Source organism: Sedimentibacter sp. B4, from assembly GCF_000309315.1.
Lineage (GTDB): Bacteria > Bacillota > Clostridia > Tissierellales > Sedimentibacteraceae > Sedimentibacter > Sedimentibacter saalensis.
On the sequence record NZ_CANG01000963.1, the window covers coordinates 1 to 46,290 of the forward strand.

The following is a 46,290-nucleotide window of genomic DNA, read 5'->3' on the forward strand; positions in this document are numbered from 1 at the left end:
TTTTTTTTTATTTTTATTTCTTATTCCCCTGCTATGGCAAGCTTCTTGATTTTCAAAGAAGGAGAACCTATATATGCTTCTCCCGGAAGGCCAAATTTCAGGTCTGATCCTGTTTCTTCTATATTTTTAAGGAGTTCAAAGTAATTTCCTGCCACTGTTATTTGTTCCACAGGCTTCGAAATTTTTCCGTCCTTTATTTCATAACCAAGGGCTGCCAGCGAAAAATCACCTGACACGGAATTCAGTCCTGAATGAAGTCCTTGAAGTTCCGTAATTAAAATTCCCTTATCCATGGAAGAAATTATTTCTTCAAGAGTTTTTTCACCCTTTTCAACATAGAAGTTGGAAGGAGCTATGCCTACAGATGATTTGTAAGAAGATTTGCTAGCATTTCCTGTTGTTTCAACTCCGTCTTTTTTGGCAGTCTTCAAATTGTGGAAGTATGTTTTCAAAACACCCTTGTCAACGACTTTCTTATACTTACTGGCAACTCCTTCTCCATCAAAGGATCTTGAAGCCAATCCTCCCTCCATGAAAGGGTCATCAACAAGCGTGAACTTTTCGCTTCCTATTTGTTCATTTAATTTTCCTTTCAGCAGGGACAGATTTTTCTGCACATTTTCCGCTGAGAAAATTCCTTCAAATGCTTCCAATAAATCTGCAGCTGCATTGTTTCTTATGATTATTGGGTAATCTCCTGACTTCACAGACTTTGCTCCAAGCATTGACAATGCTTCTTTTACTGCTTCCTCTGCAATTTCCTTGGGGTTGAATTTGGAAAAATCATTGCCGGTGCGGTATGCCATGCCTGTTTTTATGTCTTCGTTTTCTTTTGCAACAACAACCACGTATGTGTAGGCAATGTTGCTCTTGTCGTGAAGGTACAGACCCTTTGTGTTTGACATTATGGTTTCGCCGTAGCCGTCGCCGTATACGCATGTTTCCACTGATTGTATTCTGTTGTCAATTTTAAAAGCTTCTTCTTCAAGCTGCTTTACAAACTTTATTTTTGCAGCTTCTTTCACTTCTTCAAGTTTGGGATTGAATGTGTCTACTTTTTTATATTCCTTTGACCCTTCAAAAATATATTCTTCATCATCAGAATCTATTACGGTGGCATTTTCCTTAACATTTTTAACAAGCAAATCTATGGAAGTTTCGTCAACCTTTTCAGTGTAGGAATATCCCATTTTGCCGTTGTACATTCCTCTAAGCCCCAGGCCTTCGCTTTCGGACAGACTGTAGCCGTCAAGTTCCTTTTGAAACACCTTGAGAGAAAGGCTGCTTCCTGCCGAATAAAAAACTTCCATGTCATTTATGCCTTTGTTTTTTTCCTTCAGCAAATATTTTATCTATGAGCATTTTCATATCCATTATTTTTCACCTTCCCTTCCGCCTACGGTTATTTCAGAAACTCTTATCATGGGCTGGCCTACATTTGTAGGAATGCTTCCGCTTACGGAGCCGCACATTCCCTGTCCGTGTGTCATGTTGTTTCCAACCATGTCAATTTTGTTCAGTATGTCAGTTCCCTTTCCTATTAGCGTTGCACCTCTTACAGGATCCTTGATTTTTCCGTTTTCTACAATGTATCCTTCCATTACGGCAAAGTTAAACTCGCCTGTGCTTGGATTTACACTTCCGCCTCCCATGTATTTTGCATAAATTCCTTTTTCGGTGTTGGCGATTATTTCTTCAGGGGATGATTTTCCGTTGTCAATGAATGTGTTGGACATCCTTGAAGTAGGTGCATATCTGTAAGACTGCCTTCTTCCTGAGCCTGTTATGTCCATGTTCATTCTTCTTGCATTGAGTTTATCAATCATGTAACCTTTCAATATTCCGTTTTCAATCAGCACATTTCTGTGGGAAGGTGTTCCTTCGTCATCAATGTTGAATGAACCCCACTCGTTTGGTATTGTTCCGTCATCAATTGCTGTGACAAGCGGTGATGCAATTTTTTGACCTATTTTGTCTGAAAATACAGATAAACCCTTGGCAACTGATGTTGCTTCAAGACCGTGGCCGCATGCCTCATGGAATATTACTCCCCCAAAGCCGTTGTCTATTATTACAGGCATTTTTCCGCTTGGGCTGTATTTAGCATTTACCATGGTTACGGCAATGCGTGATGCTTCTTTTGCATATTTGTCAACGTCAAGGTTTTCATAAAATTCGTAGCCCTTGCTAGCTCCAGGCCCGAAAAATCCAGACTGCATTTCTCCATTTTTACTGGCAACGGATGAAATTGCAAGACGTGTTCTTACACGTTTGTCTTCTTTCCATAATCCTTCTGAATTTGCAACCATTATATCCTGATTGTAGTCCATGTAGCTTACTGTAACCTGTGTTATAAGATCATCATAATTGAATGCTGTATCGTAGGCACGGCGCATTAGCTGAACCTTTCTTGTTTTTTCAATTGTGTTGGGATCAATATGTATTACATTTATATTTTCATTTTGTGTCATGTTTAAACTTAATGCTGTAGTGCCCTGTTTTCCTTCTATGGCTGCTGCTGCTTTTTTTGCTGTTGATATTAAAGAATCTCTGTCAGATTTGTTTGTGTATGCATAAACGCTGTTAAATCCCTTGAATATGCGGATGCCAACGCCGTAATCTCTTCCTGTCATAGTGCTTTCAACTTTTCCGCCTATCATTACAATGCCGTTGTTTGTCCTGTCTTCAACATATACTTCTGCAAAATCGCCGCCGGTTGTCAAAGCAGCATTCAGTGTATCTTCAATTACCTGTTTGTTTAGCACATAATCACTCCTATCATTTTATAGTACCTAAATATTTTACCATAATTTCCTTAAAGTATTAATAATTTTTTAAGCAAAAAAACGACCCCAAAGGGGTCGCTTAATTATATTAAACTAATTTAATTCTGTGGTATACTTTCTTGCCTTTTTTGATTATAAGTTTTTCGTCTTCAAAATCAGCTAATGTTAATACTGCATTTACGTCACTTACTACAACGTCGTTTACTGTAACTCCTGATTGTTCAATGAGCCTTCTTCCTTCGCTTTTTGTCTTAATAAGATTTGCCTTAGACATCATGTCTATTACTGACATTCCTTCTCCAAGCTCTTCTCTTGTGATTTCAGTTGTAGGCATGTTTTCTGATTCTGTTCCTTTTCCAAACAATGCTCTTGCTGCTTCCTGGGCATTTATGGCGTCTTCTTCAGAATGTATTAGTTTTGTAACTTCATATGCCAATACTTCCTTGGCTTTGTTTATTTCAGAACCTTCCAATGCACCAAGGCGTCTTACTTCATCCATAGGGAGGAAAGTCAATAGTGCCAGACATTTTTCAACATCAGCATCACCGATGTTTCTCCAGTACTGGTAAAACTCATATGGTGTTGTTTTGTTTCTGTCCAGCCACAAAGCACCCTTTTCAGTCTTGCCCATCTTCTTGCCTTCACTGTTTGTAAGAAGTGAGAATGTCATTCCATAAACCTGTTCTCCAGCTTTCTTTCTTGTAAGTTCCACTCCTCCTATGATGTTTGACCACTGGTCGTTTCCGCCAAACTGCATCTTGCAGTTGTATTTCTGGTTCAATACATAAAAGTCATAGCTTTGCATTAACATGTATCCGAATTCAAAGAATGTAAGCCCCTGCTCCATTCTGTTTTTGTAGCAATCTGCAGCAAGCATTCTGTTTACAGAAAAGTGAACGCCCACTTCTCTCATGAAATCCAGGTAATTCAATGGTAAAAGCCACTCAGCGTTGTTGTCCATTATTGCCTTTCCTTCTGAAAAATCAAGAAATTTTTCGAAAACTTTCTTGAAGTTTTCAGCATTGCGCGCTATTATTTCCTGTGTCATTATTGAGCGCATACCTGTTCTGTCGCTTGGGTCTCCAATCATTGTAGTTCCGCCGCCTAAAAGAGCAATTGGTCTGTGCCCGTGCTGCTGCATTATAGACATTACCATTATTTGAATATAGTGGCCAATGTGAAGGCTGTCGGCCGTAGGGTCAAAACCTATATAAAATGTAACTGATTCCTTTCCAAGCAATTCTCTTATTTCTTCTTCATGAGTACACTGTTCGATATATCCTCTTTCTTGTAAAACATCAAAAACATTTCTTTTTTCCATATGATTCCTCCTTAAACTTTAATTGTCCTTTTCTAGAATAATAAAAGGGCTATCTCTCCTGAAAGGACGAGATAACCCGTGGTACCACCTTAATTCGCAAAAATTTCTTGCCTCTTCTGAATTAACGGTCAGACAACCCGCTGCACAGCAGTAACTCCGGAACTGTATTTCACACTTTGTTCTGAGAATCTTTCACCAGCCGATTCACTCTCTGTTTTGTAACCAAATTGTTACTTTGTTTCCTTCACAGTTATGTTAATATGTATTTATAAAAGGAATGATAATATAAATCCAATTTATTGTCAAGTCTTAATTGCAAATCTTAAAAACATCATACCATATATTTACCATTAATCCAATGGCTGTAATAAATCTATTCTTATTATACACAATTTTCATAAATTTTCCACCGATTTACATTTTTATTGTTATATATTTTTCTAAATGCAAAAATGTGTAATATAATTGTCACAATTGGCATTTAATGAAGTTATTGATTGTTTTTTTTAAAACAAGTACATGCTATAATTCCTTATGACGAAAAACTCATTAACAAGTTCTAAAATTTCCAAAGAAGCAGGGCGTGCCCTCTTCCTAAAAAATCTAAAGACTAAATAGGAGTGAATTATGAAAAATAAAATTATAGCATTAACATTGACAGCAGCTTTAGCTTTGTCATCAACATCAGCATTTGCTGCAACTACAACAGACTGCGAAAAGACGTTCAACTATGATCTTAGCAGCATGCTGAAAGGAATAACAAGCAACTCTAACGTAAAACAGTACAAGCTGACTGTAAACGGACAAGAAATGGATTTGAATTCAATAGACTGGAATACAGTTTTAAACAAAACAACAACTGCAGTTCAAAAGCCAGCTTCAACTCAGCAGACAACAACTGCTCCTGCGGCAGCTAAACCAACTGCAACTCAGCCAGTGGCAGCTAAGCCTGCTGCAACAACACCAGCTGTAACTAAGCCTGCGACACCTGTTGCAACTAAGCCGGCAACTACTGCACCAGCGGCTAAACCTGCAACAACACCTGCAGTAACTCAGCCAGCAACACCTGTTGCAACTAAGCCAGCAGCAACAACACCAGTTGCAACTAAGCCTACAACTCAGACTACTGCACCTTCAACAGCTGCAACTACACCAAGCAATACAGTTTCTTCGTCAAATTTATCTTATGAGCAAAAAGTAGCAGAACTTGTAAACATTGAAAGACAAAAGGCTGGTTTATCAGCACTTACATTTGATCAATCAGTATCTAATGTTGCCAGAACAAAATCAAAAGATATGGCAGCCAACAATTACTTTGCTCATCAGTCACCCACATATGGAAGTGCCGGAGACATGTTGACGAGATTTGGAATTAAATGGTCTGCTTGGGGTGAAAACATAGCTTCAGGTCAAAAAACTCCGGAAGCAGTTGTAACAGCATGGATGAATTCTCCAGGCCACAGAGCAAATATTTTATCAACTAACTTCTCAAAAATAGGAGTTGGTTATGCAGTAAACTCAAACGGAACACCATATTGGACACAGATATTTACTAACTAAACATTAAAAAAAGTTTATCCTAATAAAAATACCGCACTGACATTCCCTTAAGGATATGTCAAATGCGGTATTTTTTACTGAACAATCTTATAATAAACTCTTGCAGTGAGTGTGTACACAATAAAGTAAATCACTGCAAAGACTGCTATGGTTACGGCTGTGCAAATTGCAAAAAGCCATACATTTGTTAGATTGAACAGCAGTAACAGCCTGGTTATCATTTTAAATGCTGCAGCTATGTGAACAATGGCCATGATAAGAGGAAGAAAAAACACCTTTATTATCTGGCTTTTTATGGAGGTCTTGACCTCGCTTCTGCTCATTCCCACTTTCTGCATGATTTCAAACCTTTCCCTGTCATCATATCCCTCTGAAATTTGTTTGTAGTAAATTATCAGTACTGTTGCAGAGAGGAATAATAGCCCAAGGAATATTCCCAGGAACAAAAATCCTCCTATCATGGCATAAAATTCTTCTTCCAGACCTTGCTTGCTTTCAAATCTAAAATCTACGATTTCTTCCTTTGAACCGGTGAAGTCTCTGTATATGGAATCGGCAAAGGCCTTTTCTTCATCCTTTGAGCCATCTACATCAAAGGCTGCATAATAAGAATACTTGGCAGCATCATCCTTGAACTCACTTAGCTGCTTTTCATATATTTCCTCCACATCCTTTTCTTCTGCAACTATGTAGTAAACATCTACAAAGACTGCAGTATAATCCTCTTTTATTGGAAATTCATCAAGATTATTTTTTACGGTGTAATTGTTGTCAAAAAGTGTGAATGAATCTGTTTTATTTTTACTGCAGCTGTAGAAAAGTACCTCCCGTTCTTTCAAAGAAACATCTTCTCCGGTTATTTTTTTGTACTGCTCAGTTGTTATAAAGTACAAATCCGAAATATTTGTGCTTGTAACACTGTTTAACCCGTCAGTAACAAACCTATCGCCGTCTCTTTCCGCATAGAACTCCAGGTACTGGTAATCAAACATGTTGCTTATGTTCCTGCCCAGCTTTTGAGCATTCTTATTAACTATATCCTTAATTTCTCCAGGTTCACTGTCTTTAGGGTTTCCCAATGTAATGGTCACATCGTTGGGGCAGCGGTTTTCCAACTGTTCATCCACACCCATGTAAAGTGCCACTGTTGTTGATATCATAACCAGCACTGCAGTTGAAAGTATGCAGATATTAGCCAGTCCAACGGCATTTTGCTTCATTCTGTAAATCATTCCCGATATGGATGTGAAATTTTTGGTCCTGTAATAATAATTCCTGTTTTGTTTTAAGCGCTTCAGAATCATTATGCTTCCTGCAGTAAAGAGACAGTACGTACCGATTATTACAAGCACCACAGCTATGAAAAACAGGTACATGGCACTTAGAGGTGATTTCGTTACCAGCGCTATATAATATCCTGCACCTGTTGCAGCAATGCCAAGCAATGCAAGAAGATTTTTGGATTTGGGCTCTTTTTCCCCTGTGCTGCTTCCCTTAAGCAAATCAATAGGATTTGACGAATGAATCTGCATCAGGTTGTATAAAAGGTTTAATAAAAAAATTCCCCAGAACAAGACAGATGTTGTGATAATTGAAACCTTGCTCACAAAAAATCCCAGCGGTATGGTGAAGTGCAAAATTTTGAATAACAGCATGAATATCAGCTTGCTGAACAAAATTCCACACATAAGACCAACTGATATTGTGGCGGTTCCTATAAATAAAGTCTCAAAAAAAAGTATCTTTGCAATGTGCTTCTTTTCCATTCCAAGAATGTTGTAAAGGCCGATTTCCTTTTTTCGCCTCTTCATGAGGAAACTGTTTGTATAAAACAGAAATATAACAGAAAATATCCCTATTACTATTGTTCCCAGCATGAGTATTGTCACCACAGAATATGACCCGGGCATGTTTTCAATTCCTTCATTCAATGAAATCATGCGCATAATGTAAAACATGGCAACAGTGCTGATACATGTTATCATGTACGGTACATAAAACTTACCGTTTTTCCTTATGTTTATGAGAGCCAGTCTAGGAAAAAAATGCTTATTCATTTTTTCCACCGCCAGTTGCTATCATTGTAAGTGTGTTTGAAATTTTCTGATACATTTCTTCTGTTGTTTGAGAAGCCTTGTAAATTTGATGGAACACTTCCCCATCCTTAATGAACAGCACCCTTTTTGCGTGGCTTGCAGCCTTTGTGCTGTGAGTAACCATGAGTATTGTCTGCCCTTCTTCATTGATTTCATCAAACATACGGAGCAGACCGTCTGTGGCATGGGAATCCAGGGAACCTGTAGGTTCGTCTGCCAGTATGAGCTTTGGTCCTGTGATCAGTGCCCTTGCTACAGCTGCCCTTTGCTTTTGTCCTCCTGACACCTCATATGGATATTTTGAAAGTATGTCTGAAATTCCAAGCTTTTCAGCTATTACTTTAAGTTTGCCATTCATTTCATCATAGGTTTTTCCTGCCAGAACAAGTGGAAGAAATATGTTGTCCTGCATGGAAAATGTGTCCAACAAGTTGAAGTCCTGAAAAACAAAGCCAAGGTTGTCACGACGAAATGCAGAAATTTCACTTTCCTTAATTGATGCAAGATTTTTGCCGTTTAATAAAACTTCTCCGCCCGTAGATTTGTCAAGAGCAGCAAGAATGTTCAAAAGTGTTGTCTTTCCCGAACCTGATTCTCCCATTATTGCAACATATTCACCATTTTCAACTGAAAAAGACACGTTTGAAAGGGCCTGCACATGGTTTGTTCCAAAACGCGAAGTATAAATTTTTTTAAGGTTATTTACCTCTAAAATTGCCATATTGACCTCCTGAATTAATTAATATAGCAACAGTATATCAAGCACTTTAAAATTCAGAAATTGATTTACCTTTCATTTTCATAAGCAACCTTACATTTCTGAAAGGTTAGCTATTCAACTTCCACTTTAATGTTTTCAAAATTTATTTTAACCCTTGTTCCTCTTCCTGCCTGAGATTCAATTTGTATTTTGTGTGAAAGCTTTGTTAAAATTTTCTTGCAAAGATACAAACCTATGCCCGTAGATTTTTTGTCTTCCCTTCCGTTGTATCCTGTAAATCCGTTTTCAAAAACCCGTGGAAGGTCCTCTTCTTTTATTCCTATCCCCGTATCTTCAATAACGAGAATTTTGTGTTCGTTTCCTTCTGTATATATTGATATTCCGCCTCTTACGGTGTACTTAAGAGAGTTGGACAATATTTGTTCAATCACAAATAACAGCCACTTTTCATCAGTGAGAACTGTACTTTTAAGTTCTGAAAATTCAAGCTTAAGCTTTTTGTGAACGAATATTTTCGCATATTTTCTTACAGCCTGTCTGACTATATCATCAAGATTGTATTCCTTTATAACAAAATCCGTAGAGCTGCTGTCAAGACGAATGTATTGAAGAACCATTGCAACATACTGTTCTATCTTGAAAAGTTCCATGGAAATCTCATCTGGATTTATGTCTTCTTCCGATTGCAGCAATAGCCTCATGGCTGAAATCGGCGTTTTTATCTGATGAGCCCACAGAGTATAGTAATCAGCAATTTCTTTTCTCGAATTGTCCATGGCTGTAATCTTTCTTATTTTGTCCTCGTGGACTGCACTGAGCAGTTCAAAATATTCTCTTTCCATGAGGCTTTTAGGTTCAGGCAGCTCATCAAGAGAAAGAGTTATTCGGCGTTTAATATCCTCCAGAGCATTTATTTTTTTATAAAATACTAAAAAGTCATAGGCCAGAGCTATAAATCCGAAAAAAGAGCAAAGGACAAAGCCATAAACCACTGCATCCAGTGGCAATCCGTACAGATAAAACTCTACAGCAAATACAGCAGCAAACAATGCAAAAAATGCTGCTGATTTTTTATGCTGCATAAGATAAGCGCTGAATAGATTAATTGTTTTCATTTATTCCACTATGTACCCTATTCCTTTCCTTGTTAGTATGAACTCCGTAAGACCTGCAGCATCCAGCTTTTTTCTGAGCCTTGTAACATTTACTGTAAGCGTGTTTTCATCCACATAACAGTCAGTTTCCCAAAGTCTTGTCATCAATGCGTCACGGCTCACGGTCCTTCCCTTGTTTTCCATGAGAAACTGCAGTATTTTGAAATCATTTTTTGTAAGCTCTACTTTTGTTCCCTTGTATGTGAGACTAGTATCCCCTGTGTTAAGTATTGCCCCCTTGTGTTCCAAAAGATTTGTCTGCCCTGCAAAATCATATGTACGACGAAGCATTGCCTGCACCTTTGCTGTAAGAACATTGAGGTCAAATGGTTTTGAAATAAAATCATCTCCACCCATGTTCATGGCCATTACAATATTCATGTTGTCTGATGCAGATGAAATAAAAATAATGGGCACCTTTGATATTCTTCGAATTTCACTGCACCAGTGATAACCGTTGTAAAAAGGAAGTGATATGTCCATAAGAACCAGATGAGGTGAGTATGATGCAAAAATAGACAATACATTTTCAAAATCATCGACGCACATTGCTTCGCATCCCCAGGATTTTATATGATTTTTAACAGATGAAGCTATAACCAAGTCATCTTCAACAATTAATATTTTATGCATATAGACTCCTTAAACATTTATTGATAACAATATAACACATAAATTAAAACAATAAAAGAGCAACCGAATTTTTATGGCAAAACAGCAAAAAAAGCATCGGAACGCCGATGCTCTTACTATTGACAAAACTAATTTCCCACAGAACGTAGGGGCGTATCTTGTATACGCCCGTTGTTATTATATAAATGAATTTGTATATGCGGGAGGACAGTAGTCTCCCCTACATTTTTGAGTCAAATTTGTCATCAACCTGAGCATCAAAATTGATGCTTATTTATTATTTTATTTTTGGAACTTCAAGCACTGCTCCTCTGTTTCCTGATGTAACAAGTGCCCTGTATCTTGATAGATAACCAGTTGTTATTCTTGGTTCTCTAGGCTGCCAGTTTTCTCTTCTCTTTTTTAGTTCTTCATCAGACACCTCAAAGTCAATTGTGTTTTTGAGCATGTCTATTTTGATGATATCACCTTCTTGAACAAGAGCTATGTTTCCTCCCACTGCAGCTTCAGGAGATACGTGTCCGATTGATGCTCCTCTTGTAGCTCCTGAGAAACGTCCGTCAGTTATGAGGGCAACGCTGCTTCCAAGACCTCTTCCAACTATTGCAGAAGTTGGGTTTAACATTTCTCTCATTCCGGGTCCTCCCTTTGGTCCCTCGTATCGGATGACAACAACATCTCCTGCAACAATCAATCCTTGATTAATTGCATTTATGGCATCTTCTTCACAGTCGAAAACTCTTGCAGGTCCCTGGTGAACAAGCATTTCAGGTGCTACAGCCGAGCGTTTTACAACACATGTATCAGGTGCAAGATTTCCTTTGAGAACTGCAATTCCACCTGTCTGGCTGAATGGATTTTCTATTGGCCTGATTACTTCAGGGTCCAGGTTTACGCATCCTTCTATGTTTTCTGCAATTGTCTTTCCGGTGCAGGTAATGAGGTCTGTTTTAAGAAGACCTTTTTTGTTAAGCTCATTCATTACAGCATAAACTCCCCCTGCTTCGTTCAGATCTTCAATGTATGTGTGACCTGCAGGTGCCAGGTGGCACAGGTTAGGTGTCTTTGCGCTCACTTCGTTTGCAATTTCAGGATTTAATTCCACTCCTGCCTCATGAGCTATGGCCGGAAGGTGAAGCATGCTGTTTGTGCTGCAGCCCAAGGCCATGTCCACTGCCAGGGCGTTCATGAATGCATCTTTTGTCATTATGTCTTTTGGCTTGATGTCTTTTTCAACAAGCTCCATTATTTTCATGCCTGCGTGTTTTGCAAGTCTTATTCTTTCAGAATATACAGCTGGAATTGTTCCGTTTCCTTTAAGTCCCATTCCCAGTGCTTCAGTAAGACAGTTCATGCTGTTTGCTGTGTACATGCCTGAGCATGATCCGCATGTTGGGCATGCCTTCTGCTCGTATTCTTCAACTTCTTCCATGGAAATTTTTCCTGCATTGTATGCTCCAACGGCCTCAAACAGACTTGAAAGACTTGTTTTATTATTCTTTACTCTTCCTGCAAGCATTGCACCACCGCTTACAAAAATTGTTGGAATATTCACTCTTGCTGCTGCCATTAATAATCCCGGCACGTTTTTATCACAGTTAGGAACCATTACAAGACCGTCAAAACAATGGGCCATTGCCATTGCTTCTGTTGAATCAGCAATCAGATCTCTTGTAACAAGAGAATACTTCATTCCTTCATGTCCCATGGCAATTCCATCACACACTGCTATTGCCGGGAACACTACCGGTGTTCCTCCTGCCATTGCAACTCCCAATTTGACTGCATCAACAATCTTGTCCAGGTTCATGTGTCCCGGAACTATTTCATTGTATGAACTTACAATTCCTATCAACGGCTTGTTCATTTCTTCCTTCGTATGCCCCAAAGCATTAAAAAGAGAGCGATGCGGTGCCTGTTGAACTCCTTTTGTTACTTGATCACTTCTCATAATTTCCTCCTGATTTAATATATTTTAAAATAATAAACTGCATTATCGAGGGACTGCCAACTACTTGCTTGAATAAATTTCGCAGTCTCATTCACCAATTTATCAGCTCGCTACCGCTCGCATAAATTGGGAAGTCCGCTTCGTTGACCTACCGCCATTTTTCAGAAAAAACACTCTGAAAAATGGGGTTAGGGCATACATAAATAAAAACCTCTCGTCTCTGAACACATCTCATGTGTTCAGGGACGAAAGGTCTTTTCGTGGTACCACCCTGGTTCGCGATATAATCGCCTCAATCAAGTCATATAAACTTTATCCCTATAACGCAGGCATACGTCCCGGCCTACATGTCAGCCAGGAAGCTTGGGAGTGATCATTATACTTATAACACCGATTTTCACCAACCATCGGCTCTCTAAAGTTATCTGCCAGTATTTTTGTCTCCGTCACAGCTTTTTCATAATTTTTATAATTATACCCACCTAACCCACCCTTGTCAATACATTTTTACAGTAAATCCTGTAAATTCTTATGTGATTTTATTCCAAATTATTAAAATGTACTCACATTAAAAACATATTGATTATTGTGTTATTTACATATATAATATTATAGTCGAAATTAAATATTAGCATCAATATAATATGGAAAATATGGTTCCAAAGTTTCTACCAAACAGCCGTAAATTGTTTGACTATTGATTAGTTCACTATTGTATATGATGCGAGTAGATTTTATCTATTCGCTTTTTATATTATGAGTATTATTTATATGTATTTATAAATGATATTTGGAAATAGTGAACATTAGTGGTTAATATTAATTCCCAAAACAACTACAGGAGGAATTTATGGAAAAGTATTTTAAACTTAAGGAAAACGGCACAAATGTCTCAACAGAAATTTTTGCCGGCTTAACAACATTTTTTGCAATGTCATACATCATCTTTGTGAATCCGGCAATATTATCTGCCACAGGAATGCCTTCTCAGGCAGTATTCCTTTCAACTATCATAGCTTCAGTCATAGGAACTCTCATCATGGGATTGTTTGCCAACGTGCCATATGCTCAGGCACCAGGTATGGGACTTAATGCATTCTTCACATATACAGTTGTGTTTGCTCTTGGTTTTTCATGGGAACAAGCACTGGCTCTTGTATTCATATGCGGATTATTAAACATCTTCATCACTGTTACAAAAATAAGAAAAAGCATAATAAAATCAATACCTGAAAGCCTTCAAAACGCCATAAGCGGAGGAATAGGAATATTCATAGCATACATCGGAATCAAGGGAGCAGAAATGGTTCAGTTCACTTCAGAATCTGCAAACATAATCTCAGTTAACGGTCAGACCTTTGCTGCAGATGGAACATACAGCAGTATATTCTCTATTGTTACAAACGGAGGAATTATTCCAGCACTTGTTGATTTTACAAATCATGCTACACAACTGGCACTCATAGGCCTTGTCATATTGGTTTTTCTTCTTGTAATGAAGGCAAAAGGAGCAATACTTATAAGTATCGTAGCAACAACACTCATAGGAATTCCTTTTGGAGTTGTTAATTTATCTTCACTGTCCATGTCTTCAAACAGCATAACCTCTTCATTTGCAGATCTTGGAACTACATTTGGGGCGGCATTTGGCCCTAAAGGAATGCAGTCTCTGTTCTCAGATCCTTCAAGAATACCTCTTGTATTGATGACAATATTTGCATTCAGTTTATCTGACACGTTTGATACCATAGGAACATTTATAGGAACAGGAAGAAGAAGCGGAATATTCAGCGAAGAAGATCAGAGATCTCTTGAAACAAGCACAGGATTTAAATCCAAAATGGATAAAGCTCTTTTTGCAGACGCCATAGCAACATCCATCGGAGCAATTTTTGGAACTTCCAACACAACAACATATGTTGAAAGCGCTGCTGGAATCGGAGCAGGCGGCAGAACAGGACTTACAAGCGTAGTTACTGCCCTGCTATTCCTTTCATGCATATTGATAGCTCCTATAGCAGGAATAGTTCCTACAGCTGCAACTTCTCCTGTTCTTATAATAGTTGGAGTTATGATGATGTCATCATTCACAAAAATCAACTGGGAAGACCTGGAGGAAGCAATTCCGGCATTCTTTGCATCAGTATTCATGGGTTTTTCATACAGCATCTCTTACGGTATAGCTGCAGGCTTCATTTTTTACTGCCTCATTAAACTGATTAAAGGTCAAATAAAAGAAGTTCACCCGATTTTAATAGTTTCCACATTGTTGTTCATAGCAAACTTTGTGATTCTTGCAATAATAAATTAAAGCTCATCTGTAACATCACTTTGAACCTTCCTTAAGAAGGTTCAGTTTCAATAGTCTGCGCCTTCCTTTGGGAAGGCTTTTTTTGAGCAAAATTGACATTTATTGCAGCCTCCTTGCAATTCTTTAAAATTCTTTTTTATAATTCTTGCAGAACAACTTGCATTTTATGAACGACTTGATTAATAAATTGCATTTTTGTCCCATTTAAATGCTTTTTCTCAAATTTTTTATATTTTTTTGCATTTTTATATTTACAAGTTGCATTTTTGATGCTATAATGAATTATCAAATCAAATATAGGAGGTTTTAATATGAGTATACAGGTGAAAGACATAAGAGATGTTGTTGCAAAAATCAATTTTAGAAAATGCGGTACTATTACATGCATATACAATGTTGACAGCAAATGCATTCAAAAGGAATGTGAATTGCATGAAAGAGGACTTAAGCAGGAAGAAGACTAAGAAAGCGGATTGATCATATGAAATCAAAAGAATAAAAAGCGGAAATATCATGTAGATAATTCCGCTTTTATATTTCAAACATTTATTATATGGCTATTTTTTCAGTTTGTATTATGTTTAAGTATCTGAATGCTTCAATTGCATCCCAGAAAAAGCACTCTTCTCCTATGATATCAGTAAATCCTGACTGGTCAAACATTTCTTTTACATTGTCCTGAACACCGCAAAACATCATTTTTGTCCCTATTTTGGATATTTTATTTACAACTTCCTTGAACTCAATGATTGCTGACTCATCTATACTGGTTACAGCTCTCATGGATATTATCATGTTTTCAGCCTCTATTGAATGTTCAACCAGCTGCTCTAGCTTTTCTCTGGTAATGAAGAACAAAGGCCCTGTCAGGTACACAATTATTGTATCAGAGCAATCTTCGGCAACATCATGTCCCTTGATTCTTTTCAAGTCAACCTTGCTCACATCAATTTTCAAATCGCTGTTTTTCATAACAAATGTCATGATTCCTAAGAGTACTCCTATTAAAATTGCAATGGTAAGGTCAAACATGACAGTTGCAACCATTGTAATTGCAAATTCCAAAATTGCATTCCCAAATTTTTTATCAAATATGTATTTTATTTCATTCCATTCGTTCATGCGCCAGGCAGTTATCATCAGAACTCCGGCCAGTGCAGCCATTGGTATCCTGGAGATAAACTTTCCCAGAAAAAGCATGGATAAAAGAAGTCCTGCTGACTGTACCAATGAAACCATTCTTGTTTGCCCGCCTGATTTGAGTCCAACGCTTGTCCTTGCCAGAACCGCCGATGCAGGTATTCCTCCGAAAAAAGGAAATGATCATGTTACCTATGCCCTGAGCTATGAGCTCCCTGTCGGCCTTCAAAGGCTCATTTTTTATTTTTCCCGCAGAAGCACCACATAGTAAGCTTTCAATCATGCACAGTATTGCAACGCTAAGGGCCGGGCTTAAAAGCTTAAACACCATTCCAAAAGACAAGCTTCCCAGGGAAAGTCTGTTTTCAAGGAATATGGTGCTTGGTATTTCTCCAACCAGCTTAACAGGAAAATCAACAATCCAATTTAAAGCAAGAGCAATTATTAGTCCTGCCAGTGATGACGGAACTTTTGCATTCCATTTCTTAGGCCAGAATATCATGATTGCCATAACCAATACGCCTATGAGAACTGCATATATGTTTGGTGAAAATCCAAGTCTTCCATAGGATAATATTTTTTCAATATTGTCAGCTCCCACAGAAGTTGTACCAAAAAAATTGTCAATCTGGCCAAGAGCAATAATGACTGCAATACCAGATGTAAACCCTGTTATAACAGGTGCCGGAATGAAAGATACAAGTTTTCCGAAATGAAATACTGCAGCCAGCAAAAGCAAAATACCGGATATGAAACCTGTTATAAAAATTCCCTCAGAACCAAAGCTTGCATAGACTGAAGCTAAAATAGCAATCATTGTTCCCGTAGGACCGGACACCTGGTAAGATGCACCTGCAAGGCCACCCATTACAATTCCAGCAAGTATTGCTGACATAATGCCGGAAGGTGCCCCTGCTCCTGAGCTTACGCCAAATGCAAGAGCCAATGGCAGCGCCACAGCTGTTACAGTAAGTCCCGCCATAACATCCTGTGATAATTTTTTGTTGTTGTAATCCTTGAATTCAAGCCTTAAATCTTGAAAATACTGTTTTACCATTTTTCTCTCCATAATAATTGTTTTCTAAATATGATACCAAATGAATATTATCACTTTCGATTGGTAAGTGCAACAAAAAAACCGCTGAATTTTCAATGAATTTCATGAAAACATTTCCACGGTTTTTTTATAAAGTTTCATTTATTTGTTAATTGTCACTTCTGTTCCAGAAATTATTACGGACTTAATGTTGTTTACATCAACTGGCTTTTGAAAAATCGTGTTTAATGTTGATGTGAGCGGCCTTGTGCTTGTGCCCCAGCTTGACAATTCAACAGTACTTCCGTCTTTCATGACGACACTTACAGCTCCGTAAAAATTGTGTCCTCTGTTTCTTATGTTATCGATTATGTCGTTGTTGAGCTTCACGGTCAATGAAATTGGTGAAATTTTTAATTCTTTGATCAAATACCTTTTTCCTTCTACTTCAATTATCTTGTTTACATTATAAGTCCTGGTGGCATTTTTGTAGTCAGCCTTAAACGTCACTTCCCAGGTTCCCATAGTTGTGGCCTTCTTGTTTATTGTGTGGTACACAAAATCATAATTTGCAAGTTCTTCCATGTTTTTTATGTCAAATATGAAGTAGTCATATTGTTTTCCCTCGTATTCCTCAGATATGGAATATTCATTGTATTTTCTGTCATCAGCATCAACCTTGTTCTCAAAATAAAAATCGCCCAGACTTAAATTCCCGTATTCTTCTCTCAAAATTCTTATGCACAACTTTCCTTCTGCAAATCCAATGTTGTCAACAATTATTCCCTTATTCTCCTCTATGTTGTCTTCCGTGTAAATATCATCGTTGTTGTAAGGAAGAATTTGTGAAGGAATAATGTTGTTCATAAATTCTATTTTCTGTTTTTCTTCTTCCGATGCCTGAGGGTCTTTAGGTATACGCATTGATTCCTTGTATCTATTTTCTACAAGAACTTGATTTTGATAATCTGCATTTCTCTTTAAAAATCCGTATGTGTCAAAATCAGCAGCAGGATTTTCTATTGTGTATTCAGTGAAATTATTGGCCCTAAGCGTCAGCTTCTTTCCTGCAGATTTTCTTTCAGTATTTCCAACAAGCAGGAATGTGGCCTTGTTGTCAACCGGATCTTCGTCTTCAGTCATATACCATGTGTATCCGCCTGATCCTCCAAAGTCAAGGTTGAGATTTTCAAATTCAATATTTCCATTTTCCGAAAATTTTTCACCATTTTCCTTTATGACTTCAAATATGATGTAAAAAGAATTCTCATCCCCCACCATGTTTGCAACATTTAATGTTACTCCGTTTGAAGTAGAACTTTTATCAATCACAGTACCCATGTCATTGACATACTTTATGTTTTCTCCGAAAAGCCTGTAATAAATGTTTGACAGTCCTCCCTGGGCAAATACTGCAGCAAAGGAAAGAACCAAAATAAAAGACGCAGCAAGAGGAATTATGAATTTCTTTTTTGTTGGATTTTTTTGAGTTTATTTTTGATAAAGTCAATTTTTTTATTCTTTCAAGTTCAATTTCCGTGATATTTTCTTCATGAATATTTATATCTTCATCATGCAAAGAGAAATCATCAAAAAGATCATCTGTTTTTTTCATATCAATTTCCTTTCCTATATTATAATTCCATTTTCAAGTAGAGCGAGCTTAAGATTTTCTTTTCCTCTGTACAATTTGTTTTCAACCATCTTTGCATTCAACCCTAAAGTTTCTGCAATATCCTTCACAGTTTCATACAAATAGTAACGTCTTATGAAAATGTCCTTGTCAGGCTGAGGCAGATTGTAAATTGTTTCTTTTATGATTTTTTTATTTATTATGGCTGACACTTCATCTTCCATGTCAAAATCCAGCTCCAGTCCGCTTTCCTCCAGGGGGATAATTTCTGTATGGTTCATTTTGCGTTTAAACTTGTTTATGCAAACAAACCTCGCTATGGAAATTATATAATTTTTAAGAATTCCCTTGTCCTTATTGTAATTGTCTATGGATTTCCAAAGTTCAACAAACACATCAGATACGCATTCCTCAATATCCTGCTGATTTTCATAGCCAATTATTCTCACGGCTATGGTCTTTACAAGGCCGCCATACTGATCAATGGCACAGGACAGTCCCCTGGAGGGATTCTTCTTAAGAAGTTTTATTAAATTATCGTCATTCATCATACCCTCCATTTATTCTCTCATATATATATTCACATATTAAGCAGTTTTCACTCACCATTATATCAAAAAAGTTTATTATTACAAATACCCTGAGACTGTCAGTAATATTTAATATAATAATCGTAGGGGCGGACCTCGTGTCCGCCCGCTGCTGAATAAACAACATCCCCAGCAATATCAATCCGCCCATCCAATAAAAAAACAGCTCATTATAAAATGAACCGCTAAATTATTGATATATATTTTGTGTCGCCCGTTTTGTTTATTCAATAACATCTTATATTCGGGAGAACACGAGGTTCTCCCCTACAACCTGTGATTTCAAATTCATGGTGAGATATTAATTCATTATACTAGGGGCGGACCTCGTGTCCGCCCGCTGTTGAATAAACAACATCGCCAGCAATTTCATTTACAATATTATTTTATCTCTTGTTATGTCGCTAATATTTTTACATCCTGACATAATCATTACATCTCTTAACTCAGCGCCGATTTTTTCAGTGTAAAGTTCCACACCTTCTTTTCCGCCGCCAAAAGCTGCTATTACGTACGGTCTTCCTATGAGCACACCATCTGCTCCAAGAGCTATTGCCTTGAAAACATCTGCACCAGAACGAATTCCGCCGTCAACAAATATTTTCAGCCTGTCTCCAACTGCTTCTTTTATTTCAGGAAGCATAGCGCATGTTGCAGGTGCATCCTGAAGCACTCTTCCTCCGTGGGATGAAACAACTATTCCATAAGCACCGGCTTCAAGAGCCTTTAATGCTCCTTCTTTTGTCATTACTCCTTTTACTATGAAAGGAACATTTGTAGATGCAGCAAGCTCTGAAAGTTCTTCAACGCTTTTAGCAGATACAGGTTTACCGGCAAGTGCAAGATTTATAAGACCTGCAGAGTCAATATCCATTGCAAATGCCATTGCTCCTACTTCTTCCAGCAATTTTATTTTTTCAAGGGCCTTGTCATTTTTCCATGGCTTGATTGTTGGAACTGCTTGGCCGTCAGCTGCTTTAATATATGGAAGACTGTCAAGGAACAGACTGTCATTAGCTCCGTCTCCGGTAAAAGCCGCACCGCCTGCTGCAATTGTTCCATTTACAACGGCATCAACGTATTCTGCTTCTGATATTGCTCCGTTGTAGTTTAGATTCATTCCGCCAATAGGGGCAGCGAAAAACGGATATTTGAAGTTTCTGCCAAACAACGAAACAGAAGTGTCCTGTCCTTCATTTTTATAAATGGTGTCCAGCTTTATTTTAACTGAGTCTAGAAATTCAATACAAACTTTAAAAGCATTTCCGTTTCCTTTTCCGCCTGTGCCCGGTATTTCTCCTTTGCACACAACTCCGTTGCACTCTTTGCACACTCTGCAGTTAGGCGCCATCTTTTTTCTTGCGTTTTCCAATACTTCCTGATAAGTCATGATGATCTCCCTTTACATTAATTTTTCGTATCTACATTACATTTTATTAGTATTTGTAAGAAATATCAACTGCTATTTTGCTTTCAGATGTTCAAGCCTTTCAACAACTTTTTCCATCATTGACTCATACTTAGCCATTTTTTCTTTTTCTTCATTTACTACACTTTCAGGTGCCTTGCTCATGAATTTTTCATTGTTAAGCTTGCCTACAACTCTGTCAAGTTCTCCTTGAAGCCTTGATTTTTCTTTTTCAAGTCTTTCTATTTCCTTTTCAAAGTCAATAAGGTCTGCAAGAGGAAGGTATATTTCAGTTCCTTCCATAACGCTTGATGCAGTGTCTTCGCCTATTTGTGTCTTGTCATGAACTATCTTGATTTCAGTGATGTTTGCAAGAGTTGCAAAATATTGAGCACCTGTCTGAATAAATTCAACAGCTTCATCCTTTGATGGAACAAAAATGGCTCTTGCTTTTCTTGAAGGTGCAACATTCATTTCAGCTCTTGTGTTACGGATGCTTCTTACTGCTTCCATTATGAATTCCATATTAGCTTCAGCCTTTTCAAAGTTTTCATTTTCTGAAGCCTTCGGCCAATCAGCTTTTATTAACCTTGAAGAAGTCTCAGGCAGGAATGACCATATTTCTTCAGTTATGAAAGGCATGAAAGGATGAAGGAGTTTCAGCATGTCTTTTAAAACTTTTATGAGAACAAACCTTGCTGTGTCTTTGTCTGTTCCTTCATCTGCGTAAAGTCTCGGCTTAACTATTTCAATGTACCAGTCGCAGTATTCATTCCAGATGAAGTCATAAACTCTCTGAGCAGCCATTCCAAGCTCAAATTTATCAAGGTTATCTGTAACTTCCTTTGCTGCCTTGTTCATTCTGGAAATAATCCATTTGTCTTCTGTCTTGTAGTTTGCTTTTGCAGTTTCTTCATCTATTAAATCGCCATCAATGTTCATGAGAACAAATCTTGATGCATTCCAAAGCTTGTTTGCAAAATTACGGCTTGATTCCAGCCTGTCATTGTTAAAGCGTGTATCATTTCCAGGTGAAATTCCTGTCATGAGCATGAATCTCAAAGCGTCTGCTCCGAACTGGCCAACAACTTCCAATGGGTCGATGCCGTTACCAAGAGACTTGCTCATTTTTCTTCCTTCAGCATCTCTTACGAGACCGTGAATAAATACATTTTTAAAAGGAGATTCTCCTGTCATTTCAAGGGCTGAAAATACCATACGAACAACCCAGAAGAATATTATGTCATAACCTGTTACAAGTACATCTGTTGGATAGAAATATTTGAAATCTTCTGTCTGGTTTGGCCAGCCCAATGTTGAGAATGGCCATAGACCTGATGAAAACCATGTGTCAAGAACGTCTTCGTCCTGCTTGATGTTTGTGCTGCCGCATTTAGTACATTTATGAGGAGCATCCTTTTGAACCATTATTTCTCCGCATTCCTGGCAGTAGTATGCCGGAATTCTGTGACCCCACCACAATTGTCTTGAAATGCACCAGTCTCTTATGTTTTCAAGCCAGTGAGTGTAAATTTTTGTAAAACGTTCAGGAACAAATTCAACTTCCTTGTTGTCTCCTGCTTTTAATGCAGGTTCAGCAAGAGGTTTCATCTTAACAAACCACTGGTCTGAAACTCTTGGTTCAACTATGTTGTGGCATCTGTAGCATGTTCCTACGTTGTGATCAGTACTTTCTGTTTTTACCATGAATCCATTTTCTTCAAGTTCCTTTACAAATTCCTTTCTGCATGTAAAACGGTCCATTCCTTTGTATTTTCCGGCTTCTTCATTCATTGTTCCGTCTTCGTTCATGCAGTTGATTTGTTCAAGATTGTGTCTAAGCCCAATTTCAAAGTCGTTAGGGTCGTGGCATGGAGTTATTTTAAGCGCTCCGGTTCCCTTTTCCATGTCAGGATACTCATCTCCTATTATTGGAATTTCTCTTCCAACAAGAGGAACTATAACCTTTTTGCCAATGAGGTGTTTGTATCTTTCATCATCAGGATGAGCTGCTATGGCAACATCTCCGAATATTGTTTCAGGTCTTGTTGTTGCTACAACAAAGTATTCGTCAGGATTTTCAACATATGGATATTTTACATAGTAGTATTTTCCCGGAATGTCCTCATGCTCAACCTCTGCATCTGACAAAGTAGTGTGACAGTCAGGACACCAGTTTATTATTCTGTTTCCTTTATATATGAGTCCTTTTTCATAAAGCTTAATGAAAAATTCAACTACAGCCTCGTTGCAGCCTTCATCCATGGTGAATCTTTCTCTGGACCAGTCGCATGAATTTCCAAGCTTCTTAACCTGCTGAACAATTCTTCCGCCGTATTCTTCTTTCCACTTCCATGCACGTTTTAAGAATTCTTCTCTTCCTATTTCTTCTTTTGTCTTGCCTTCATCTTTTTTAAGTCTTTCAACAACCTTTACTTCAGTTGCAATGCTGGCATGGTCAGATCCCGGAAGCCATAAAGCTTCATAACCCTGCATTCTTTTCCATCTTGTTAAAACGTCCTGCAAAGTCATGTCCAGTGCATGCCCCATGTGAAGCTGTCCTGTTATGTTTGGAGGCGGCATCACAATTGTAAATGGTTTTTTGTCTTTGTTAACTTCTGCTCTGAAGCAGTTTTCTTCCATCCAAATATCATAAATCTTATCTTCAAATTCTTTTGGATTGTACTTGCTTGGTATATTCGTTGTCATAACTAGTTCCTTTCCTTATATTAATATTAGTTTTATTTTTTGTGCTGGTTCTTGTTGCGTCTGTGCGGCCAATGGTCTGACATATCGCTGTCTCATTCATCAATAATTCTTTCAACACTGCTTGATTGAATCAACACAGCGCAGTTTCGTTCACCAAATTATTTGCTCCTCACGTCGCATAATTTTCGCAGTTTCATTCTTAAATTTGTCTGCTCACTGCCGCTCGCACAAATTTAGAATTCATTGCGGTTGAATTACCAACAATTTATTTCTCCCTACGGTCGAATAAATTGGGTAAATCATACGGAACTCATTGTGTCTGACCTACCACCAATTCTTGCTTCGCTATCGCTCGCAACAATTGGGTTAGGGCATACAAAAAGCGGGTGTTCTTATCCTAAAAGGACGAGAAAACCCGCGGTACCACCTAATTTCCATTTCTGGCTCTTAATTTTATAACGGCAACCCGTTTAATCTTACTGTTGTTTCAGATTAAATGCTCCAAAGCTACCTTCAGTCCACATGTTCTTATGAAATCTTTCAACCCATGGATTTCACTCTCTGTAAAGTTTATGAACCTACTCCTCTTCTTCATAGCAAAATATTTAATTACTTACCATAATATTAAAAATATGTTCTTTTGTCAATAACTATTTAAGCTTTTTGTATGCGTAAATTCATTTTTTCCAATCAATCTTCAATTGACAAAAATGCTTAATTATAATATACTCTACTCAATTAAACATCTTTCGATATTGGTGCGCGCAAGCGATAATAGGGAATTAGGTTAAAATCCTAAACAGTCCTGCTGCCGTGATGAGAGAGCGATTTTTATGCACATGCAACCACTGGATTCTTCTGGGAAGGTAAAAAATTGCTATGACCTCTGAGTCGGAAAACCTGCCAGTATTATTTGCGTAAATACCGCAAATGCTATGCTTTCCAGGAAGAAAAGCGATAGCAAAATAAATTGGATATTCACTCCAGCTGGTTGTGGTAATTTACGTTTCGTTTATTCGGAACGTTTTTTTATTGCAAAGGTGTTTAAAATAAACCGGAGGATTATTATGAAAAAGAAATTATTTACAATGGCATCAATACTTTTGATAGTCGCATCAATGACGGGATGTTCCAAATATCTGGCTCCTGAAAAAAAAGTGCAGGAACCAACAAACAAAACAGAACAGCAAACTCCAGATAAAGAGTCAAATGAACTAAGTCTCCCTACAACAGACAGGGCAGGCAATGAAATAACAATTCCTGAAGAAGTAAACAAAATAATATCCATGTCCCCTTCAAATACAGAAATTATTGTAGCATTGGGTTACGGAGACAAACTAATTGCAGTTGACAAATATTCCAAAGACATAGAAGGAATACCCGCAGATCTGCCTCTATTTGACATAATGAAGCCTGATGTTGAACAGCTCGTTGCCCTTGAACCTGACCTCGTTATTGCATCAGGAATGAGCAAGAGTGATGGAAGCGATCCTTTCAAGCCTGTGAAAGACTTAGGAATTTGTTTGGCATACATACCTTCAAGCGACAGCATGGAAGGAATATACGAAGACATAATGTTCCTGGCTAAATCCCTGAAGAATGAAGAAAAAGGAACAGAACTTGTTGAGGGAATGAAGACAGAAATAGCTAAAATCACTGAACTTTCTTCAAAAATAACAGAAAAGAAATCAGTTTATTTTGAAATAGCTGCTGCACCAAATCTGTACAGCTTTGGAAGCGGAGTATTCTTAAATGAAATGATTGAACTTATCGGTGCAGAAAATATATTTGCTGATCAGGAAAAATGGATTTCCGTATCAGATGAATCTGTTGTAGCAGCAGATCCGGACATAATACTTACAAATGTCAGCTACATTGAAAATCCAACTGAAGAAATAAAATCAAGAGCTGGATGGGATAACATGACTGCTGTTAAAAACAATGATGTTTATTACATCGACAATTCAGCAAGCTCTCTATCAAACCACAATGTTGTTAAAGCATTGAAGGAAATGGCAGAAGATGTGTATCCGGAAGTATTTAAAAAATGAAAACTAAAATAAAAGTAATTTTGTCCATCATTATATGCATAATAGTAATCATGATGGGCATCGGCTTAGGGAGCATTTATGTTCCCGGAAGCCACATTATTAATATAATAGCCGGCAAAACATTTGGATTACCACTTAATCCGGATGTGAAGGAAGTTTCCGTTTCAATTGTATGGAATCTGAGACTGCCAAGAACAATACTTGCATTTCTTGTGGGAGGAGCACTGGCTGTGAGCGGAACTGTAATGCAGTCAGTACTTAAAAATCCTCTTGCATCATCATATACACTTGGGGTTTCTTCAGGAGCATCACTGGGTGCGGCATTTGTTATAGTCACAGGATTTTCCATACCTTTTCTTGGACCATTCACATTACCGGCAGTGGGATTAACATTCGGGTTGGTCACTGTTTTTTCGGCAGTGAAGTTTGCATCAAAAATGGACAAAAACCTGGAAAACAATACCATAATCCTGGTGGGTATGGTGTTTTCTCTATTTGTCAATGCAATTCTTACGCTTTTGACTTCCATGGCAAAGGAGCACCTTGAGCAGCTTACATTCTGGCAGATGGGAAGTTTTGCACTGAAGGACTGGTCCAATGCTTTAATATTGTTCCCCATTGTGCTGGTTGGAATAATTGTAATAGAAAGTTATTCAAAGGAACTGGACATAATGACTTTCGGTGAGGAGCAAGCCTTCACCATGGGTGTTGATGTTCAGAAAGTAAAGTGGATTCTTCTTGGACTTTCTGCTGCTCTCACAGGAAGCGCAATTTCATTTGTGGGAGTCATAGGTTTCATTGACTTGATTGCACCTCATGTTGTAAGGAAGATTTTCGGTTCTTCTCACAAGACAGTAATTCCCATGTCAATGCTTTTTGGAGGAGCATTCATGGTTCTGTGTGATCTGACTGCAAGAACAATTATATCGCCGTCTGAGCTGCCTGTGGGCGCAATAACTGCGCTTGTAGGAGCACCGTTTTTTGCATATATTTATTTTTCCAAAAGAAAGGAGCTGTAAATGCTTACTTTAAAAAATGTTTCTGCAGGCTATAACGGATTTGATGTTATTTCAGACATATCACTGGATGTCATGGAAGGCGAAAACCTGTGCATTTTAGGACCCAACGGCTGTGGAAAAACAACTCTTATTAAGACAATATCAGGGCTGATTCCTCATATGGGAACTATTGAAATAGACGGAATAAATATTTCTGACATGAAAAGAACGGAAGTTGCCGAAAAAATAGCAGTCATGAGCCAGATATCAACAATATATTTTTCATACACCATTTATGAAACAGTTCTTTTGGGAAGATATCTGCACATGAAGGGACGTACATTCAAGGAACCTTCCTTAAGGGACAGGGAATATGCCGACAAATGCCTGAAGGCAGTTGGACTTTACAGCATGAAAAACAAGCAGATAAGCACATTGTCAGGAGGCCAGCTTCAAAGGGTGTACCTCGCCCGGACATTGGCCCAGGAACCAAATGTTATACTTCTTGACGAACCTACAAACCATCTTGATTTGAAACATCAGGCAGAGCTTGTGGATTTCCTCAGAGATTGGTCAAAAGAAGAAGGTCACACAGTAATAGGAGTTTTTCATGATTTGAACCTTGCCATGAAGCTTGCTGACAACGTACTGTTGCTGGATAAGGGAAAAATTGCAGCTTACGGCAAGACAAAGGATGTAATTTCTTCTAAATTATTAAGCGATGTATATGAAATGGATGTGGCAGGATACATGGTTGATTCCCTTAAGCAGTGGGAATGTATACAAAATGGTCCTGCACAAACAAAACTAAGAAAAATTAAATAGTGTAGGGGAGGTAGCGTAGCAGAACTGCTCAGGCCATTGACAAACCCTGATTTTACAAGCCGTAGGGGCGGATCTTGTATCCGCCCGTATAATTAATTCAATAACTTTGTTATCTGCGGGAGGACAGTAGTCCTCCCCTACAAAATATGATTTCAAGTTCACCGACAAATAACCTTGTCATCAACCTTATAGCAGCATAGCTGCTATTTTTTTACAAAATTTCGTTAGCTTCCTTTGAAGCAAGCTCAGTAATCTCATTGTATCTTCCTGTAGATGCATTAAGGGCTGCATCGAATACATCAGGAAGCATTTTCTCAAACACCTTTACTCCTTCGTAAGTGATTCCTCCCTTTGTTGAAACTCTGTTTATTGTTTCTTCAAAGCTCATGTTCTTTTCAAGAAGAAGTCTTGAAGCTCCAAGAAGTGAAACCAATAACATGTGTTCAAGTTCCTCGTCTGTTACGTTCTTGCTCTTTTTTGATGCTGATTTTACAAATTCAAGCATAATTTCAGCGAAAAATCCAGGAAAGCTTGCTGTCATGTTCTGGCTCAGATTAATGTCTTCTTCTCCCATTACTTTAACTTCACTGAAATTTGCCATGAGTTCTTCAAAGAACTTCTTTTCATCATCCTTCACATTTTCATTGTGGCAGGCGATTGTAACTCCGCCGTTAACCATTGAAATCAGTGTTGGCATAAAAATTGTGATGCTTCCATTATGGAATTTTATAAGGTCCTTGTGGGCAACCATTGATGTTGAAATCATGAGATACTTGTTTTCATTTAAATATGGCTTTATTTCCTTCAATACTCTTGGCAGATTCAATGGTTCAACGCATATCATAATTTTGTCGCAGCTTTGCACAAGGTCTTCATTGCTCTTGCAGATAGTAAGCGCTTTGTATTTCTTTTCAAGGCTATCCAATTTTTCAAAGGAGCGGTTTGCAACACAAATATTTTCTTCCTTCACCAAATCCAACTCCATGAATTTGTGAAGCAACATTGACCCCACATTTCCTATTCCTATAATTCCTAATTCTTTTTTCATAATATCCTCCTGATATATATTTTGTATTTGATATTTTGTTATGCATTTTAAATAAAAAACCGCCCCTTAAATACTAAGAGGCGGAATTCCGCGGTACCACTCTAATTGCATGCATAATGCAGCATCTCATTTAAATAACGGTTTTGCCGTTTGGGTCATCCCCAAAAGCTCCAAGACGGGTTCAACATACAGCGGGACAGATACTTTTCACCAATAGTATCCTCTCTAAAGACCTTGCACATTTACTGTTTCTTATCATAGCTGAGTATTAAGTTATTTGATAATCAATATTAATTCTTTCTTCATTTCTTGATTGTATCAACACAGCTCAGTTTCGTTCACCAAATTATCAGTTCCATACTGTCGCATAAAACAAAACCGCCCCTTAAATACTAAGAGGCGGATTATCCACGGTACCACTCTAATTGCCGCATTAATATGCAGCATCTCATGTAAATAACGGTTTTGCCGTTTGGGTTGCTACCCCCAAAAGCTCCAAGATGGGTTCAACATGCAGCGGGACGGAAACTTTTCACCGACAGCTTCCTCTCTATAGACCATGCATATTTACTATTTCTTTTCAAAGCAAATATATTAAAAAGAATGATATAACAATAACTGCAATTTGTCAATAATAAATTTAAAATTATCCAGAAATTATTAATTAGGAGAATTATGGGTATAATATTTTTATCTATATTTAGGAGGTACATATGAACAAACTGATAACCATGGTCATTATTTCAGCAATGCTTTTTACAGGCTGCGCCAATGAAGCAAATCCGCCGGATGACAATAATGAAACTCCATCACTTAAAATTGAAAATTATTATCCATTCACTGAGAATACAAAATATGTTTATGAAGGTGAAGGCAATGAATTTGCATTCATGACTACATACGTTGATTATATTAAAAATAACAGAATTCAGACCAGGACTGACAATGGCGGCACTGAAATTGTCAAAGTACTGGAAATAAAAGACGGGCAGCTTCTTGAACTTTTAAACCGAGGTGAAACATACTTCAGGGAAAATTTCACAGATGAAGAATATACAAGCGGAAGAATACTTTTAAAAGAACCCTTGGAAGAAGGAAACAGCTGGACCAATGACAGTGGTGCAACATCAACCATAACAAATGTAGCAAAAGAAATTGTCACAAAGATGGGAAATTTTGAAGCCTTAGAAGTTACAACAGAAGGCAAGCAAGGCAAGACTATTGACTACTATGCCAAGGACACAGGGCTTATTAAGACAGTTAATATTGGCGAGGGATATGAAGTATCATCCACCATATCAGAAATTATTAAAAATCAGCCTTTCATACAGTCCATAACACTTTATTATCCTGATGTTGATGGAATTACAATTCATGCTGTTGATGTTCAGATTTCATTTAACACCAATGAGGAACCAAAGGATATAATAGAAAAAAATGTTAAAGACCTGTCAGTTTATGAAGTATTAGGCCCAAACACAAAAATAAACGACCTTTATTTCGATGAACAGGGAAACAGCGTACACATTGACCTTTCAAAGGAATTTGTTACAGAAATGAATGCAGGAAGCGGCTTTGAAGCAATGATACTTCAGTGCCTCACAAATACACTGGGAGACTATTACCAGGTTGAAGAAGTGTACATTACAATTGACGGCGGCCCTTATGAATCAGGTCACATAATTATTGAAGAAGGCGAAGCTTACAAGGTTGACTACACAAATGTAAAAACAACAGAATGAAGTATAGGGCTTTTGGCTGAAATGCCAATAGCCTTTTTTTGTATATCAAGTTTTCATACTTGGTCTATCCTTGCTTATTATAAGATATTATAATAATTCATATGCTTTTTTCACCTAACTCCCCTTCCATTAGCGTTTGTGCTATTATCTGACGTCTTGTAGAAGCCAGTACTTGCTGAAGTATACTATAAGGCTGGTTAACCGCAGGAATTATTTCATTCAGACTAAAACCATAAACATCCTTCCATATTATTGTTATTCTGTTCAATGGTTCAAGAGATAGTATAATCTTTTGCAGCAAACTTGCATCAGCTTTTTTATCATGTTCTTCACAGCCTTCGTCTGTAAAGGACTTGAAATCGCTAATGTAAATATTACAAATATCTTTTGCAATACACATAAAAAAATCTTCAGACATATTATTGTTCAAATCTGATGCCTGAACCATCCTATTAATTGCCGTCTCCGCTAAAATACATGCTGAATTTTCAGATCCTGTTAATCGGAAAGCAAAAGCATATACTTTTTTAATAAATACTTCCTTAGACATATTATCCATTATATTCCCCATATAAAACCTGTGAATTAAATTCTATTATAGACTATAACATTCACCAGCTACCTCTTTAACTATATGCGCAAGCGTTTACACTTCTGTTAATTGTTCTATAAATATATAGACAATCTACAGATTAATTTTGTAACATAATTTTTTGAATATTTTGAAATAACTTTTACCATATATACGCGGTTATTTCCACTACTATATAAACAATTCAATATGAATTTGGAGAAAAGATTTTTAAATATTTTTATGTATCCACTGATGTCATAGGGACAGGACTATTGTCATATTGGTGTCAATAACCCCGTCCCCTTGTCAACACGTCCCGCTTCATAGTGTTACTGTTTTATCTTTCTGCGCTATAATCATTTTTTGTCGCGACAAATAGATATTCAACAAACGCAAATACAGTTGGAAATATGGCAACTAAAAGATAGAAGAAGAGATTTGTTAGAAGCGATTCAAATGTGCCGGCATACTCTCCAGACTTGTTTAGCAAATCAGAAACAAAGATTGGCACAACATTTTTTTTATCTAAATTGTATCCAACCAAAAGAAAACAAAACACAGACAGGAGCCGAACAGCCAATCTGTAAGCAGAAGCTTTGGTAGCCATATTTCGTGAATCAAAATAGAAATTGTTTCTGTTCATTAAAAAGCAACAACCGCTAGCGCTAATTATAGGGATTAAAATATACGGTACAATCAGAAGCAAAGCAATGGATGGCCAGGGAATGAAAACCATACATATGATAAATATGGATCCATATAAAATATACTGGCAAACTGACGTAAGGAAAGCGAGCAATAATCTTCGCACCATTTTTTACTCCTTCTATTTTTTATTTTTTGTAGTTCATTTTTCACAATTAACTTTAAATATAGTGCAAATAGAACAGTCCAACGGAATCATCTACAAAAATCCATATATTTATTATAAATGGAAAAGTATATTCATATTTTCCATTTATAATATGTATCGTTCCATCCATCCCCTTTTATTCCTCCTATATCAACATAATTTTAACTTATAAAATCATGTTGATATATGTTACCCCATGCTTTCACAACCAACCAGATACAAAAACATCTTTGACAAAATCTTACGCAATAAAACCTCATAAGTTCCCCTCAACTTAATCAATTTTATATTTATATTCTATATTACTGTATTATATATTTTGTAATTTAATTTGTCAATATATGATTCACTCGAACGACATATCAATCAACTATTTGTTATTTTAAGGAACTGCTTTTAGGATATGATTTTCATTGACATAATAAGAAGAACATTCTATAATATTGTTTATAATATAATGATATTCAATATAATTTAATAATTCAAATATACAGAGGTATTTTTTATGGATAACAATTCATTTTCGCTAACAAAAAATGAACAGGAAATTATGGATCTTTTGTGGTCGCATGATAAGGCTTTGTCACGCTCTGAAATTATTGAGCTTTCTACGGAACGTTCCTGGAAAAAAAGTTCAATTCATATTTTACTGAACAGCTTATTAGAAAAAGGAGCAATCAGGGTGGAAGGCTTCGTAAAAACAGGTAAAAATTATGGAAGGACATATTCCGCAGCAGTTACTCAGGAGGAATATCAGATTATGCAGTTTAAGCAGGGAGCAAACTATCTTAAATCAAAATCATCTGCTATAACAGGTCTTGTATCTGCACTTGTTCAAAATGAGGATATTGATAATGAAACACTGGATAAGCTGGAGGCTATTCTGAAGGAACGGAAGAGCGATAGAAAATGACTGTAACTACTTTCTCGGTTATTACTTCTATACTGCTGTGCAACGTATTTTTTATTGTTATTGCTTTATTGCGAAAGCGTAATAGCTTTATAATCAATTTTAGCCTCATTCCTTTAATATTGTTGATTGTTTCCGGAATTTTTCGTTTGATTTATTTTGTTGAATTTCCAAATGCCATTGTTATCGAATCAGATAAAATTTTTCCTGCCATTATGGATATTTTTAACAAACAATTATTTACCGTTTATAATGATATTTCAATACATATTCACGATTTATTGATTGCTGTCTGGTTCATTGGAGGTATATATAACTTATTAAAATATGTGCACCAATCAATCAGTCTCTATCATTCTGTGAATGCTATTTCCGGAACTCATGACCCAAGGATTGTTTCATGCATGGATGAGATTATAGCAAAAAGCTATAAAAATACAAAAGTTAAAATAATACAATCCAGGGAAATAACCGTTCCTATGATAACAGGATATTTTAAACCTGTTATTTGCCTTCCTGATATAACATTTTCAGATGATGAACTGAAAAATATCCTTATTCATGAATGGACTCATTATTTGAATAAGGATGCATGGGCTAAATTTTCCATGTACTTTTTATGCTCGTTGTTTTGGTGGAATCCTTTTGTTCATTTATTAAGGAGAGAATTGGATCATATTTTGGAAATTCAATGTGACCTAAGCATTACGTCTCAAATGGATGAACAAAGACGCATCAGCTACCTGGAGAGCATCTTAAAAGTCATCCGTGAAGCGAGAAACATTACTGTGCTTCATACTACTCCTATGAACTGTGCTGCACTGGTCAGCACAAATAACACACAAAAAATTGAACAAAGATTTAATCTTGTGCTTGAATATAATTCCAGCAGTAAAAAACAGCACAAATTTCATATTCTTTTGATGTGCTCCATGATTTTATTGACCTTCTTAGCATCGTACAAGCTTGTTATACAACCTGTTTACTCTGCACCAGCACAATCTCAAGAAGAAATTTTTGACATTAACCCAGAAAATTCATATTTGATACTTAATGAAAACGGCACTTATTCCTTATATGCTGACGGCAAATACAGATGTGATATACCTAACATCGATATAGAACCATTTTCATTATTACCTGTTAAATAACAAATGAATGTGAAGGAGGTGAATTAATTGAAAATAAGAAACATTTTAATCCGTTGTTCCATTATTGGCATTCTTCTAATGTGTCTAAGCACAGCTTTTATATCAAACCATGCTGTATACGCAGCAGAAAAAGCAAGTTCTGAAGTAAATGGCGGTGCAGTGATAAATGCAGAACAAACAGAATGGAAATACCGAGTTGTGGACGGAAAACTGCAAAAACGATTATGGTCACTTACTTATGGTATATGGCTTACCGATTGGGAATGGGTATAACTTCTCTTCTCTTCAATCAAGGAGGTAATTATTTAATTTAGTTACCTCCAGGGACGGGGTTATTGTCATATTGTTGTCAATAACCCCGTCCCCTTGTCACTACCCTTGTCACTCCCTTGTCACTAACATGGATATTCTTTGAGAGTGAAATAGCCCAACGATGAGTGTAGTTTCTATATTTAATATAAGAGAATTCCGATAGAGATTGTCAGGAATCCAATTAATAGCACGATTAGAAGCTTGCGATACCATTTAGTACTTACACATGTACCACCTTCGGATATTTTTTTCTTCGAGAACTTAAACCAAAACAGATATACTAGTAGAGATGCCCCTACTAAAAAAGCACCATACAGGTTAAGCAAGAAAGCCCAAATTGTTTTCTCATCGCTATAAGGGGAGTTTCCGAAGTATTTCATACCATTACTAAATGAGATAAACAGCATAAAGATTAATGGTATAGTATAGTTTGGTATAAAAGTTTTTTTCATATTTTTATGTATATTTTCTAGTTTTATTGCTTCATCGGTTTCTAATGGCATAGCGTCATGATCTGCGATAAATACATGCATATTTTTCCATTGGAATTCTTTTTCCCAACCGCCCTTGACACAAAGCTCTTCAAGCAATTTTTGCTCTTCTGTGGATGCAGATTCATATTTTGAATTACTTGTATAGAAAGCAAAAAATTTCTTATTTGATGGCTCTGACCTCTTAAACTTCCATAGAAACGGTCCTATACTTTCAGTTCTCCATCCTTGTGCTGCCATAGCAGTTAAATTATCTTCAATACTCTTATAATCATATATTGTTATATATGGAAATATTAAGTACTTAGTATCGCTCATTTCACCCTCCAAATAAATAATAAAGCTATCATAATCATCTATCTGCTTTTTTAGTCGATCAGTATTCTCTTCTTTTTTTCCCCTTTTCTAATGCATGATGCAATATCTGTAATTTTGAAAAGTTTCCCTGCTTTAAATAATTTTTTAAAAACTCTATTAAATAAATTTAATTATTCAGCGGAACCGCTCAATACGGTTAATTTTAATATAACTGTATCGTATACTATATAATCATTTTTGTCAACATATCCAAACTAAAAGTTTACTCTTTTATTTGGTATTTTCCTAAACGCCATATCAATCATCAATCATCTATCACACATTACCTTCACAGCTAAGCTGTCACCGTTCTGATTGCAAAAACAGCCTCCGGAAATCCGAAGGCTGTTTGTTATATTGCATATTCATTAAGGCATATGATCTTACCTTTTTTAACTTCTCTTCCCGGGATTCCAACAACTGTTGAATTTGGGCTTGTGTCGTAAAGAACTACGGAATTTGCTCCGACTCTTGTTCCTGAAGCTATATAAATATTTCCAAGAATCTTTGCAGAGCTTCCTATTGTAACATTGTCCCCTACTGTAGGATGTCTTTTTCCTTTTTCGTTGCCTGTTCCTCCCAGTGTTGCTCCATGAAACATTGTAACGTTGTTTCCGATAACTGCTGTTTCTCCTATTACAACTCCCATGCCGTGGTCTATGAACAATCCCTTGCCTATTGTTGCTCCCGGATGGATTTCAATTCCGCTCCATTTTCTTCCCATGTTTGATATCCATCTTGCCATGAAAAATCTTTTTTTCTTGTATAGGTTGTGAGCAATTCTGTATGTTATGAGAGCCTTCATGTGAGGATACAAAAGCAATACTTCTATTCTGTTTCTTGCTGCAGGGTCCCTGTCAAACACTGAATCTATATCTTCAATTATTGATTTTATAAATCTTATCATGGGATCATTCCTTTCTAGTAGTACTTAACCATTGACAAATACTTTTCTCCGCCGTCAGGAGATACTGTAACTATTTTTTTGTTGTTTCCGTATTTTTTTGCAAGCTTTCTTGCTGCAGCCACATTGGCTCCTGTAGATATTCCAACCAGAATTCCTGTCTTTGTGGAAACTTCAACAGCTGTATCTATGGCTTCCTCATCTGTTACAGTAAATATTTCATCAACATAACTTCCGTTGTATGCTCCCGGTACGAATCCTGCTCCTATTCCCTGTATTTTGTGAGGTGCCGGATTTCCTCCGGACAATACAGGTGATTTGGAAGGCTCAGCGCCTGCAGTTATTATATTTTTGTTGTATTCCTTGAGTCGTTTTGAAACTCCGGAAATTGTTCCGCCTGAACCAACACCTGCTACGAATATGTCAAGGTCGTTAACCTGGCTGATTATTTCAGGAGCAGTGGTTTTATAATGGAATTCCGGATTTGCCGGGTTGTTGAACTGGTCTGGCTTGAAGTAATTTTTGTCATCCTTCAAAAGTTCATTTGCCCTGGCAATTGCCCCAGACATTCCCTTGGCACCTTCTGTGAGTATCAAAGTTGCTCCGTATGCTGCTATTATATTTCTTCTTTCAACACTCATTGTTTCAGGCATTGTTATTACTACCTTGTATCCTTTGAGTCTTCCTATCAAAGCAAGACCTATTCCTGTGTTTCCACTTGTAGGCTCAACAATTATGCTGTTTTTCTTCAATATTCCTTTTTCTTCTGCATCCAATATCATTCCAAGGGCTGCCCTGTCTTTTATGCTTCCGCCCGGATTGAATTTTTCCATTTTAATAAATATATTTTCTCCTGGCAATTGAACTATTGGAGTATTGCCTATTAATTTTAAAGTTGTATAATTTTCCATAACTACCATCCTTTTTACCCCTAAACCAGAAAAAAATATAGCTTCATGAGCTTTATTTTTAAATACAAAAAATCCGCCTCTTAATTTTCATCAGAGACGGATATAATCCGCGGTTCCACTCTTATTGGCAAATAAATTGCCCACCTTAACAGCACCATCATGCTATTTCATTTTAACGGGTTGATTCCGCAGCAGCCTACTTTATATTTCGGTGCTGTACTCCGAAGGGCACTTCACATATACATCCAATAAGCATCCTTTCAGCCTGGAGATGCTCTCTCTAAAAATTCAATATATATTACTTTCCTTCTTCACTGTATTTCCTACTAATTTAGTTGGGTATATTTTTTACTTATTATATTATACCGACTTAAAAAAAGCAACACTTTTTTAAAAATATTTTAAATAATTTTTATGCCAATTAATCGATACTTATTTTTCTTTAATTGTCACTTTTCAGCTTATTAATGAAGCTGTAGGTTATTTTTGCCGTAAGTCCCCATATAACTTTATCTTCATATTTATAAAATAAACGGGATACCTAATGTTCCCCCAATTGTAATTGATTCCGTCATTGACCATGTGGTATGGAAAATCCTTGTCTGCCTGAGGAAGGTAGTTCATGTAATATTTTTCCGGCTCGTTGTTTAAAAAATATGACAAGGGAACACAAAAAAGATCATCAACCTCATCCTTGCTGTAGGGAATGTCAGATACATCAAGGTTTTTGATGTATCCCAGAAATGAATATACAAATGAACCGCTTTTGCTTGTAGCATAATCAAGTTCAGACAATATTTCTATATTTTGTTTTGGAATTCCAAGCTCTTCCCATGTTTCACGCATGGCAGCTTCGGCTGGATTTTCAAAGTCCTCTATCTTTCCTCCGGGAAATGAAATTTCGCCTGGCTGCCTTATGGTTTTGGACCTTACTTCATAAATGAGATTAAGTTCTCCGTCTTTTTCAACCAGCGGAACCAGCACAGAAAACCTGAAATCTTCATCAATTGGTTTTGGTTCAACATCATTTATTTTATTTTTTATATATTCAATATTCATTATCCGTTAAGCCTCATCAATCCAAATAATATAAATACCAGTCCTGATATTGTTTTTATTATATAAGAAGGAATGTGTTTAGTCAACGATGAGCCAATAATTATTCCAATGAAACCAATGAACAGCATTCCTGCAACAGAGCCTGCAAGCACCATTAAGGGATACTCTGCCTCCATGGCCAGGGTCATTGCAGTAAGCTGTGTCTTGTCTCCTATTTCTCCCAGGAAGAATGTCAGAGCGGTTGTTAGTATGGGGCCAAATCTGAAACACTTGTCAGTGCAGTCTTCATCATCAGAAATTATTATGATAATTCCAAAAAATATAAACATTAATCCTGCAAAAACCTGAAGCAAATTCTGGTCAATCACTCCGGATAAGAGGCTTCCTAAAAACACCGCTGCTCCGTGATTTAAAAAAACTCCCAGGAGTATACCTAAAAGCATTTGAACCATGGTGTACTTTGCAGCCAGGGTCATTAGCATAAGTTGAGTTTTATCGCCTATTTCAGCAGCAAAGACCAGTACAAAAGCTTCTATAAATTCCATGTAATTCCTCCATTAATTTATTATCAAACAAACTCTTTTATTAATTGTCCATATATATTATAATATTTGATATGAAGTACAATCAGAACAAAAATATTATTTTGATTGCTTATGTTTGGAGGCATTATGTTGAATATACTAATTACCACAGCACCATTCGGAAACGGACATAAGATGGTGGCTACAGCTTTAAAAAATGCATTTATAAACAAGGGGTACACCAATGTCTTTGTAGTTGACTTGTTTACAGAGGCTCACCCCAAAATCACGGAAACAATTAAAAAGGCATACATAAAAAGCTATGACTTCGGAGAAGCATATTCTAAAATTTATTATGGCTCCGAAAAGCTTACAGACATGAAAGTCATTGAATTATACAGAAACTTTGGTTACAAAAAACTTGATGAAATAGCCAGGCAATTCCAGCCGAATCTCATAATAAACACGTTTCCCATATTGTCATCACTGAAGGTAAAAGACAAAAACAACAAAAATATACCTGTGTTTAACATTGTTACAGATTTTTACGTACATAAACTTTGGATAAGCGAAGAAATAGACAAATTTTACATAGCTACAAATGAACTTCAGGAAGAAATGAAAAAAATGAACATTCCTGTTGAAAAAACAGTTGTTTCAGGCATACCAATACGAGATGCCTTTGAAGAAGTTGAAAACATAACAAACTTGTACAAAAAGTACAATTTCCGAAAAGGCAAAAAAATTGTATTGATAAATTCCGGTGCATTCGGAGTGTTCAGAAGCATAAAGAATGTATGTGTTGAACTGTGCAAGGACAGATCAATTCAGGTTGCTGTTGTTTGCGGAAACAATACAGCTCAAAAGGAAAGTCTTGAATCCCTCGGTCTTAGAAATCTGAAGGTTTTTGGATTTACCGAAAACATTGATGAACTTTATAAAATATCAAGCTGCATGATAACAAAATCCGGCGGCATAACTTTAAGCGAAGCATTGGCTGTTCAAATTCCTCTCATAATAATAAAGCCTGTGCCGGGACAGGAAAAGGAAAATGCCCTTTATTTTGAGAAAAAAGGTGCTGCTATAATTGCAAACAATACATTCCAAATTATAAACAGCACGAAGGAGCTTATAAAGAGCCCTGACATGCTCAATGCAATGAGAAAAAACATGAGGAAAATGTATTATAAATCATCTTCTGAAAAAATAGTTGATGATGTGGTTGAAAGTATAGAAAAATAAGAGGTATTTATGAGAAAATTCTTGGTTTTGCTCGCCCTTATGTTGTTTCTTTCAGGCTGCAGCAGGGAAAAAAGTGCAGTTTCTGATCGTGCTGCGCTTGTTGAAACCATTACTGTTAATATGGAAAGCACAGATTCTTACCTAAAATATGTAGGGATAATTAACAGTGATTCCTTAAAAAAATACTCCTTCAAATCAAGCGGAATACTGAAGTCAATATATGTGCAGCAAGGCCAGAGTGTGGATGAAGGGGAAGTTTTGCTTGAGCTTGACAAGTCTGATTTAAAAATTCAGACAGATGCAGCCAAAAATCAGGCAGATGCTGCATATTCACAATATGAAAAAGCACTTTCAGGAGCTCAGGACGAAGATATAAGCGCTGCAAAGATTGATGTTGAAAAAGCACAGGCTGCATATGATTATGCCCTTCTTACATTCAATGACACAAAGATTCTTTTCGAAGAAGGAGCCGTGTCGCAGTCAAGCTTCAAAGAAGCAGAGCTTGGTTTAAACATTTCTGAAAAGGAGCTTGACCAGTCAAAAGAAGTTCTTAATAAAACATTGGCAGGCACTCGAAGCGAAGACATTTCTTCTGCAAAATCTCAGTATGAAATGTCTTTTAATAACTATGAAGCTGCTTTAAAGCTATATGAAGAAGCAACTCTTGTCTGTGATGTTAATGGGTATGTTGCAGACATTTTGTATAAAGAAGGTGAACTTATTCCTGCAGGCTATCCTGTCATATTAGTTCAAAGTGAAAATCAAATTGCCACAGTTGGATTAACCCAGGAAGACTCTGAAAAAGTAAGCGTTGGAACCCTGGCCAGAATCACTGTAAACAATGAAGTGTATTCAGGAAAAATAACAAACATAAATCAGACTCCTGATGAAGCCTCCATGACATTTACAGCAGAAATATCCATTGATACAGACAAAAAATTTTACATAGGCTCCATAGCCGAAGTGGAACTCATAACAGGAAAGTCAGACGGAATTTATCTTGAAATACCATACATTTTAAATGATGGTGAAAATTACGTCTACATACTGGAAGAAGGAAAATCCATAAGAAAAAATATTGAGGTTTTAGATATAGTGGATGACAAGGCACTGATAAGGGGATTGTCTGACAATGATGAATTAATTATAAACGGAACTGACAATATTAAAGACGGTTCCCCTGTTATGAAAAAGTGAGGTTTTTATGAAAAAAATCATTACATTTTTGCTCAGGGAAAAGTATGTTGCAGTTGCTGCTTTTGTAATTACAATATTGTTTGGAATTTTTTCATTTTACCGCATGCCCCGTCAGGAAAATCCTGACATAACAAGCCCATCTGCCTTAATTTCAACCGTGTACCCCGGTGCCTCTGCCCATGATGTTGAAGAGCTTGTGACGAAAAAAATTGAAGAAGAAGCTTCAAAAATAGATGGCATAGAAAAAATAGACTCTATATCAAATGACAACTTCAGTGCAGTTATTGTTACCATAAGCTATTCCGTTGACAAGGAAAAACAGTGGTCTGATTTAAAGGAATACATAGACAATGTGAAATCTGAACTTCCATCAGGCTGTTATGAGCCCCATGTTGATACTGAGTCAATGGTTGAGACAGCAGGAATGCTGTTGTCTGTTTCAGGAGAAAATCTTACTCTCAGCCAGCTTGATTATTATAGTAAAAAAATTAAAACAGAACCTTTTATCTATTGAAGAAATAAATAAAATTACCATAGCAGGAAATACGACAAAAAAAAGTATTTGTTAAAACAAATGCCATGAAACTAAATAATTATTCCATTTCAATAGAAGAAATACATAATCTTCTTCAGGCACAGAATTTACGGATACCTGCAGGAGCAATAGACACACCAGGCGGAAAGATAAATGTTAATGTTCCCGAGAGTTTTGAGTCCCTTGAAGACATTGAAAATATAATAATAGCCGCATCAGAAAGAGGAATAGTCAGGCTCAAGGATGTAGCAAATGTTTATTTTGGTGAAGATGATGATGCAAAAAAAATATACTCTAAGGGCACAAATGCAGTTGTTCTTGCTGCATATTTCAAAACTAAAAACAATGTTGTTCTTGTTGGGGATGAAATAGATGATGCTATTCTTAAAACAAAAAACAGTGCTTCAGTAGATTTAGACATTGATAAAATAACATTCCAGCCTGAAGATGTAAAACTAGCCCTAGATGATTTTATTTTGAACCTCTTTGAAGGAATCATATTTGTAATTGTCATTGTTCTTATTTGCATGGGAATAAGAAATGCCCTGATAGTTTCAGTTTCACTGCCTCTTACTATCTTTGCCTCGTTTTGCTTCATGAATATTTTCAAAATTGATTTGCAGCAAATATCCATAGCAGGACTCATCATGGCAGTTGGAATGGTTGTTGACAACTCCATAGTTGTGACGGATGCAGTGCAGATGAGACTTAACGAAGGACTTCCAAACAATCAGGCTGCACTTGAAGGCGTTATGGAATCTGCAGTACCTGTATTCACTTCAACACTCACCACGGTTGCCGCACTTGCAACACTGTTTGTTCTGCCCGGAGAAGCAGGTGAATTCATAAAGACAATGCCTGTTGTAATAATTGCTGCATTGTTGTTTTCCTATGCTGTCTCCATATTTGTTGTACCGGTTTTTGCAGCAATGTTTTTCAGGACAAACACAAAACTCGACAACTATGACAGCAAAACAAGACTGATTTTTTCAAATTTGCTTAGTGCCGCTTTTAATCGAAAAAAATTGTCAGCTATTCTGGTATTCGGCATTTTTTTCCTAAGCGTGGCAACTGCTGTTCTTGTTCTTCCCCTTGAAATTTTTCCGTACACAGATAAAAATTACCTGTATGTAGATGTTGTAAACTCCAAGAAGGGCGATATAAAAAGCACATATGAGCTTACCAAGGATATAGAATCTCTCCTTGGTGACGAAAAAGCAATAGAAAGCATTTTTACCTGTGTTGGAGGATATTTTCCAAAGTATTACCTGACATCTGCAATTGGTTCAGACTCAGCTGACTTTTCACAACTGATTGTAAAATTTAACCTGAAAAATGATAAATCATTTGGAAAAGACAAGCAGGAGTTCATGATGCACATTCAAAATAAATTAAATGAAAACATCACAGGAGCTCAGATAACTGCCAAACTACTTGCCATAACAGCTCCAGGATCAGACATAGAAATTTTGATTTCCGGAAATGAAAGAACTAACCTTGTTGAAAAAGCAAACATGATTAAAGATGAACTCATGAATATTGAAGGATTGTACAATGTTACAAGCTCATATGCAAAGAATCGTCAGGAATACAGCATAGACGTAGACAACAGCATTGCTTCTGTCATGGGGCTTACTAAGTATGACATCCAGCGCCAGGTAAACATAGCTCTTAGCGGAATAAATGCTTCAGTTTTAAATTTAGGTGACAATGAATATGACATTGTGCTCAAATCAAACATTGCAAGCATAAGTGATCTTGAAAACTTTAAAATAAAGTCAACTGCCACCGGAAACAAAATAATGCTTAAGCAGGCAGCAGATGTTACACTTAGTGCAGCAGAGCCATCAGCCCAGCGATACAACAAATCGCCCGTTATAAAGGTTACTGCAGAGGTTTCCAAAGGATACAGCGCCCAGATGGCACAAAATAGAATTGAAAAAATAATCAATTTAAACTATTCTGATGATGACATAGACTTTGAATTCGGTGGAGAAAAACAGACATTGTCCAAGTACCTTAAAGGTCTTGGCATAGCTGCTGCCATATCCCTTGCGGTAATTTTCGTTATTTTAATGATTCAGTTCAGTTCACTCTTGCAGCCGCTGATAATAATGATATCCGTTCCGTTGTCAGTAATAGGTTCAATTTTTGGATTGTGGATTTTTAATCAGCCGTTTTCATTTACTGCAGGCCTTGGACTTTTGTCGCTCATAGGAATTGTTGTAAACAACGCCATACTTCTTCTTGAATACATCAACAGAGCAAGGCGCGACGGATTAACGATAGATGAAGCCTGCAAAAGTTCAGTTAGAAGAAGGTTTCGCCCAATAATGCTTACCACAATAACAACAGTGGTTGGACTTGTACCATTGGCTTTATCTGCAAGTTCATTTTTTACACCAATGGCTGTGGCTCTTATGACAGGCCTTATGGTTTCCACACTGCTTACTTTGATTGTTGTTCCCATGTTTTACAGCATGATTGAAAAATAATTAAAATAATAAAAAAAAACAGCAGCCATTGCTGCCGTCAGACTATTGACAAACAAATTTCTATATATCGTAGGCGGGTCTTGTATCCGCCCGTTTGTTGATACAACAATTCTGTTATATTCGGGAGGACAGTAGTCCTCCCCTACGAATTTTGATTTCAAATTCACCAGCAAATACCAAGTATTAATAATTTCCCAAGGGAGATCTTATTACAATCTGCCGATTTTTTTAACGATTGCACCAACTACAAAAATAATGAATCCAACACCCACTCCTGCAAACAAGGAATCAAAGCTGAGTTCAAAAAACATTCACATGTGAGATGAGCAGTGATTCCACCTATGCTCGATGCAACAGCAAATCTATGGTCAATTTTATCCTTGAAGAAAAGCGCCCCAAGCATAGGAAACAAAAGCACAGTACCCCTCAGTCCCGTAGCCAAAAAACCCCAGGTGAGAATTGCAGTCTGCTTATTTATGCTCACTATTGCAGCCGAAATGAGAAAAGACAAAACTATGAAAATCCTGCTGACAAGAAGCTCCTTTTTTCCATCAGCATCTTTTCTTATAAATTTCTTGTAAATGTCTTTGGACACAATAGTCCCAAATCCAAGAGCCATGCCGGAACCAGTTCCCACAAGAGCTAAAAGGAGTGTTGCAAGAACAGCACCTCCAAGCAATGGAGGCATATTTTCCAATACAAAAATGGGAAATGCCTGACTTGATTCTATTAATGGATAGTTTATTTTCATATACATTCCAATAAACACAGCACCTAATCCTACAGGTGGGAGCAATAACGCTGCTGCTACAGTTGCTTTTTTCGCATCAATATCATTTCTTCCCGACAAAATAGTCTGCACGTAAGTCTGCCCGCAAAGCACTCCTAAGATAACAGATACCAATGAGCCAATATCAATTCCAAAGCCCCTGGCAAACATGTTGAAATATTGTTCCTTGGGAAGAGCATTGTAAATGGGAGTAAATCCACCGCTCAAAGTCATAATTTTATATGTTCCGAAACCAACTGCAATGTACGTCAGCACAAGTTTTACATTTCCAAGAATTCCTGTCCCAAGAACTCCTCCAAATACCACGTAACATATCATTATTGCCACAGTAATTGCAGCGCTGAGAAACGGTCTGATGCCAAACACTGCAGTAAGCAGTGCATTTGCTGACAATATTTGTGCCACGATGTTTAAAACAATTCCAAAGGAACTCAATACGGACGCAACAACTCCGGCAAAGTTTCCATATTCATGGCTGATTACCTGCTGAATGGTAATAAAACCGCTGTTTCTGAAAGGCTTTACAAAAAAAGCCCAAACAACAGACATCCTAAACCCGAGCCCAGGGTGAACCACCAGGCGGACATTCCGTAAGAATAAGCAAGCTGCGCTGTTCCTATGGTTGAAGATCCTCCTATAAGCGTACTTATAAGGGCTCCTGCAACAAGTGATGTGCTTGCGCTCCTTCCTCCTGTTGTAAAGTCAGATGAATTTTTAATGTTCTTTCCTGAATTAACGCCGATTATCATAATTAACAATAAGGTTGACGCCATTCCTGCAATATGTAAAAAGCCTGCTTCTGCCATTTCAGTCTCCTAAAAATGAACCCCTGACCGATCAGTATGAAACATATTCATATACTGACTGGGCAGGGAATTAATTTAGCTTATTTATTTAACCTTCGAAAAAATAAGTCTTCCGAGCTTTTCAGCACCTATGCGAATTTTTTCCGGAGTTACACCTCCATAGCTTATTCTCATGCAGTTTCTTCCCTTTCCTCCGCCTTCAGCGTAGAAACCTTCACCTGCAACAAATGCAACTTTTACATCAGGATTTGAAACAGATTCTTTAAGAAGCTCTGTTGTGTTGATGTTTTCAGGAAGCTCAACCCATACAAACAATCCTCCGTCAGGAGTTGTTCTCTTTGTTCCTTCCGGGAAAAATTTGTCTATGCATTCAAGCATAACGTCTCTTCGTTCTCTATACAAATCGCAGATCATCTTGTGATGAGCAGGATAATATCCTCTTTTGAAAAACTCTGCACAAAGTATCTGCGGTAGCATTGCTGTGTGCGAATTTGTTGCTGTCTTTGCATCAAAGAGCTTTTCAGTTATTTCATCATTAGCATATATGTATCCAAGTCTGCTTCCTGCTGAAAAAATCTTTGAAAAACTGTTGGCAAGAATTGTATGTCCGGTTTTATCAAAAGATTTTATAGGCAAAAGATCGCTGCCGCTGTAGCGTATGTCCCTGTATGGATCATCTTCAAGAATGATTGTGTTATACTTGCTTCCAAGCTCGGCAATTTTTTTTCTTCTTTCCTGCGAAAGGGTTATGCCTGTGGGATTTTGAAATGTAGGAATTACATAAACCATCTTTGGTTTGTACTTTATGATTTTTTCTTCAAGGTCATCTGTCATCATGCCGTTTTCATCCATAGAAACAGGTATGCATTTTGCCTGGAACATTTCAAAAACTTCCACTGAATGCACAAAACTTGGAGATTCAACAAGTATGATGTCATCAGGATCAATAAAAAGCTGGCACAATAAATTTATTGCTTCCATTCCTCCGCCGGTGATTATGATATTTTCAGCTTTTGCTTCTACTCCCTTTGGAGCAAGCAGTTCATTAACCACAACCTCCCTAAGGTCAGCTGTTCCCATTACAGGACCGTACTGAAGTGCTTCAATTCCTCTTGAATCCATTCTCATTATGTCATTTGAAATTTCACGGACAATATCAACAGGCAGTGCTTCCCTTGCAGGCGCTCCGCCTCCAAAAGATATAATTTCAGGATCATTCATAGCACCAAATAGTTTTTTAACCACATATGCTGAATTTTCCATGCTTTTCATGCGTTTTGCAAAGTGAGCCATAATATCCCCTTTCTAAAATAATATTTATTTTTATATTTTAACATATAATTTTATTGCCGTCGATAATTATTAAATTTCCATAATACGACAACTACAATATCAGAAAATTAATCTATTAAATCAAAACACTCATTGTAAGAGCCTCTTATATTAAATTAGTTATTTTTCCAATA

37 protein-coding genes, 2 pseudogenes, 2 riboswitches and 6 other annotated features are annotated in these 46,290 nt (G+C 37.0%); of the genes and pseudogenes, 14 read left to right on the top strand and 25 right to left on the bottom strand.

The genetic code is table 11. The features are described 5' to 3' along the window. Nucleotides 1–20: 20 nt before the first annotated feature. The 3 genes from BN358_RS21105 to tyrS all read right to left on the bottom strand — a co-directional run bounded on the left by BN358_RS21105 (nt 21) and on the right by tyrS (nt 4,107). The gene (locus BN358_RS21105; RefSeq protein ID WP_019230527.1) at nt 21–1,343 is read right to left on the bottom strand and encodes a TldD/PmbA family protein; all 1,323 of its coding nucleotides are present in this window, start codon (nt 1,341–1,343) and stop codon (nt 21–23) included. A gap of 30 nt (nt 1,344–1,373) precedes the next feature. Then, nucleotides 1,374–2,765 (bottom strand): TldD/PmbA family protein, encoded by a 1,392-nt coding sequence (locus tag BN358_RS21110; RefSeq protein WP_019230528.1) that lies wholly within the window; start codon nt 2,763–2,765, stop codon nt 1,374–1,376. Between the two features lie 109 nt (nt 2,766–2,874). Then, nucleotides 2,875–4,107: a tyrosine--tRNA ligase gene (gene tyrS, locus BN358_RS21115; RefSeq protein WP_019230529.1), complete on the bottom strand. Its 1,233-nt coding sequence runs from the start codon at nt 4,105–4,107 to the stop codon at nt 2,875–2,877. Between the two features lie 59 nt (nt 4,108–4,166). Beyond that, nucleotides 4,167–4,364: a binding site (T-box leader), on the bottom strand. A 370-nt stretch (nt 4,365–4,734) separates the two neighbouring features. Between tyrS and BN358_RS21120 the strand changes: the two genes are divergently transcribed. Then, nucleotides 4,735–5,667: a CAP domain-containing protein gene (locus BN358_RS21120; RefSeq protein ID WP_019230530.1), complete on the top strand. Its 933-nt coding sequence runs from the start codon at nt 4,735–4,737 to the stop codon at nt 5,665–5,667. A 74-nt stretch (nt 5,668–5,741) separates the two neighbouring features. On the opposite strand, the gene BN358_RS21125 is transcribed toward BN358_RS21120, so the two are convergent. The 5 genes from BN358_RS21125 to ilvD form a co-directional block, all read right to left on the bottom strand. Continuing rightward, nucleotides 5,742–7,724, bottom strand: a complete 1,983-nt coding sequence (locus BN358_RS21125; protein ID WP_019230531.1) for an FtsX-like permease family protein — start codon at nt 7,722–7,724, stop codon at nt 5,742–5,744. Continuing rightward, nucleotides 7,717–8,484: an ABC transporter ATP-binding protein gene (locus BN358_RS21130; RefSeq protein WP_019230532.1), complete on the bottom strand. Its 768-nt coding sequence runs from the start codon at nt 8,482–8,484 to the stop codon at nt 7,717–7,719. The genes BN358_RS21125 and BN358_RS21130 overlap by 8 nt, the downstream gene beginning before the upstream one ends. A 110-nt stretch (nt 8,485–8,594) precedes the next feature. Next, nucleotides 8,595–9,599 (bottom strand): sensor histidine kinase, encoded by a 1,005-nt coding sequence (locus BN358_RS21135; protein WP_019230533.1) that lies wholly within the window; start codon nt 9,597–9,599, stop codon nt 8,595–8,597. Beyond that, nucleotides 9,600–10,271, bottom strand: coding sequence for a response regulator transcription factor (locus BN358_RS21140; RefSeq protein ID WP_019230534.1), 672 nt, complete (start codon nt 10,269–10,271; stop codon nt 9,600–9,602). A gap of 277 nt (nt 10,272–10,548) precedes the next feature. Beyond that, nucleotides 10,549–12,222 carry a dihydroxy-acid dehydratase gene (gene ilvD / locus BN358_RS21145; protein WP_019230536.1) on the bottom strand — a complete coding sequence of 558 codons (1,674 nt, stop codon included), beginning with the start codon at nt 12,220–12,222 and terminating at the stop codon, nt 10,549–10,551. Between the two features lie 238 nt (nt 12,223–12,460). Continuing rightward, nucleotides 12,461–12,681: a binding site (T-box leader), on the bottom strand. Nucleotides 12,682–12,837: 156 nt separating this feature from the next. Next, nucleotides 12,838–12,939, top strand: a riboswitch (purine riboswitch). A gap of 133 nt (nt 12,940–13,072) precedes the next feature. Here ilvD and BN358_RS21150 point away from each other — a divergent pair. Together BN358_RS21150 and BN358_RS25815 are read left to right on the top strand one after the other, a co-directional pair. Next, nucleotides 13,073–14,533 (top strand): NCS2 family permease, encoded by a 1,461-nt coding sequence (locus BN358_RS21150; RefSeq protein ID WP_019230537.1) that lies wholly within the window; start codon nt 13,073–13,075, stop codon nt 14,531–14,533. A 311-nt stretch (nt 14,534–14,844) separates the two neighbouring features. Further along, nucleotides 14,845–14,997 (top strand): hypothetical protein, encoded by a 153-nt coding sequence (locus tag BN358_RS25815; RefSeq protein ID WP_019230538.1) that lies wholly within the window; start codon nt 14,845–14,847, stop codon nt 14,995–14,997. An 85-nt stretch (nt 14,998–15,082) separates the two neighbouring features. Here the strand turns inward: BN358_RS25815 and BN358_RS28040 are convergent, their stop codons facing one another. From BN358_RS28040 to BN358_RS21175, 6 genes and pseudogenes are all read right to left on the bottom strand, one after another. Next, nucleotides 15,083–15,835 carry a SulP family inorganic anion transporter gene (locus BN358_RS28040; RefSeq protein WP_368730816.1) on the bottom strand — a complete coding sequence of 251 codons (753 nt, stop codon included), beginning with the start codon at nt 15,833–15,835 and terminating at the stop codon, nt 15,083–15,085. Nucleotides 15,836–15,899: 64 nt separating this feature from the next. Next, nucleotides 15,900–16,742: pseudogene (locus BN358_RS28050) on the bottom strand (SulP family inorganic anion transporter); the annotation flags it as partial. Between the two features lie 129 nt (nt 16,743–16,871). Then, nucleotides 16,872–18,173, bottom strand: a pseudogene (locus BN358_RS21160) (DUF4179 domain-containing protein); the annotation flags it as partial. A 165-nt stretch (nt 18,174–18,338) separates the two neighbouring features. Beyond that, complete coding sequence (locus BN358_RS22660) at nt 18,339–18,890, bottom strand: sigma-70 family RNA polymerase sigma factor (RefSeq protein WP_019230540.1); 552 nt, start codon at nt 18,888–18,890, stop codon at nt 18,339–18,341. 415 nt (nt 18,891–19,305) lie between these two features. Next, nucleotides 19,306–20,322, bottom strand: coding sequence for an alpha-hydroxy-acid oxidizing protein (locus BN358_RS21170; protein ID WP_019230541.1), 1,017 nt, complete (start codon nt 20,320–20,322; stop codon nt 19,306–19,308). Nucleotides 20,323–20,394: 72 nt separating this feature from the next. After that, the gene (locus BN358_RS21175; protein ID WP_019230542.1) at nt 20,395–23,049 is read right to left on the bottom strand and encodes a valine--tRNA ligase; all 2,655 of its coding nucleotides are present in this window, start codon (nt 23,047–23,049) and stop codon (nt 20,395–20,397) included. Between the two features lie 398 nt (nt 23,050–23,447). Beyond that, nucleotides 23,448–23,653: a binding site (T-box leader), on the bottom strand. Nucleotides 23,654–23,788: 135 nt separating this feature from the next. Beyond that, a riboswitch (cobalamin riboswitch) is annotated at nt 23,789–23,972 on the top strand. A 144-nt stretch (nt 23,973–24,116) separates the two neighbouring features. On the opposite strand from BN358_RS21175, the gene BN358_RS21180 reads away from it, so the two are divergent. From BN358_RS21180 to BN358_RS21190, 3 genes are read left to right on the top strand one after another with little or no spacing between them, the layout of a single operon-like run. Beyond that, complete coding sequence (locus BN358_RS21180; RefSeq protein ID WP_019230543.1) at nt 24,117–25,100, top strand: ABC transporter substrate-binding protein; 984 nt, start codon at nt 24,117–24,119, stop codon at nt 25,098–25,100. After that, nucleotides 25,097–26,119, top strand: coding sequence for an iron ABC transporter permease (locus BN358_RS21185; RefSeq protein ID WP_019230544.1), 1,023 nt, complete (start codon nt 25,097–25,099; stop codon nt 26,117–26,119). The genes BN358_RS21180 and BN358_RS21185 overlap by 4 nt, the downstream gene beginning before the upstream one ends. Beyond that, a complete protein-coding gene (locus BN358_RS21190) occupies nt 26,120–26,923 on the top strand; it encodes an ABC transporter ATP-binding protein (RefSeq protein ID WP_019230545.1) in 804 nt (267 codons plus the stop codon). A 211-nt stretch (nt 26,924–27,134) separates the two neighbouring features. Here the strand turns inward: BN358_RS21190 and BN358_RS21195 are convergent, their stop codons facing one another. Further along, the gene (locus tag BN358_RS21195; protein ID WP_019230546.1) at nt 27,135–27,971 is read right to left on the bottom strand and encodes an NAD(P)-binding domain-containing protein; all 837 of its coding nucleotides are present in this window, start codon (nt 27,969–27,971) and stop codon (nt 27,135–27,137) included. 73 nt (nt 27,972–28,044) lie between these two features. Then, nucleotides 28,045–28,239, bottom strand: a binding site (T-box leader). A 124-nt stretch (nt 28,240–28,363) separates the two neighbouring features. After that, nucleotides 28,364–28,564: a binding site (T-box leader), on the bottom strand. 120 nt (nt 28,565–28,684) lie between these two features. On the opposite strand from BN358_RS21195, the gene BN358_RS21200 reads away from it, so the two are divergent. Further along, on the top strand, nt 28,685–29,713 hold the full coding sequence (locus tag BN358_RS21200; protein ID WP_019230547.1) for a GerMN domain-containing protein: 1,029 nt from the start codon (nt 28,685–28,687) through the stop codon (nt 29,711–29,713). A 97-nt stretch (nt 29,714–29,810) separates the two neighbouring features. Here BN358_RS21200 and BN358_RS21205 read toward each other — a convergent pair whose 3' ends face one another. Next, nucleotides 29,811–30,272, bottom strand: coding sequence for a hypothetical protein (locus tag BN358_RS21205; RefSeq protein WP_019230548.1), 462 nt, complete (start codon nt 30,270–30,272; stop codon nt 29,811–29,813). Between the two features lie 352 nt (nt 30,273–30,624). Then, a complete protein-coding gene (locus tag BN358_RS25820; RefSeq protein ID WP_157593576.1) occupies nt 30,625–30,930 on the bottom strand; it encodes a hypothetical protein in 306 nt (101 codons plus the stop codon). 715 nt (nt 30,931–31,645) lie between these two features. Between BN358_RS25820 and BN358_RS21215 the strand changes: the two genes are divergently transcribed. Genes BN358_RS21215 through BN358_RS21225 form a run of 3 tightly spaced genes read left to right on the top strand, consistent with a single transcriptional unit; the run spans nt 31,646 to nt 33,474 of the window. Next, nucleotides 31,646–32,053: a BlaI/MecI/CopY family transcriptional regulator gene (locus tag BN358_RS21215; RefSeq protein WP_019230551.1), complete on the top strand. Its 408-nt coding sequence runs from the start codon at nt 31,646–31,648 to the stop codon at nt 32,051–32,053. Continuing rightward, nucleotides 32,050–33,201, top strand: coding sequence for a M56 family metallopeptidase (locus BN358_RS21220; protein WP_019230552.1), 1,152 nt, complete (start codon nt 32,050–32,052; stop codon nt 33,199–33,201). The genes BN358_RS21215 and BN358_RS21220 overlap by 4 nt, the downstream gene beginning before the upstream one ends. A gap of 27 nt (nt 33,202–33,228) precedes the next feature. After that, nucleotides 33,229–33,474: a hypothetical protein gene (locus BN358_RS21225; protein WP_019230553.1), complete on the top strand. Its 246-nt coding sequence runs from the start codon at nt 33,229–33,231 to the stop codon at nt 33,472–33,474. Nucleotides 33,475–33,653: 179 nt separating this feature from the next. On the opposite strand, the gene BN358_RS21230 is transcribed toward BN358_RS21225, so the two are convergent. From BN358_RS21230 to BN358_RS21250, 5 genes are all read right to left on the bottom strand, one after another. Then, complete coding sequence (locus BN358_RS21230) at nt 33,654–34,322, bottom strand: DUF2812 domain-containing protein (RefSeq protein ID WP_019230554.1); 669 nt, start codon at nt 34,320–34,322, stop codon at nt 33,654–33,656. Nucleotides 34,323–34,713: 391 nt separating this feature from the next. Further along, nucleotides 34,714–35,268 carry a serine O-acetyltransferase EpsC gene (gene epsC, locus BN358_RS21235; protein WP_019230555.1) on the bottom strand — a complete coding sequence of 185 codons (555 nt, stop codon included), beginning with the start codon at nt 35,266–35,268 and terminating at the stop codon, nt 34,714–34,716. 14 nt (nt 35,269–35,282) lie between these two features. Next, on the bottom strand, nt 35,283–36,176 hold the full coding sequence (gene cysK, locus BN358_RS21240; RefSeq protein WP_040584127.1) for a cysteine synthase A: 894 nt from the start codon (nt 36,174–36,176) through the stop codon (nt 35,283–35,285). Nucleotides 36,177–36,265: 89 nt separating this feature from the next. Beyond that, nucleotides 36,266–36,500 (bottom strand) — a binding site (T-box leader). A gap of 156 nt (nt 36,501–36,656) precedes the next feature. Next, a complete protein-coding gene (locus tag BN358_RS21245; protein ID WP_051011062.1) occupies nt 36,657–37,235 on the bottom strand; it encodes a CoA pyrophosphatase in 579 nt (192 codons plus the stop codon). Continuing rightward, the gene (locus BN358_RS21250) at nt 37,235–37,780 is read right to left on the bottom strand and encodes a TMEM165/GDT1 family protein (protein ID WP_019230557.1); all 546 of its coding nucleotides are present in this window, start codon (nt 37,778–37,780) and stop codon (nt 37,235–37,237) included. The genes BN358_RS21245 and BN358_RS21250 overlap by 1 nt, the downstream gene beginning before the upstream one ends. Before the next feature lie 126 nt (nt 37,781–37,906). Between BN358_RS21250 and BN358_RS21255 the strand changes: the two genes are divergently transcribed. The 4 genes from BN358_RS21255 to BN358_RS21265 are packed head-to-tail and all read left to right on the top strand — an operon-like array spanning nt 37,907 to nt 43,228. After that, the gene (locus tag BN358_RS21255) at nt 37,907–39,001 is read left to right on the top strand and encodes a glycosyltransferase (RefSeq protein WP_019230558.1); all 1,095 of its coding nucleotides are present in this window, start codon (nt 37,907–37,909) and stop codon (nt 38,999–39,001) included. 9 nt (nt 39,002–39,010) lie between these two features. After that, nucleotides 39,011–40,198: an efflux RND transporter periplasmic adaptor subunit gene (locus tag BN358_RS21260; RefSeq protein ID WP_019230559.1), complete on the top strand. Its 1,188-nt coding sequence runs from the start codon at nt 39,011–39,013 to the stop codon at nt 40,196–40,198. Nucleotides 40,199–40,205: 7 nt separating this feature from the next. Continuing rightward, a complete protein-coding gene (locus BN358_RS28440) occupies nt 40,206–40,712 on the top strand; it encodes an efflux RND transporter permease subunit (RefSeq protein ID WP_083851728.1) in 507 nt (168 codons plus the stop codon). Between the two features lie 29 nt (nt 40,713–40,741). Next, nucleotides 40,742–43,228, top strand: coding sequence for an efflux RND transporter permease subunit (locus BN358_RS21265; RefSeq protein ID WP_255346927.1), 2,487 nt, complete (start codon nt 40,742–40,744; stop codon nt 43,226–43,228). A 244-nt stretch (nt 43,229–43,472) separates the two neighbouring features. Here BN358_RS21265 and BN358_RS21270 read toward each other — a convergent pair whose 3' ends face one another. The 3 genes from BN358_RS21270 to BN358_RS21280 form a co-directional block, all read right to left on the bottom strand. Beyond that, nucleotides 43,473–44,567: a sodium:solute symporter gene (locus BN358_RS21270; RefSeq protein ID WP_040584122.1), complete on the bottom strand. Its 1,095-nt coding sequence runs from the start codon at nt 44,565–44,567 to the stop codon at nt 43,473–43,475. Next, nucleotides 44,540–44,824 carry a hypothetical protein gene (locus BN358_RS21275; RefSeq protein WP_040584125.1) on the bottom strand — a complete coding sequence of 95 codons (285 nt, stop codon included), beginning with the start codon at nt 44,822–44,824 and terminating at the stop codon, nt 44,540–44,542. Before BN358_RS21275 ends, BN358_RS21270 begins: the two co-directional genes overlap by 28 nt. An 84-nt stretch (nt 44,825–44,908) precedes the next feature. Next, the gene (locus tag BN358_RS21280; protein ID WP_019230560.1) at nt 44,909–46,117 is read right to left on the bottom strand and encodes a PLP-dependent aminotransferase family protein; all 1,209 of its coding nucleotides are present in this window, start codon (nt 46,115–46,117) and stop codon (nt 44,909–44,911) included. Between the last annotated feature and the right edge of the window lie 173 nt (nt 46,118–46,290).

Coding starts and splice junctions, on each gene's coding strand:
- BN358_RS21150 (WP_019230537.1), top strand. CDS start 13,073: ATGGAAAAGTATTTTAAACTTAAGGAAAACGGCACAAATGTCTCAACA.
- BN358_RS21260 (WP_019230559.1), top strand. CDS start 39,011: ATGAGAAAATTCTTGGTTTTGCTCGCCCTTATGTTGTTTCTTTCAGGC.
- BN358_RS21120 (WP_019230530.1), top strand. CDS start 4,735: ATGAAAAATAAAATTATAGCATTAACATTGACAGCAGCTTTAGCTTTG.
- BN358_RS25820 (WP_157593576.1), bottom strand. CDS start 30,930: ATGAACAGAAACAATTTCTATTTTGATTCACGAAATATGGCTACCAAA.
- BN358_RS21245 (WP_051011062.1), bottom strand. CDS start 37,235: ATGAATATTGAATATATAAAAAATAAAATAAATGATGTTGAACCAAAA.
- epsC (WP_019230555.1), bottom strand. CDS start 35,268: ATGATAAGATTTATAAAATCAATAATTGAAGATATAGATTCAGTGTTT.
- BN358_RS25815 (WP_019230538.1), top strand. CDS start 14,845: ATGAGTATACAGGTGAAAGACATAAGAGATGTTGTTGCAAAAATCAAT.
- BN358_RS21140 (WP_019230534.1), bottom strand. CDS start 10,271: ATGCATAAAATATTAATTGTTGAAGATGACTTGGTTATAGCTTCATCT.
- BN358_RS21190 (WP_019230545.1), top strand. CDS start 26,120: ATGCTTACTTTAAAAAATGTTTCTGCAGGCTATAACGGATTTGATGTT.
- BN358_RS21215 (WP_019230551.1), top strand. CDS start 31,646: ATGGATAACAATTCATTTTCGCTAACAAAAAATGAACAGGAAATTATG.
- BN358_RS21220 (WP_019230552.1), top strand. CDS start 32,050: ATGACTGTAACTACTTTCTCGGTTATTACTTCTATACTGCTGTGCAAC.
- BN358_RS21195 (WP_019230546.1), bottom strand. CDS start 27,971: ATGAAAAAAGAATTAGGAATTATAGGAATAGGAAATGTGGGGTCAATG.
- BN358_RS21130 (WP_019230532.1), bottom strand. CDS start 8,484: ATGGCAATTTTAGAGGTAAATAACCTTAAAAAAATTTATACTTCGCGT.
- BN358_RS21200 (WP_019230547.1), top strand. CDS start 28,685: ATGAACAAACTGATAACCATGGTCATTATTTCAGCAATGCTTTTTACA.
- ilvD (WP_019230536.1), bottom strand. CDS start 12,222: ATGAGAAGTGATCAAGTAACAAAAGGAGTTCAACAGGCACCGCATCGC.
- tyrS (WP_019230529.1), bottom strand. CDS start 4,107: ATGGAAAAAAGAAATGTTTTTGATGTTTTACAAGAAAGAGGATATATC.
- cysK (WP_040584127.1), bottom strand. CDS start 36,176: ATGGAAAATTATACAACTTTAAAATTAATAGGCAATACTCCAATAGTT.
- BN358_RS21185 (WP_019230544.1), top strand. CDS start 25,097: ATGAAAACTAAAATAAAAGTAATTTTGTCCATCATTATATGCATAATA.
- BN358_RS22660 (WP_019230540.1), bottom strand. CDS start 18,890: ATGAATGACGATAATTTAATAAAACTTCTTAAGAAGAATCCCTCCAGG.
- BN358_RS21205 (WP_019230548.1), bottom strand. CDS start 30,272: ATGGATAATATGTCTAAGGAAGTATTTATTAAAAAAGTATATGCTTTT.
- BN358_RS21135 (WP_019230533.1), bottom strand. CDS start 9,599: ATGAAAACAATTAATCTATTCAGCGCTTATCTTATGCAGCATAAAAAA.
- BN358_RS21125 (WP_019230531.1), bottom strand. CDS start 7,724: ATGAATAAGCATTTTTTTCCTAGACTGGCTCTCATAAACATAAGGAAA.
- BN358_RS21170 (WP_019230541.1), bottom strand. CDS start 20,322: ATGACTTATCAGGAAGTATTGGAAAACGCAAGAAAAAAGATGGCGCCT.
- BN358_RS21280 (WP_019230560.1), bottom strand. CDS start 46,117: ATGGCTCACTTTGCAAAACGCATGAAAAGCATGGAAAATTCAGCATAT.
- BN358_RS21255 (WP_019230558.1), top strand. CDS start 37,907: ATGTTGAATATACTAATTACCACAGCACCATTCGGAAACGGACATAAG.
- BN358_RS21250 (WP_019230557.1), bottom strand. CDS start 37,780: ATGGAATTTATAGAAGCTTTTGTACTGGTCTTTGCTGCTGAAATAGGC.
- BN358_RS28440 (WP_083851728.1), top strand. CDS start 40,206: ATGAAAAAAATCATTACATTTTTGCTCAGGGAAAAGTATGTTGCAGTT.
- BN358_RS21270 (WP_040584122.1), bottom strand. CDS start 44,567: ATGTCTGTTGTTTGGGCTTTTTTTGTAAAGCCTTTCAGAAACAGCGGT.
- BN358_RS21180 (WP_019230543.1), top strand. CDS start 24,117: ATGAAAAAGAAATTATTTACAATGGCATCAATACTTTTGATAGTCGCA.
- BN358_RS21230 (WP_019230554.1), bottom strand. CDS start 34,322: ATGAGCGATACTAAGTACTTAATATTTCCATATATAACAATATATGAT.
- BN358_RS21175 (WP_019230542.1), bottom strand. CDS start 23,049: ATGACAACGAATATACCAAGCAAGTACAATCCAAAAGAATTTGAAGAT.
- BN358_RS21275 (WP_040584125.1), bottom strand. CDS start 44,824: ATGGCAGAAGCAGGCTTTTTACATATTGCAGGAATGGCGTCAACCTTA.